This window comes from Bacillus sp. FMQ74, assembly GCF_001875785.1.
Taxonomy (GTDB): domain Bacteria; phylum Bacillota; class Bacilli; order Bacillales; family Bacillaceae; genus Bacillus; species Bacillus stercoris.
This window is the reverse complement of record NZ_MOEO01000006.1, coordinates 57,672-115,342: the sequence shown is the minus strand read 5'-3', so window position 1 is coordinate 115,342 and position 57,671 is coordinate 57,672. Positions and strand designations below refer to the sequence as shown.

Annotated in this window: 27 protein-coding genes (2 of these 27 cut by a window edge); 3 read left to right on the top strand and 24 right to left on the bottom strand. The window is 45.6% G+C overall.

Annotation, left to right across the window (positions count from 1 at the left end; genetic code table 11):
• From BLL41_RS13190 to pcrB, 18 genes are all read right to left on the bottom strand, one after another.
• Positions 1 to 6,088: the 5' portion of a type I polyketide synthase gene (locus BLL41_RS13190; protein ID WP_071578181.1), read on the bottom strand. Its footprint begins 341 nt before the window's first position; 6,088 of the gene's 6,429 nt are visible here — the first part of the coding sequence; it begins with the start codon at positions 6,086 to 6,088; its stop codon lies beyond the left edge, outside the window.
• Position 6,089: 1 nt separating this feature from the next.
• Positions 6,090 to 13,637: a type I polyketide synthase gene (locus BLL41_RS13185; RefSeq protein WP_071578180.1), complete on the bottom strand. Its 7,548-nt coding sequence runs from the start codon at positions 13,635 to 13,637 to the stop codon at positions 6,090 to 6,092.
• A 17-nt stretch (positions 13,638 to 13,654) separates the two neighbouring features.
• Entirely contained in the window at positions 13,655 to 18,181 is a 4,527-nt protein-coding gene (locus tag BLL41_RS13180; protein WP_071578179.1) for a type I polyketide synthase, read from the bottom strand.
• Positions 18,174 to 20,843 carry a non-ribosomal peptide synthetase gene (locus BLL41_RS13175; protein ID WP_071578178.1) on the bottom strand — a complete coding sequence of 890 codons (2,670 nt, stop codon included), beginning with the start codon at positions 20,841 to 20,843 and terminating at the stop codon, positions 18,174 to 18,176. Before BLL41_RS13175 ends, BLL41_RS13180 begins: the two co-directional genes overlap by 8 nt.
• Positions 20,844 to 20,862: 19 nt before the next feature.
• The gene (locus BLL41_RS13170) at positions 20,863 to 29,961 is read right to left on the bottom strand and encodes a hybrid non-ribosomal peptide synthetase/type I polyketide synthase (protein WP_071578177.1); all 9,099 of its coding nucleotides are present in this window, start codon (positions 29,959 to 29,961) and stop codon (positions 20,863 to 20,865) included.
• A gap of 21 nt (positions 29,962 to 29,982) precedes the next feature.
• Positions 29,983 to 31,125 (bottom strand): acyl-CoA dehydrogenase family protein, encoded by a 1,143-nt coding sequence (locus BLL41_RS13165; protein ID WP_071578176.1) that lies wholly within the window; start codon positions 31,123 to 31,125, stop codon positions 29,983 to 29,985.
• Positions 31,112 to 31,381 carry an acyl carrier protein gene (locus BLL41_RS13160; RefSeq protein WP_003240117.1) on the bottom strand — a complete coding sequence of 90 codons (270 nt, stop codon included), beginning with the start codon at positions 31,379 to 31,381 and terminating at the stop codon, positions 31,112 to 31,114. The genes BLL41_RS13165 and BLL41_RS13160 overlap by 14 nt, the downstream gene beginning before the upstream one ends.
• 25 nt (positions 31,382 to 31,406) lie before the next feature.
• On the bottom strand, positions 31,407 to 32,468 hold the full coding sequence (locus tag BLL41_RS13155) for an HAD-IIIC family phosphatase (protein WP_071578175.1): 1,062 nt from the start codon (positions 32,466 to 32,468) through the stop codon (positions 31,407 to 31,409).
• Between the two features lie 15 nt (positions 32,469 to 32,483).
• A complete protein-coding gene (locus BLL41_RS13150) occupies positions 32,484 to 33,338 on the bottom strand; it encodes a 3-hydroxyacyl-CoA dehydrogenase family protein (protein WP_071578174.1) in 855 nt (284 codons plus the stop codon).
• A gap of 1 nt (position 33,339) precedes the next feature.
• Complete coding sequence (locus tag BLL41_RS13145) at positions 33,340 to 34,041, bottom strand: thioesterase II family protein (protein ID WP_071578173.1); 702 nt, start codon at positions 34,039 to 34,041, stop codon at positions 33,340 to 33,342.
• The gene (locus tag BLL41_RS13140) at positions 34,038 to 35,021 is read right to left on the bottom strand and encodes a cysteine peptidase family C39 domain-containing protein (protein WP_071578172.1); all 984 of its coding nucleotides are present in this window, start codon (positions 35,019 to 35,021) and stop codon (positions 34,038 to 34,040) included. Before BLL41_RS13140 ends, BLL41_RS13145 begins: the two co-directional genes overlap by 4 nt.
• The gene (locus BLL41_RS13135; RefSeq protein WP_071578171.1) at positions 35,011 to 36,516 is read right to left on the bottom strand and encodes a serine hydrolase domain-containing protein; all 1,506 of its coding nucleotides are present in this window, start codon (positions 36,514 to 36,516) and stop codon (positions 35,011 to 35,013) included. Before BLL41_RS13135 ends, BLL41_RS13140 begins: the two co-directional genes overlap by 11 nt.
• Positions 36,513 to 41,009: a non-ribosomal peptide synthetase gene (locus BLL41_RS13130; RefSeq protein WP_071578170.1), complete on the bottom strand. Its 4,497-nt coding sequence runs from the start codon at positions 41,007 to 41,009 to the stop codon at positions 36,513 to 36,515. Before BLL41_RS13130 ends, BLL41_RS13135 begins: the two co-directional genes overlap by 4 nt.
• 81 nt (positions 41,010 to 41,090) lie before the next feature.
• A complete protein-coding gene (locus BLL41_RS13125) occupies positions 41,091 to 42,284 on the bottom strand; it encodes an MFS transporter (protein WP_071578169.1) in 1,194 nt (397 codons plus the stop codon).
• Positions 42,285 to 42,408: 124 nt separating this feature from the next.
• On the bottom strand, positions 42,409 to 43,599 hold the full coding sequence (locus BLL41_RS13120) for a CamS family sex pheromone protein (RefSeq protein WP_071578168.1): 1,191 nt from the start codon (positions 43,597 to 43,599) through the stop codon (positions 42,409 to 42,411).
• A 15-nt stretch (positions 43,600 to 43,614) separates the two neighbouring features.
• Positions 43,615 to 45,621 (bottom strand): NAD-dependent DNA ligase LigA, encoded by a 2,007-nt coding sequence (gene ligA, locus BLL41_RS13115; RefSeq protein WP_071578167.1) that lies wholly within the window; start codon positions 45,619 to 45,621, stop codon positions 43,615 to 43,617.
• A 23-nt stretch (positions 45,622 to 45,644) separates the two neighbouring features.
• Positions 45,645 to 47,864 (bottom strand): DNA helicase PcrA, encoded by a 2,220-nt coding sequence (pcrA, locus tag BLL41_RS13110; RefSeq protein WP_071578166.1) that lies wholly within the window; start codon positions 47,862 to 47,864, stop codon positions 45,645 to 45,647.
• Positions 47,865 to 47,925: 61 nt separating this feature from the next.
• Positions 47,926 to 48,612 (bottom strand): heptaprenylglyceryl phosphate synthase, encoded by a 687-nt coding sequence (gene pcrB / locus BLL41_RS13105; RefSeq protein ID WP_071578165.1) that lies wholly within the window; start codon positions 48,610 to 48,612, stop codon positions 47,926 to 47,928.
• Positions 48,613 to 48,878: 266 nt separating this feature from the next.
• On the opposite strand from pcrB, the gene BLL41_RS13100 reads away from it, so the two are divergent.
• Positions 48,879 to 50,456, top strand: a complete 1,578-nt coding sequence (locus tag BLL41_RS13100; protein WP_071578164.1) for an FMN-binding glutamate synthase family protein — start codon at positions 48,879 to 48,881, stop codon at positions 50,454 to 50,456.
• Between the two features lie 37 nt (positions 50,457 to 50,493).
• On the opposite strand, the gene BLL41_RS13095 is transcribed toward BLL41_RS13100, so the two are convergent.
• The 3 genes from BLL41_RS13095 to BLL41_RS13085 are packed head-to-tail and all read right to left on the bottom strand — an operon-like array spanning position 50,494 to position 53,575.
• The gene (locus BLL41_RS13095; RefSeq protein WP_003219429.1) at positions 50,494 to 50,808 is read right to left on the bottom strand and encodes a YerC/YecD family TrpR-related protein; all 315 of its coding nucleotides are present in this window, start codon (positions 50,806 to 50,808) and stop codon (positions 50,494 to 50,496) included.
• A gap of 2 nt (positions 50,809 to 50,810) precedes the next feature.
• On the bottom strand, positions 50,811 to 51,806 hold the full coding sequence (locus tag BLL41_RS13090; RefSeq protein WP_071578163.1) for a DUF3048 domain-containing protein: 996 nt from the start codon (positions 51,804 to 51,806) through the stop codon (positions 50,811 to 50,813).
• A 26-nt stretch (positions 51,807 to 51,832) separates the two neighbouring features.
• Positions 51,833 to 53,575, bottom strand: a complete 1,743-nt coding sequence (locus BLL41_RS13085) for an adenine deaminase (protein WP_071578162.1) — start codon at positions 53,573 to 53,575, stop codon at positions 51,833 to 51,835.
• Positions 53,576 to 53,704: 129 nt separating this feature from the next.
• Here BLL41_RS13085 and BLL41_RS13080 point away from each other — a divergent pair, with 129 nt between their 5' ends.
• Positions 53,705 to 53,932 (top strand): YgaP family membrane protein, encoded by a 228-nt coding sequence (locus BLL41_RS13080; protein WP_071578161.1) that lies wholly within the window; start codon positions 53,705 to 53,707, stop codon positions 53,930 to 53,932.
• A 14-nt stretch (positions 53,933 to 53,946) separates the two neighbouring features.
• On the opposite strand, the gene BLL41_RS13075 is transcribed toward BLL41_RS13080, so the two are convergent.
• Positions 53,947 to 55,218: an APC family permease gene (locus BLL41_RS13075; protein ID WP_071578160.1), complete on the bottom strand. Its 1,272-nt coding sequence runs from the start codon at positions 55,216 to 55,218 to the stop codon at positions 53,947 to 53,949.
• A gap of 147 nt (positions 55,219 to 55,365) precedes the next feature.
• On the opposite strand from BLL41_RS13075, the gene BLL41_RS13070 reads away from it, so the two are divergent.
• Positions 55,366 to 55,788, top strand: coding sequence for an Lrp/AsnC family transcriptional regulator (locus BLL41_RS13070; RefSeq protein ID WP_071578159.1), 423 nt, complete (start codon positions 55,366 to 55,368; stop codon positions 55,786 to 55,788).
• Positions 55,789 to 55,825: 37 nt separating this feature from the next.
• On the opposite strand, the gene purD is transcribed toward BLL41_RS13070, so the two are convergent.
• Complete coding sequence (gene purD / locus BLL41_RS13065; protein WP_071578158.1) at positions 55,826 to 57,094, bottom strand: phosphoribosylamine--glycine ligase; 1,269 nt, start codon at positions 57,092 to 57,094, stop codon at positions 55,826 to 55,828.
• A gap of 15 nt (positions 57,095 to 57,109) precedes the next feature.
• A protein-coding gene (gene purH, locus BLL41_RS13060; protein WP_071578157.1) for a bifunctional phosphoribosylaminoimidazolecarboxamide formyltransferase/IMP cyclohydrolase crosses the window boundary here: on the bottom strand, positions 57,110 to 57,671 show its end. 977 nt of this gene lie beyond the right edge of the window; the window shows 562 of its 1,539 coding nt (coding positions 978-1,539); its start codon lies beyond the right edge, outside the window; its stop codon occupies positions 57,110 to 57,112.

Below are 57,671 nucleotides of genomic sequence, written 5' to 3'. Positions count from 1 at the left end.
TCTCAGCATGCAGCACTTCCCAATGAGCGTTTGTGTTTTCCATTAAAGCGGATTGCAATACGTCATCGGCAATCGCTTTCGCCTTTTTGCTAGGCGCAGGCTGTAACGAGGGCACCCATTCGATATGGCCGCTTTGATCCTCTACCTCATTGACGGATATGTGATAAACCGTATTTAACGGGTCAGCCTCTTCCATAAAACGATGCTCAGCTAAAAACTCAGAAAAAGCCCGGTTTTTCCCTGATTTTTTACACTTCAACGACAACGTCGCAAGCTGTTTATCCCCTGCATATGAAGCAAGGCAGGATAGCACTTTATGTTCAATTCCTTTGCCTAGTGCGCGGCAGCTGAGCAGAAAAGTATCTATCTTTAATGAACCTTCTTTTTGGATTCCCATGATTGCACCGACGATGCCTTCATCACTGAATCTGTCCGCCGCTTCAACGACCCAGCCGATATGGCCGTCCGTATTGAGCCGCCGGGCAAGCTGCTCCTCACGATAGACTGACGGATTCATATTGAACTGATTAATTCTCGCGCTCATTTGAGCAACTCGCGGCAAATGCTCTTCTGTCATCTCAGTCAAGGCTATACGCAGGTGTAAGCCGGAAAGAAACTCTTCAAGAGAACGGGACGTATTCAAATCTATTTTTCTTTCTTGTGCTGCCAAGTATCGTTCCGTGCGCTTTTGATCAGCTTCTGTCACTCTGAACCTGTCAAATGCCCAGACATGTTCTAAGAACATCGGAATAGAATCTGTATCAGACGGCAGAAGCAAGGTCAGAACCTCTGGCAGGCGTTCGTTCATTTCAAGGCATTGAGCCGGATCATCATCTAAGAATATGAACCGGTCCACTGAAATGTTCAGCTCGTCGGCCATTTCTTTCATGTTTCTGGCTTTCTCATCCCAATTAATGCGTGACAGGACAAAGTCCTCTTTCTTCAAAATCATATCTGGATGATGTTCAAACACATTCCAGACGTCTTCTTCATTATTCCTGCTTGAAAGCACAAGGAGCAGACCCTCTTCTTGTTTTCTCTTTAAAAATTGCTGCAGCGCTCGATGGGCAGGAGTAATAATGACTCCTTCCGTCCCAGCTTCAGACACGGTACCGCTCCACAAAGTGCCGTCACAATCGATGGCGGCCGCTTTAAATGGCGGTTTGAGCCATGCCGTAAACTCACGCGCCACCCGTGTTCCCATCGCCGCGTAAAATTCTTCAGTAAACGGTATTCTTGCCGCTCTTTCACTGTGCGGGTCAAATATGGCATCAAGCTGGTATGTTTGATGCAGCTGGCGGAGATCAATCAAATATACATCCGTTTCTTTAGCAAGCTGCGCGATCCAATTCTGCTGGCATTGCACAAGGATGTTCCGGAGCTCCTGCTCTTTCACATTTTCCAGCGGCAGCAATCCAATGAAATAAGGCACTTCCTTTTTCTTTTGTTTCATGATGGCGAGCAGTTCATCTGAATTATATTGAACGTGAGCTATTCTTTCTTCCAAAGAAAGACCTGCATCCCCCGCCATATCCTCAAGGCGAATCAACAGCAGATTGGCACCGTTTTTTTGCCTTGACAGCAAGCTTTCTTCATTAAGCAATTCTTGAAACACTTGGCCGTAAGGAGACAGCTTTATATCTAAATTGATATCAAACTGTTCGCCCCACCATTTTAGGTAAGGCACAATCGGATCAGCTGTAAAATTGGAACAAATGGTTAATGGGCACGAGATGACTCGTTTTGACTCTCTCTCCCTTTTCCGCTCGGCCTCTTCCTGCTCTTTTTGGCTCAGCACCGGAATATCCTTAATGCGTTTTTCAGGCTCTTCTGCAGCTTTTTCAGCGAGAGAGATAAAATGAGAAACAAATGCCTGCATGGATTCATGAGTGAAAAGCGACCGGTTGTATTGAAGCACACATTTAAGCTCTCCCGTCACTTCCTTCACGACGTCCATTTTCATATCAAGCTTTGAAATGCCCTTTGCGAATTCATATGTTTCAAACGTTAATCCGCCAGCCTCTATTTTTATATTCGGATCATACTCATTATGATAGATCAGCATGGTGTCAAAGAAAGGGTTGCGGTTCGGCTTGATCACCGGCTGCAGCGCTTCTGCCATTTGATCGTACGGATAATCCTGATGGTCATAAGCTTCAAGCAGAGTTTGTTTTGTGTGCTGAAGGTTGCCGACAAACGACTCTTCAGGATTCAAATGAATTTTGATCGGCAAAAAGTTTGTAAACATACCGATCGTATTCTCAATATCCGCATGACGCCGGCCTGCCACCAATGACCCTATCATCAGCTCCTGCTGTTTTGTATAGCTGGACAAAAGCATGGAATAGAGCTGAAACAGCATGACATTGTTGGTCAGCTGCTGCGCCTCTCCGATTTTCTCAAGCTTTTCTAAAACGCGCGGCGGGATTGTAAACTTGATCGCCCTGCCTAAAAAGCTTTGTTCTTTTCGTTCGTAATCAAGAGGCATATTCAACACAGGCACTTCACCCTCAAGCTGCTCCAGCCAATACTCTTTTTGGCGTTTAAACATGTCACTATTAAAAAATGTCTGCTGCCACTCCGCATAATCTTTATACTGAATGATGTTTTCCGGGAGCTGTTCCCCTCTATATAATTGGGTAAATTCTTTTATAAAAATATTCATTGAGGCGCCGTCCGCCACAATATTATGCATATCAACAAGCAACGCATGTTTTTCTTCCTCGATTTTGACGAATTTCACCCGAATTAATGGAGAAACCTTAAGATCAAACGGCCGTATAAATGAACTGATTTCGTCATCAAGCTCATTCATTTTCGCTTCGGTTTGTTCAATCGAAAATTCAAAGTTTTGATGGATTCGCTGCACAGGTTCTCCATCCTTAATTTCAAACGTTGTACGCAGTGTTTCATGCCTTTCAATCAGCTTTTTGAATGTATCCTCGAAGCGGACGGCATCAATTTTCCCGTAGCATAAAAGAGCCATCGGCATGTTGTATGTGGTGACTTGCCCGATTCTTTGATGAATCAAATACGTTCTCCGCTGTGCAGCTGACAGCCTGTATACGTCTTTTTTCTCTGAAGGCTGGATGGATGTATATTGATGTCGGTCAGAGCGCTCAATAAGTGCGGCAAGCGCACGGATTGTCGGGTGCTGGAATACGTCGCTTAACGTAAGCTCCGCTCCAAATTCCTTGTGAATGCGGGAAATCAGACCAGTGGCGTTTAATGAATGCCCGCCTGTTTCAAAGAAATGGGTATCTAATGTGACACGTTTGACTCCGAGAATGTCCTTCCACATAGCAGCCAAGACCGCCTCTGTCTCATTAAATTGAATATCTGCTTCTGTATCAGCTGTCTGCCCGTCATTTGCTTGCTCAGGCACTAAAAGCTGAAAATTTTCTGCCGCCGGTGTTCCCGGCTGTTCATTTGTCCGGCCAATCCAGTATCTTTCTCTTTCAAAAGGATATGTTGGAAGCGGAATAAGCTGGCATTGGTCCTGGTCATAAAAGGCTGTCCAATCGACCGGCACCCCGTGGAGCCACATATCACCCAGCCTGCTCAGCAAATAACGGTAATCAGAAGCCGCCTCCTTTGGATGCCTCATCAGCTGGATTGCAATATGCTGCTTGCCCTCTGCCTGATACAATTTGCTGACAAACGAACGCAGCGCATTTCCAGGGCCTACCTCTATAAAAATTGGATCCAGTTCTTCTTTTAAGCGTTTTGCGCAGTTCATAAATCTGACGGTTCCCCGCAAATGATCAGCCCAATATGCCGGGTCTTTAGCTTCCCCGTCAGTGATCCAGTCTCCGGTTACATTTGAGACAAACGGGATCTTTTGTTTTTTAAATTGATAGGCTGAGAGCTTATGTTTCATGCTTTCTAAAACCGGTTCCATCATATACGAATGGAAGGCATGTGATGTATGAAGCTTTCTGCAGCTGTGTCCTTCGGCGTTCAGCTTCCTTTCCAATGCATCAATCGCACTTGATTCTCCCGATACAACACATGAATCCGATGCATTCACAGCAGCGATTGAAATGGTTCCGTCTATATACGGTTTGATGTCTGCTTCGCTTAAGGAAACGCTAAGCATAGAACCGGACGGCAGATTTTGGAGCGCTGCCCCTCGATAGCTGACGATGTCAAGAGCATCTTCCAATGAGAGCACACCTGAAATGGCTGCAGCTGTATACTCACCGATGCTGTGTCCCGCCATTGCTTTCGGCTTAATTCCCCAGTGAATCAGCATTTTTGCAAGTGCATATTCGATACAGAACAGCAGGGGCTGTGTAAATTCAGTTTGGTTAATCAGATTCGCGTCATGCTGCTGATTGTCAGAGAAAACCACCGTGCGCGGATCTATGTCCATATGATTTTTTAATATGTCAAAACAGGCGTCGAGCTCCTCCTTAAAAATCGGTACAGTATCGTAAAGCCCTTTAGCCATATCAACATACTGCGCCCCCTGTCCCGGAAAAAGAAAGACAACGGGCCGGCTTGCAGATTGAGAACTGCCGGTTTTAACAGACTCATAGTCATTTTCATGAATAGCCTGAAGAAACTCAGGCGCATCCGCTGCCACAATCGCTTTTTTATATGGAAATGAATGGCGCCCTACTTTGAGGGTATATGCCGCGGCTGCAAAATCGGCCTGCGGATTTTGCACGAAATAGTTTGACAGCCGTTCTGTCATGCTGTTTAAAGCGGCCGGTGTTTTGGCTGACAGCAATAAGAGTTCAGCGTCATGTCTTTCCGCTGCCTTGTGCTGCGCCGGCGCTTCCTCTAATATGACATGGGCGTTTGTTCCTCCAATGCCAAATGAGCTAACGCCCGCTCTGCGCGGGAATTCACTTTCTTCCCAAGGGGTGAGTTCCGTATTGACGACAAATGGTGATTGCTCAAAATCGATTTTGGCGTTTGGCTTTTCGAAATTCAGAGTCGGCGGAATCACTTTATGCTTTAAGCTTAGAACTGCTTTCATAAATCCAGCTACACCAGACGCATCATTTAAATGACCGATGTTGGATTTAACAGAACCAATTCTGCAGTAGCCGCGACGGTCTGTTTGGTAAGCTTGTTTTAATGCTTCAATTTCTATCGGATCACCGAGTGTCGTCCCTGTGCCGTGAGCCTCGACATAGGTAATGGTTTCAGGCTCCACCTCGGCCATGTGCAGGGCTGTTTTGATCGCGGTTACCTGGCCTTTGGTGCTCGGCGCTGTATATCCAACCTTTCTGCTGCCATCATTATTGATTGCAGTACCTTTTATGACAGCATAAATATGGTCTCCATCCGCTTCAGCATCTTCTAGCGTTTTCAAAATGACCGCTCCTGCCCCGTCTCCAAATACTGTGCCTGCCGCCTCATCATCAAAGACGCGGCAATGTCCGTCCGGAGAATGGATCATACCTTCTTGGTAGAGATACCCGGACTTTTGCGGTAGGCGGATAGAGACTCCGCCTGCAACCGCCATATGGCAGTCCCCATTTAACAAAGCCTGAGCAGCGAGGTGAATAGAGACCATCGAGGTTGAGCAAGCGGTCTGCACCATCATGCTCGGCCCTTTCAGGTTAAGCTTATAAGAAATAAGTGTTGCCATGTAATCTCTCATATTCAAAACAGCTGTTTCCAGCGTCTTTGAGTCTTCTCCAGACTTTGCTCCCTGAAGAGCCCTCAGCACCCATTCTGCATTGAGGCCCGCTCCGGTATAAAGGCCGATCTGCCCTTTGTAAGTGAAAGGATCGTAGCCGGCATCTTCCAAGGCAGTCCACACGCATTCATGAAAGATACGGAACTGCGGATCCATCATAGCAGCTTCCTTCGGCGTATAATCAAAGAAGCCGGCATCAAACAGATCTACATCCTCCACAATTCCTTTTGCTTTGACAAATCGCGGATCATTCAGCAGCTCTTCATTAACGCCCTCTTCTCTCAGCTCCTCATCAGTGAAAAAAGAAATCGTTTCTTTCGCATTTTTTAAATTGCTCCAAAACTCCTGCATGTTTTTTGCTCCCGGAAATCGGCCTGCCATGCCGATGACTGCAATTTCAGCTCCATGATTCGCATAATGAGAATTACTCATTCTATTCGCCGCCTCTCAATCTTTTATCTCGCTGATTACGTATCCGCGTTTTTCTCCGTCCCTTGGATACAGCCGCCATTTCTTCCTTCTCCTCTTCACTTTCCTCTTGATCTGGACTGATAAATTGCGCTAAAGCAGCTACAGACGGGTATGTGAATAAAGTCACCACAGCCTCATTGGTTCCCAATTCTTTATTTAAACGGTTTGTCACTTGCACAATATCTAAAGAGCTGGCTCCCAAATCAAAAAAGTTATCATGTATGCCGACTTGCTCCAGACCCATGAAATCTTGCCAAATGCCGCATATGGCCTGCTCTGTTTTGTTGCGGGGAGCGACATACGGATTATTCAATTCTGGCCTGGTGTGTAAGGCGCCTGCCTTTTTCTCCTCTTTCGCTATGCTATCGGCATTCATGGATATCCATTGCTTCATCCTGTGTTCCAAATCACCCGTTGAAACTAATAAATGGCGATTATTGATATCTGACAGCACATATTGAAAAAGAGCTGCTCCTTCTTCAGGCAAAATGGCAAGTTCAGCAATAGATTCTCCGATAGTTGATTCAAGCTGGCCCCAGAAGTTCCATGCATCCCAGTTCACGCAAACCCAAGGAGTCTTGCTGCGCTGATTCACCCTCGCCGCAAAAGCATCCATATAAATATTCGCTGCGGAGTACGCTGAGAAACCGAGACCTCCGAGCAAAGCACTAATCGATGAAAATAAGAAACAAAAATCTATATTTTCATTTTCTAATAGAGATTCAAGCACTTTCAATCCTCTGACTTTAGACTGGAACTGGTCTTCTCCGCCTTCAATCGTTGCAGGTATATCTGTAATCGCCCTGAAAGACGAGCTCCCCGGAAGTCCGGCAGCGTGAAAGACACCGTTTAGCTCTCCAAACTCAGTATGAATTTTTCTCATAACAGCCTGCATATCCGACAGGCTTCCCGCATCTGCCTGAAGAGCTGTCACCTTTGCGCCTAACCGTTCCAATTCTTTTATTTTCAGGATTTTCACCGTAGTCGGATCATCTTTCTCATGCTTCTCGCACCAGCTTTCCCACTGGCTGCGCTGCGGAAGTTCACTTCTTCCTGTCAGAATCAGACGGACGTTTCCTTCTTGTGCAAGCAGCTTTGATAACACAAATCCGATTCCGCCAAGCCCACCCGTAATAAGATAAACACCTTTCGGGCGGATCATATTCGGCAAGCCGGACGCTTTATTTAACTGAACAGGCTGATACATCTGCACCCATCGGCGGCGGTTTCGGTATGCGATCATTTGATCCTCTCCCGCAGCATCAGTTTCCGTCAGGATTTGGTCAATCAACTCCTCTTCTTTCCATGTCAATGTATCCGGTAAAGGAGGAATGTCGATGTTCCAGCATTTCAAATGGTTATATTCCTGCGGGATGACTTTCAACGGCCCCAAAATGGTCGATTTTTCAGGATTGATTTGTTCTTCTCCAGTCACCTCATGAATCCCGCTTGTCAGCACAAACATGTTACATTCGTTCATTTGTTTTTGATTAGATGCCGCCTGTGCAGTAAAAATTAAACTATAATAGCCGTTTTCACTGTACGTGCTGAAAGTTTTGCAGGATTCCTCTTGCTCCGAAACGCTCCACAGATGCATCACACAGTTTGGAAGAAGCCCGTCTGAAGCAAGCGAAGAAAATAAACGCTCATAATGTGTTCCATCAGATGGATTGATGACATATAATCCGCTGTTTATTTTTTTGAATTGCCGGTCTCTTGTGACAATTACGGTCTCATGTCCTTGGCGGCGCATCGCTTGCACAAGCCGATCTCCAAAGGCTGTTCCTTCATGGAAAACCAGTGTTTTTCTGCTATCAGCTGGCTGCTCTTTCTTTCGGCTGTCAGCGGACTTGATTTTCCTTTCCCATGACGGCAGATAGAACCATTGATCCATCGGTTTCTTTTTATTCCATGCATCAACTGCGGTGAAAGCAGCTGTATTGTCAGCCGCTTCTATCCAATAGCGTTTTTTCTCAAAAGGATAAGGCGGAAGCGATATCAGACGCTTAGCACCGCCATACTGCCTCCAGTCAATTTCACATCCGCAGACCCAAAGCTGGCCTAATTTCTTCAAGAAATAGGAATGATCATGCGCTGGTTCTTGAACATGTCTGACGAGGTTGACAATGTCATGCTGGCTAGATCTCTTCTTGTGCCTTCTGGCAAATGTGCTTAATGTGCTGCCCGGCCCGACTTCTATTAACAGAACGTTGTCATCACTCAAAATCTGTTCCAATCCTTCATGGAAGCGGACTGTGCCTCTTAAGTGCTGAGACCAATAAGCCGGGTCTGCTGCTTGTTCCGGTGTTATCCATGTTCCCGTTACATTCGAAACAAATGGAATCCGAGGGGTGTTCATATTCTGTTGCTTTACAATCGCGGCAAATTCCTCAAGAATGGGTTCCATCATATAAGAATGAAAGGCGTGAGAAGTATGCAGCCGGCGGCCTGCAATGCCCTTTTCTTCAAGGAGAACCGCAAACGTCTCAATGTCTTCGCTTTTTCCAGATACTACGCATAAGTCATGAGCATTAACAGCCGCAAGTGACAGACTGTTCGTAAGCAGCGGCTCCAGCTCTTTCTCTGATAGCTGAACACTGATCATTGCCCCAGATTCCAGCTGCTGCATCAGCCTTCCCCGCTCCATTACGAGCGTTAAAGCCGCCTCTAATGAAAACACGCCTGACAGGCATGCAGCAGTGTATTCACCAATGCTGTGCCCAATCATATAATCCGGTGAGATGCCTGCACTTTGCAGCAGCTTTGCAAGCGCGTATTCAAAGATGAACAGCAACGGCTGTACAACAGCGGTCTCTGTCAGCTTCGCCCCATCATTTGATTCTGGGAAGACGATCGCCTTCAAATCAATTTGATGTGACCTCTGCACGAAGGCAAAACAGCGGTCCGCTTCACTCTGAAATACCGGTTCAGCTTCATATAAATCTTTCATCATATCGATATACTGAGAGCCTTGCCCTGAGAACATAAAAGCAGTCGGACGCCCGTTGTGATTTTGATAGGCTGTGAGCTCTGCACCGCTTTCCCATTCCGTTGATTTTGACAGCACGACCGATTTTCGGTATGAAAATTGTTTTCTGCCGACTTGCAAGGTGTATGCCACATCCTCTAACGGAACGTTCGGATGCGTTCGAAGAAATTCCTTCAATCGATTTGTCATCCGCTCTAAGGCTGTGTCTGTTTTTGCTGACAGAACTAGCAAATGCCGCTGGCTCTCGGCAGCTTCTCTGCCTGACTCCGGCTCTTCTTCCAGCACAATGTGCGCATTGGTGCCGCCTATTCCGAAGGAGCTGACACCCGCCCGCCTTGGATCAGCGGATTCCTTCCAGTATGCCGCTTCGGTATTGACATAAAATGGCGTCTGGTCAAAATGAATATGCTGATTGGGTGTTGTGTAATTCAAGCTTGGCAAAATGGTTTTATGTTTTAGCGATAAAACGGCCTTAAAGAGTCCGGCAATCCCGGCAGCGCTGTTTAAATGTCCAACATTGCTTTTCACTGACCCGATTGGAATTGACATTGGCCTGTCACTTTTAAAAACCTGGCTCAGCGCTTCCATTTCGATTGGATCGCCCATTTTTGTACCGGTTCCGTGAGCTTCGATATACCCTACTGTGTTCGGATCAATCCCTGCATTCTCGTATGCATTTTTTAACACTTCGGCCTGGCCTTCTACACTCGGAGCGGTAAAACCGACTTTTCGGCTTCCGTCATTATTCATTCCGACCCCTTTTATGACCGCATAAATAGAGTGCCCTTCTTTAACGGCGTCCTCATATCTTTTTAAAACGACAATCCCCGCGCCATCGCCAAAAACTGTACCGCCTGCGTCCTCATCAAAAGGACGGCAATGTCCATCAGGTGATTGAATCATGCCATCCTGATATACATATCCTGACCGTAAAGGGGTGCTGACAGTTACGCCTCCAGCAAGCGCCGCGTCACATGCTCCGTTTTGCAGCGCTTGACATGCCGCTCCAATGTTGACTAAAGAAGTGGAGCAGGCTGTTTGCATTGTGATGCTTGGCCCATGCAGGTTTAATTTATAAGCAAGCTGGGTACTGAAAAATTCTCTGTCATTTAACAGCATGGAGCTGAACTGTTCAGTCCCATCCAGTTTCCCTGCGAAACGTGTAATCCATTCGAGGTTTGGACTTGTCCCAGTGTAGACGCCGATTTTCCCTGTTGTCCGCTCCGGGTCGCAGCCCGCATCTTCTAAGGCCTCCCAGGCACATTCATGTAAAAGCCTGAATTGCGGATCCATCAATTCCGCTTCTCTTGAGGAATATTGGAAAAAATCTGCATCAAACATATCAGAGTCCTTAATGATACCCTTCGCTTTTACATAATCGGGATGCTTCAAGAGCTGATCATCAATGCCTGACGATTTTAATTCTTCATCCGTAAAGAAGCTGATAGATTCTTTGCCGTTTACGAGATTATTCCAAAACTCATCCAAATTGCCGGCTCCAGGAAAACGCCCTGCCATACCGATAATCGCGATATCAGATCCCTGACCGTTCGGACGGCTTTGCGGCACCTTTTGATGCTGCGTCATTTCAGGCTGCCCGGCCTTCGCTTGAACCTGTTGATGAAGATGCTTCGCCAGGCTGCGAACTGCGGCAAATTGATAAAGCAGAACTGGTTCCACCTTCCAATTCAACCCATCTGTTAATTTTGCCGCTAATTGAGAGATATCAAGCGACGTAGCCCCCAGCTCAAAAAACGGTGCATCATCGTTAAGCTCATTGAATCCAAAATGCTTTATGACAATTTCTCTGACTGTCTTTTCAATAGCAGATAACGGCATTGCACGAAGCGGTTCTGCCGGCTGGTGAGGCTCATCTTCTTCAAGTTCAGCCGGTGCTAAGCCGTCAGGCAATGGGAAATGCTGCTTTGTAAAAGGGTAAGTCGGCAGAGCTAACCTTTTATTAAGCTGAGGTTCATGCAGGATACTGAAATCAACTTCAGACCCGAGACTCCACAACGCTCCGTATATATGTAACTTTAAAACGTCTGTGTGTCCTTGTGTGCCGAGGTCACCTGTCATGCCAATTGATTGGCGCTCTGTAAACACTGATGTCCCCTGAGTCAAACGCAGGTCTATACAAATAGCAGGTTCCTCCCGCAAACAAGACGAGATGTGTTCAAAAAACCGTATCGGCTTGCAGATTTGGCCGGCCCAATAACTGGCCTCCGCTGTTCCGTCATCTGTTATCACTTTTCCAGTGACAGATGAAACGACTGGAATGTCTGGTGACTTCATGTCCAGCGTGCCAAGGAAGTGCATGAATTCTTGCGCTGCGTCAGCCAGCAGATCCGATTGATATGCAATATCCCCATCAAGTAACTCAGCAGCTATCCCTTCTTGTTCAAGCCGCTCCTTCAGCTGATACACATCCTCTGGCAAACCGGAGACGGCACAATACCGCTCATCAATCAGCGCAAGGGATAATGATTTCTCTAAGTATTGAACGATATCCGGCTCTGACAGGCTGACACCGAGCATTTTCCCTGCCGGCGACATGCTGATTAACTCTCCGCGTTTATATGCGGCTGCGGCCCCTTCTTCAAAGGAAAACATTCCTGCCGCACAGGCCGCCGTAAACTCCCCGAATCCCCGCCCGATAAAGCGGTCTGGTGTTATGCCGATGTGCTGTAAGAAACGGACTGCGGCGTATTCCATGATGAACGACAACATATGGACCAATCCCAGGTTTTCCTCTTCCTGGTACGTTTCAGGAACAGAAATACATGCTTTAAAGAAGCTGAGTACATCCTGCTGAAAAGCATTTTGCACTTTTTCAAGACAAGCATCGACTTCTTTTTTGAACAGGCTTTCCGTGCGGTACAGCTGCCCATATCGGCCAAAGCCCTCTTGAACGTCTCCCGCAAATACAAACATGGTGCTGCTTGGAACAACCGCCGATTCTCTGATTTGTTTTTTATGCCGATGATCAGAAAGCTGATCAAGCAGTTCCTTTTGATGTGAAGCTACAAAGGAGATTCTGTACTGGAATTGCTTTCTGCCAAGCTGTAACGTACGGGCTATGGCTGGCAGCGGCGCTTCCGGGTTCCGGCGAAGAAAATCAGCCAATTGGTCCATTGAACGGGTAAGCTCCTGCCTTGTTCTCGCAGAAAGAACAACAAGCTCAGGACCGCCGACTGGCATTTCATCAGTATGAGATGGGGGCTCTTCAAGGACAACGTGAGCATTCGCGCCGCCGATTCCAAAGGCGCTCACGCCGGCTCTTCTCGGCCCTTGCTGAGATTCCCATTCAGCCAGCTCTGTATTGACAAAAAACGGCGTGTTCTCAAACTTGATGCGCGGGTTCGATTTTTGATAGTGAAAAGCGGGAGGCAGCATTTTATGATGGAGCATCATAACGGTTTTTATAAATCCCGCTACCCCGGAGGCGGCGTCCAAATGCCCGATATTCGCTTTGACAGAACCAATTCGGCAATATGCTTTTTTATCTGTATTGAAAGCACGGGTCAGCGCCTCGATTTCAATCGGATCTCCAACAGGCGTTCCTGTCCCGTGAGCCTCAACATAACCAATGGTTTCCGGTTCCGTTTCCGCCATCTCCATAGCTGTGGCAATGACATTCGCCTGGCCTTCAGCACTGGGAGCCGTATACCCTGCCTTATTGTTTCCATCATTATTAATTGCAGAGCCCTTGATGACCGCATAAATCACATCACCGTCAGCTTGTGCGTCTTTCAATCGCTTTAACGCCACCACTCCGGCTCCTTCACCAAAAATGGTTCCGTTCGCCTTTTCGTCAAACGGACGGCAATGACCATCTGCTGAATAGATCATTCCTTCCTGATAAAGGTACCCAGATATATGCGGCAGGCTCAGGGTAACACCTCCGGCTAATGCAAGGTCACACTCTCCTCCAATTAATCCCTGGCACGCCATATGTATCGCGACAAGAGAAGTCGAGCAAGCGGTTTGAACTGATACACTCGGCCCTTTCAAATTAAGTTTATAAGCGATTCGTGATGCAAACGACGAATCATTTAAATGCATGATTTGAAATGCGTCTTCATTCTTATGCAGAGAAGACATATGGCGGCCCATCCAGGACAAATTGCTGGAAGCGCCAGCATACAGCCCGATCAGCCCGTTAAACCGTTCAGCGTCACAGCCCGCATGCTCCAGCGCTTCCCAGGTGCATTCATGCATAAGTCTGATTTGCGGATCCATCAAGGCAGCTTCTCTCGGTGAATAGCCGAAAAACGCCGCGTCGAAGTCAGAAACCTCCTCAATGATCGGCTTTGCTTTTACATATGCCTCTTGACGAAGCAGCGTCTCATCAACCCCGGCTTCTTTTAATTCTTCATCGGTAAATTGAGTGACCGATTCTATTCCTTTTGAAATGTTGCTCCAATACTCATCAATATTTGCCGCGCCTGGAAACTTGCCCGCCATACCGACGACCGCTATTTCCAGTCCTGTTTCTGTCCATTGTTTCTCGTCAGCCATGGAAATCAGCCTCCCATCTATTTTCGTCTCATTCGCTGTTTTCGCCGGTTTTTCCCTTCATTTATGGCTTTTTGGCGATCTGGCTCTATTCCTTTTATGTGTATGTCATCACCGCTTTGCTGTGCTTTGACGGCTTGAGTTAATGCTGCAACCGTCGGGTGGGTATACATCATCACAACCGGGATATCCACGCCGAGCTCGTTTTTGATTCTCCCGCTCACCTGAAGCAGATCAAGTGAAGAGGCTCCTAATTCAAAGAAATTCATATTTACATCTGTCTCAGAATGAAAATAATCCTTAAAAATATTCATTAACCTTTCTTCAAGCGTATCCAAGCGGTCTTTTGTCAGCACATGCGCAGCGGTTTGTCTGTCCTCTATCACATAGCTATCTTTTATTCGTTTGTTTACGTCCTGAAGCGAAATCAGGACTTGCGGGTAGCGCAGCTGCAAAGCTCTCATAAATGCTTTCGCACCTTGAGCCGGCAGGATTCCTTGGTGTTGCTCTCCCTTGTCCGCTATCTTCGAAAGAATGGCCGCTGTTTCTGATTCATATGCCATCCCTACTTGTTCCCAACGGTCCCAGTTAACTGACACCATGTTTTCGCCTTCTTTTCGGCATGCGTGAGCATAGCTGTCCAAGAATGCGTTTGATGCAGCGTAGCCGACTTGGCCCCCCGCTCCTAAAAACGAAACAAGAGAGGAACAAATGAAGAAGAAGTCCGGCTGTTTGTTTTTAAGCGCTTTTCTTAACAGAGCGGTTCCTGTTATTTTGGCTTTTGCCATATGCCTCTCATCGTCTGGTGTCCTTGCGTGAATCACTTTGCCATCAGGAATGCCCGCTGCATGAATAACGCCATGAATGGCTTGTCCAAAACGAGATTCTGCCGTTTGCAAGGCTGTTTGAAGCTCTGCCTCATCTGAAATATCCGCCCGTAATACCAGCACCTCGGCTCCAGCCTTCTTGAGCTCTTCAACAGCTTTGAGTTTTTTGATTGCATCGTCATTTGCTCTTAGTTTATCGGGCAGTCCTGTCCGGCTTAGCAGCACAAGCTTTGCTTGAACTGTTTCAGCTAAATGAGAGGCAAGAGATAATCCGATCCCGCCAAGGCCGCCTGTAATGATATAAACTCCTTTATGCCTGAGATTGCCGGCCATATCAATCTCATCTTGCTTGCCCGGCTGCTTCGCCTGCCGAATCCATCTGCTGTTTCCGCGATAAGCCACAATAGGCTGATCATCCTCTTTTTTAAGTTCATAAGAAATCATTTCAGGCCAGCTTGATTGACCGTGCCGCGGGTCCGGACAAAGATCAACAGCTTTACAGCTGATCTGCTGATACTCTTGCGGAATGGTCAAACAGACTCCGGTCAGCGCAGCCTGATGAGGCTGAAGATCCTCCATTCCTGTCACATCGTGAGCTTGATTGGTCACTACAGTCATGCTGAATCTTTTGTTGCTCTCTGTTCCAAGTAAACGGACAAGATCAAGGAGAGGAAGATAACCGGCTATTGTGCGCTCTGCAAGATCTCCATCACGACAATCACAGTCTTGCAGCCACATCCAGATGATTTCATCAGGGATAAACCCCCTTGCATTCAGTTCATCCAGCAGCTTCCGAAAGTGGGCCGTATCCCGATGGTTTACCGTAAACGTGTTTTTGTCCATTTCTGCAAAGCGATCACCCGGCAGGACAGACACGGCTTCCGCTTGCTGTTTTAGGAGATATTGGCTGACATCATTGTTTTCTTCAAAGACAAGTATCCTCTTTCCTTGATGAGTGAATGTCTCATTGACTGGTTCCATTCGTTCCCAATGCGGAACAGAAAACCACTTATCAAAAGGAAGCTGTTCTTCACTGGAAGCAATGTTTAATTTCAATTCGTTTTTGATCTTTTCTTCCATGCCGCCCTGAGCTGTTTGCGGATCGGGAAATACTTGATGCTCAAAAGGATAAGTCGGAAGCGGGACCCTTTCATATGAGCCCCCCTGGCGAAAGTGCTCCCAGTTCATGTTTACACCATGCGTCCAAAGCCTGCCGATGCGGTTTAACAGATAGACACGATCAGACGATACTTCCTTTGGATGCCTGATGATATTAACCGCAGCATGTTGCTCCGTCATAAAACCCTCATGTTTTCTCACAAACTGCGTCAACGTGTTCCCTGGCCCGATCTCAACAAATACAACATTACCCATTTGTAAAAGCGTGCTCAGCCCTGAATGAAAATCAACCTTTTCCGTGATTTGCGAGGCCCAGTATTTCGGATCTGCGGCCTGCTCAGCTTGTATCCAATCGCCTGTCACATTTGAAATAAACGGAAGGTCAGGTGCTTGGAATTCTATCTCTTGCAGAATATCAGCAAAACGAGATGCTGCCGGCTTCATCATGCTTGAATGAAACGCATGGGACGTTTTTAAGTGCTGAATGGCCACTCCTTTCGACTGAAGGCGCGCGGCAAAAGCATTGATTGGCTCCATAAGGCCTGATACAACCGATAAATCAGAGCTGTTTGAAGCCGACAGCTCAACCCCTTCTGTCAATTCCATTTCTGTCTCTCTGCTAGGCAGTCTGACGCTCAACATTTCTCCCTCCGGCATTTCCTGCATCAATCGGCCTCTCATCACAACCATATGAAGCGCGTCTTCCAATGAACAAATGTCTGACAGACAGGCTGCCGTTAATTCCCCTATGCTGTGGCCAATCATGTATTGCGGTTTTAAACCATTTTTGATCAAGAAGGACGCCAGCGCATATTCAAAAGAAAATAAAATAGGCTGCGTATACGAGGTTTCATGGATAAGCTGTTCAGCTTCCTCGCTTTCTGCCTCATTATTCGGAAACATGATGCTTCTAATATTGAGTCCTTCCTCAGCTTGCAGAATGTCAAAACAGCGGTGCAGCTCTTCCTGGAATATGGGTTCCCGTTCATACAACTGTTTCCCCATATTGACGTATTGAGAGCCTTGCCCGGAAAACATAAAGACAACGGCCGGCTTCTCCAGCGCTATTGAAGTGCTTGCCATATCGCTTGTTATCCCTAAAGGGCCAGCCGTAAACGCCTGACGATACTGAAAATGCCTGCGGCCCTCTTGCAGTGTGTATGAAACGTTTTGGAGCGGCACCCCTTCATTCTCTTTTATAAATCGCTTGATCTGATCTGAGGCCTTCATTGCCGCTTTTTCAGAACGGGCAGAAATAAGCATAAGGCAGTCTTCATGATCCTCTTGATGACGGCTTTCCTTCATAGGCGGCTCTTCCATCACAACATGAACATTCGTGCCGCCGATCCCAAAGGAACTGACGCCCGCTCGAAACACCCGGTCAGATACTGTCCATTGCTTTGCGGATGTGCTGACATAAAAAGGACTGTTTTCAAAATCAATTTTAGGATTAGGCTTTTTGTAATGAAGGCTTGGCGGCAGAGTTCTCGCTTTGAGACTCAGCGCCGTTTTAATAAACCCCGCAATACCCGCGGCGGAATCCAAATGGCCGATATTTGTTTTAACAGAGCCGATCGCGCAGTATTGCTTCTTTTCAGTTTGAAACGCTTGTTTAAGCGCCTCTATTTCAACCGGATCTCCTAACGAGGTACCCGTGCCATGCGCTTCGACATAAGAAATACTTTCGGGCTCTACACGGCTGATGTTCAGCGCTTTTCTAATGACATCGGCCTGCCCTTCGATACTTGGCGCGGTGTAACCGACTTTACGGCTGCCGTCATTGTTATATGCTGAACCTTTAATGACAGCGTAAATATGATCTTGATCCTTCAGCGCCTGCTTTAAGGTTTTCAGCACTACAACACCGCAGCCCTCTCCCCCGACTGTCCCTTTTGCTTCCGCGTCAAATGCGCGGCAGCGGCCGTCCGGCGACATAATCATCCCTTCTTGATACATATAGCCCTTTTTGTGGGGACAAGTCACCGTTACACCTCCGGCCAGCGCCATTTTGCAGTCGCCGGTAAGCAAAGCTCTGGACGCGAGATGCACTGCCGTCAGAGAAGATGAACAGGCTGTATCCACCGCGATACTCGGCCCTTTCAAATTTAATTTATAAGAAATTTGTGTATTCATAAAATCCTTGTCCGTCAACTGAACAGCAGCAAACTGTTCAGAAGAACTGCTATTTCTCAGCAGCATTGAACTTGCCTGCCAGTACAAATTCGCAGACGCAGCGCCGAATAAGCCGATAGGCTGTGAATAGGTTTCGGGATTGTAGCCGGCGTTTTCAAGAGATTCCCACGCGACTTCATGAAACATGCGAACTTGTGGGTCCATTACCTCAGCTTCTCGCTGTGAGTAGCCGAAAAAAGCCGCGTCAAAGTGGTCATGCCGGTCTACTTTTCCTTTGGCTCTGACATAATTCTCATGATCAAGCTGTTCTTTAGGCACACCGGCTTCCATAAGCTCTTCTTTTGAGAAAAATGTGATGGATTCCGTGCCCGTTTTAATGTTCTCCCAAAACTCTTCAATATTTTTGGCACCGGGGAAACGGCAAGCCATTCCGATAACCGCTATTTCTAAACCCGTTGTTTTACTCATCAGAAATCCCGCCTAACAGTTGTGCGACATTTTCTAAATCTTCCGCTGCCTCTTCCTCACTTTCAGCATTTGCCTGACAATCCTCAGACTCCGCTTGCCGGCTGAGCTGGGCAGCTATCGCCGATACAGATGTATACTGAAACAGCTGAACAACAGACAGCTCTTGTCCAAACTGCTCTTTCAATTTGTTCGATAGTTCTACGATGTGAAATGAGTTTCCGCCGATATCAAAAAAGTTATCTTCCATGCTGATATCAGATTCAGGTATATTCAAAATGCCAGCAAAAATGGAAACCAGCTTTTTCTCGGTTTCATTGTGCGGTTTTATGACCTGTTCATCAGATTCTGGCTCTTCCATGGGATCTGGGAGTGCCTTGAGATCAAGCTTCCCTGACAGGTTCATTGGAAAGGAGTCCACGCGGATGAATCGTCTCGGAATCATATAACCCGGAAGCTTTTCTCCTAAAAACCCTCTCATTTTTTGAGTTTTCAGTTTTTCATCAGAAATGAGATACGCCACAAGAAACGGATCATCTGATTCCTTTTGAACTGGAATAATCACCGCATCATGAATGATTTGTCCCGACTCCCTGTAATCAAGCAAGGCTTTTCTAATCTCATCAAGCTCTATTCTGAATCCTCTTATTTTTACTTGATCATCATACCTGCCAAAAAATTCGATGAAGCCGTCACAACGCCATCTCGCCAAGTCGCCGGTATGATAAAGCTTGCCGGCAGGAATATGCTGCGGTTCTGTAAATTTTTCTGCCGTCAGCTCTGGCTGGCGGATATATCCTCTTGCCACCCCGTCTCCGGCAATGCACAGTTCTCCGTATACGCCGATGGGCACAGGCTGTCCGCAATGATCCAAAATATAAATCTGTTCATTCGGCATCGGCCTGCCAATCGGTACGACGGGTTCATTCCAAGACTCAGGTATGGTAAAAGCCGCTGACTGCACAGCGCATTCCGTTGGACCGTAATTATTTGTCATCACCGGCTTATCAGCACGAAACGTTTGTAAATATTGCTGAACCAATTGGGGCGGCAGCATTTCGCCGCCAGCCATTATTAACTTCAATTCGTCAACGTGATGCGGCTCTTTCTCAGCGGCTTTGATCATGAGGCGCAAATGAGAGGGTGTCGCATCTGAAATATGAATGCGGTTCTCCTCATAAAAAGACCACAGCTGCTTTCCATCCATCCTTGCATGATCCGGCGCAATATATAAGGTGTGTCCAAGAAGCAATGCCGGAAATAACGTTTGCACGGATGCGTCAAAAATATGTGAAGCAAGCATGCCGATACGGAGGTGCTCTTGTGAAAATGGCTGAAAGTGAAAGCTGTCTATGCCATATACTAAATTGACGACTTGACGATGCTCCACCATCACGCCTTTCGGTTTTCCTGTTGTCCCTGATGTATACAGCACGTAAGCGAGATTTTCAGGAGACGGCAGGTGCTCATGCTCCGCCGCCCCTTCAAATTTCATCATTTCCTCTATACATAAGCTTTTTTGATTCTCAGCAGAAATGCCATAACCCTTGTTCGTGATCACAAACCGCGAACCGCTGTTTTTCAGCATATAATCCATCCGTTCGGACGGCATATTTACATCTATCGGCAAATAAGGACAACCTGCTTTCAATATGCCTAATATGCCAATAACCATTTCTGCCGAGCGATGTACCATCAGCCCCACAGGCTCCTCATGGCAAACGCCTTCTTTTGTCAAAAAAGCAGCAACCCGGTCTGACAATTCATCAGCCTCACCGTATGTGAAGCTGACATCTTCATACACGATTGCAGGCTGATCAGGTTCGAGAGCTGCCTGTTCTTTGAAGAGATGGACAATTGATTTTTCTTTCGGGTATGGTTGATTTGTGTGATTAAATGTCGTGATGACTCTTTCTCTCTCCTCATGAGACAGTAACTGCAGCTCAGAGACCAGAGTCTCAGGCGCCGACAAAACCTGGTCTGCCAGCATGCAAAAATGGCCGGCTATCCGTTCAGCAGTATCGAATGTGTAATGCTTCAAATTCCAGCTCAGCTTTCCAGTCAATATCCCTTCTTCACACTGAATGGAGATAAATAGATTCGTGTCCAGCGCTTTCAATGACACCGGCTGCTGAAGATCATTCACAGCAAGGGAAATGCCGAAGCGGGGCTCCCCTTTTTTATGCAAAGGATGAAGCTCATCCAATAGGATTTTCACAGGATAATTTTGATGGGCATACACTTCTTGAAAAGCTTGTTTCACATGCTCTAGACAGTCTCTGAAACTCATAGAAGGATTGATTTTCACCAGCAACGGAAGAAGATCATTGATCACCGGCTGTGTTTCCCGCTGTCTCAACACAGGGGCCGACGCCATGATATCCGTTCTTCCGTCGTACCTGTGCAGCAATGTGACTGCCGCAGTCATCAAAATAATAAACATACGCAAATCTGAAGCTCCGGATGCCTTTAAGATGGCCTTTTCCAGCTGAGCCGGGAATGAAAAAGTTATTGAAGCTTCTTCATCGTTTTGATCAAGAAGCTGTGAATCATAAGGAAAACGGCAGTCCGACGGGATTTGAGATAATACAGAAGTCCAATATTGCCGCTCCTTCACTTTTTCAAGAGCTGCGGTTTTCAATTGAAAGACATCGATTTGGTTCATTGTTATTCACCTATTTCTGCTAGATTTTCAGATCGTCTAGTTCCAGCAACGATACCTTTTCTAAATCATTGATGCCTGAAGTCAGGTCAATATCCTTGAGAGCGGTTTGCTTACAATCAATTACGGCTGACAGCACCTTTTTAATCCCTTTCGCAATGCTTTCAATCGTTTCTCTTGTAAACAGTTCAGTGCTGTATTCAATGACAGAAGATAAACCGTTCTCGTCCTCTGAAGCGATCCAAAGCAAATCAAACCGGGAAACCGCTGTTTCATATTCATAGTCGGTAAGTGTGATCCCGTCTACCTCTAAAGAAGGCTGGCTTAGATTTTGCAGAGCAAAAACGGTATCAAAAATATGATTCCTATTTAACGTCCTATCTAACTTCAAATCTTGAACCATATGTTCATACTGATAATCTTGATGATCAAAGTCATCAATCACCAGCTGCTTGACATGGTGCAGAAATTGAGTGAACGTCATCTCTTTTTTCGGATAAAACCGAAGCGGGAGCATGTTAACGAAGATACCGATGATCCGCTGCAGTTCCTCCTGCCTTCTCCCCGCAACCGGAACGCCGACTACAATGTCGGACTGTCCAGTGAGCTTGTGCAGCAGGATTTGATAGATTGATAAAAGTCCCATAAACAGCGTGGCGTCTTCATCGGCCATAATGGCTTTAAACGCCTCAAGCTCTTTTTTGCTTACATAAAAACGATAATGGGCGCCGGCAAAGCTTTTGACATCGGGTCTCCGGTAATCAGTCGGCAGCTGAAGCTCACGGAAGCCGTCAAGCCGTTTCAGCCAATATGTTTTCACCTCATTCAGGTCATCAGACTGAAGCATCTGATTCTGCCATTCTGAGAAATCTTTATATTGCAGTTCAAGTGGTGCAAGCTCTTTGCCGTCATATAGATCCATAAACTCGCTGACCAAGATATCCTGAGATAGACCGTCAGAAATAATGTGGTGCATATCGAGCATCAGAATATACTCGTTTTCAGAGTTCTTAATCACACCAGCTCTCATTAAGGGAGCCTGATCAAGCTGGAACGGCTTTAAAAAGCTGCTGATGACTTCTTGTTCCTTTTGGTTTTGCCCTTCCTGGCCTGCCAAATGGGATAGGTCAAAAAAGTCTGCATGAAATTCCGCATGCTCAGCTATGCACTGCATTGGAACACCGTCTATTGCTTTAAAGGATGTTCTTAAACTCTCATGACGATGAATCAATTGCCGGAACACATTCTCCAGCCTTTGCATATCAAGCTTTCCTGCAATCCGGCCGGCAGTGAACTCATTGTAGCCAGTGCTTGTTTGATCTAACTGCTGAACAAGATAAAGCCGTTTTTGCGCTGAGGACAACGGATAATAATCCTGTTTTTCAGCTTTTTCTATCTTTCTGTAAATCTTCTGATCGGCTTGGCTGATAAATTCGGCCATCTGCCTGATCGTCGGTATGTTAAAGAAATCCGGCAGCGCAATTTCCACATTAAAAGCTTGATGAATAATGGAAATGAAAGTAATCGCCTTTAAAGAATCACCGCCCATCTCAAAGAAATCATCGTCTATGCCGATTTGATCAATCTTAAAAAATGACTGCCAATGAACAAGGAGTTCTTTCTCCATATCAGTTACTGGTTCAACATATTCAGCGGTAAGCTCTGGCCGCCCGTACAGCGAAACATCCTCTTCTTGCTGTTCATCGCTAGGCTGGTGCAGACGATTCACATATTTTTGTATCCTCTCCTGCAGATCCGTGGCAGACACGACAATCTGATCCATATGATCAAATGTGAAAATTCTCTCGAAAACTTCTCTGCCCTCATGCGCACGAATCAGGGTATTTTCTAAATCCCCTCCGACTGGAATATCCGGTTTTTTGCCGTCTTCAAATTCCCAGCCGTCTAAATTTAGGGCTGTCCACTGAACAGGATGCTGCGCATTATGTTGATATACAAAGGCATCAACAAAATGGTTAACTGCAGTATAGGCGGTAAATCCAAGTCCTCCCAATATCGGAGACAAGGACGAAATCAAAAAGCAGAAATCAAGCGGCCGATCGGCCAACACTTTTTCTAATACCGCAACGCCCGTCATTTTTGCTTGAATGTGAGCATTCGAAAAACTTCTATCCGTTTGCTCCATCATCCTGAATGAGTGTTCGCCTGTTATTCCAGCTGCATAAATTACGCCATGTATGGAGCCGTACTTATGTTCAGCCGCACGAACCAGTTCAGACATATCCGCTTCACAGCTTGCATCCGCAGCAACAGCAATAACTTCCGCGCCTGTTTGTTCTATCTCATATATTGATTTTATTTTTTTAACAGTTGGATCATCCTCAGCATGCGTGCTGATTAAGGTCTCCCATTCACTCCGCGGCGGAAGGCCGGAACGGCTTGTCAGAATAAGTTTTCCTTTTGTTTTCTCAGCAATGGTTTTTGCAGCATGTAAACCGATGAAGCCCAGCCCGCCAATCAGAATATATACGCCTCCGGGACGAAGGTGTCCTTGCGATGATTCTGCAGGCACTGCTTTGTGAATAAAATTCCTGGTGTACCTTTTATTATTTCTGTAAACCGTTAGGAGATTGCCTGATTCGGTCATCAGCTCAGATCTGATGAGTCCCAGCAGCTTGTCTTCTTTCCAGGAATCTTCTTTCTGCCTGTCTATATCAATCACTCGATAGCGAAGGAACGGTGTTTCCTGAGATATGACCATACTCGGCCCCAGATGTAAGGCTTTCTCTGGATATAGCGTTTCTTCTCCGCCAAGCTGATACGTAAGGGACGATAACACAAAGATCGAAATTTCCTGGTTTGTTCCTTTCTTTTTCAATGCTTGTCCTAAGTAAAGCAAAGAGTAATAGGATTCGTTTTGCATCTGCTCAATCCACTCAGCAGCAGCGGTTTCATTCTTCTCTGCCAGCCCCCAGAGGTGCAAAATCCGGCTGTACTGAATCTTTTCCTTCTCCAACACTTCAAAGAGACGGCAGTAATCTTCCGCAGAGTCTGGGCGAAGTGTGTACACTCCTTTTTCAACCTGCTGAAAGTTATGCCCTTTTTTAACGATGACACAAGAAGCACAGGTAGATTGCAGCCCCTGAATAAGCTTATGTGAAAAATCGTCATCCTCCATGAAGACAAGCAAACGTTGTTCCGCCGCTTCAAGCTCTCGGGAAATCGGCAGGATTTCTTTTTCCCATTGCGGCAGATAAAACCACTCCTGAAGCGGGAGCTTTCCTCCGGAATGTTTATTGTCTTTTCCGCTGGCAGTATGTTTCCGTTTGGGCCAGAAAGATTCCTTTTCAAAAGGATATTGCGGCATAGTAATTTTTTCAGGATTCCTGCCCTCGTGCAGCCCGCGCCAATCAATGACCGCGCCATACATCCACAGCGTGCCAATTCTGCTCAGTAAAAATTGGACATCCGACATATTCTGCCTGCTGTGTTTCAGCACATTGCAAACATGCTGGCGCTTCTCATCGTTAATCGATCTCTTCACCAGCACACTTAAATCTTGTCCCGGGCCGATTTCGATAAAAATAGCATGTTCCTGCTTCGTTAACACGCCAATACCCTCAGCAAAACGAACAGTCTCAGTCATGTGCCGCTTCCAATAGTCATAGTCCGCAGCTTCTTCATCCGCTATCCAGTCTCCCGTTAAATTCGAAAAGAAGGGAACACCCGGTTTTTGATAAGAAATGTGCTTAGCCGTGTTTCCAAATCGTTCAGCGGCGGAAGCCATGACGTGCGAGTGGGCAGCAATTGAACCTTTTACTCTCATACAAAGCACTTTTTTGGCTTTTAACTGTTCTTCAAACGCTGAAATGTCAGACTCAAGCCCCGACACAATGCAAGAAGCGTCATTCACAACAGCCAATGAAATGCAATCGGGGAGAATCGCTTTCAGTTCTTCCTCTGGCATTGGCACGCTTAACATGATGCCTGACGGCGCTTCGTGCATCGCTTGTCCACGCAAGCTGATCAGCTTGATGGCATCACTGAGCGTAAACACTCCCGATACCGCGGCAGCCGTTAGTTCACCAAAGCTGTAGCCGATCATAGCCCATGGCCGCAGCCCCCACTTCATCAATAAAAGTGACAGCGCATATTCCAGCATAAAAATAGCCGGCTGGGCATATTTCGTCTCTTGAAGCTTTATCGCCGCAGCGTCTTCATTCTGCTTGTCAGGGTATAAAATATCCTCAAGCCTCTCACCAGTTACTTCATAAAATTCTTGGAAACAGTGATCCATCGTCTCTTTGAAAAACGGCTCCTCCGTGTACAAATCCCTGCCCATGTTCACGTATTGACTGCCTTGGCCCGAGAACATGAAGATCAATTTTTTCTCCTTTTTTTCCTGAATCCGCGACATTCGGCTGAGTCCTCTGTCCTTTTTCTCGGAAAGCAGGCGGATGACATCCTGTCTGTCCTTTGCCACAAGCATTTGCCTATAATCAAAGTGCTGTCTTCCGGCCTGAAGTGTATAGGCGGCGTCTGCTGCATTAAGTTCAGCGTTCCTTTCCATGTGTTCGAGTAAAAGGTCTTTCGTTGTTTCTAAGGCATTCATCGTTTTTGCTGAAAGAGGAAACAGCTGATACGAACGCGAATGTTTTTCACGTTCACTGACAGGCGCTTCCTCCAGAATCACATGGGCATTGGTGCCGCCCATACCGAATGAGCTCACGCCTGCACGTCTCGGGGCATTTGCTTTCTTCCACGTCCGGAGCTTGTCATTTATAAGGAAAGGACTGTTTTCAAAATCAATATTCGGATTTGCTTCTTTAAAATGAAGACTAGGCACAAGTTGTTGATGCTTCAGAGAAAGAACTGTTTTAATGAGACCCGCCGCGCCTGCAGCAGCATCAAGGTGTCCGATATTCGTTTTTACGGAACCAATCCGGCAAAACGCGGTTTTATTCGTTTGAAACGCTTTGGTTAAGGCCTCAATTTCAATTGGATCTCCGAGAGCTGTGCCTGTCCCGTGGGTTTCCACATAGCTGATGGTTTCCGGCTCAATCCCCGCGTCAGCAATCGCCTCTCTTATAACCTCTGTCTGGCCTTCCACACTCGGCGCATTAAAGCCTACTTTTTGGTCACCGTCATTGTTGACCGCAGATCCTTTTACAACCGCGTATATCCTGTCGCCGTCAGCCAATGCGCGGCTCAACGATTTCACTGCGACAAATCCGACTCCGTCGCCTCCTACAGTGCCTTTCGCGTCTTTATCAAAGGCTCGGCAATGGCCGTCTGGCGATTTCACCATATTCTCTTGATAGATGTAGCCCGACTTAACCGGGTGGAGAATGGACACACCTCCTGCGAGAGCGATATCAGATTCTCCATTCAGCACCGATTTGCAAGCCAAATGCAGCGCGACCAAGGAGGTTGAACAAGCTGTCTGCAGGGTAATGGCAGGACCTTTCAGATTAAGTTTATGAGCAACCCGCGTGCTGATTGTATAGGTATCATTTAAAGAGCCGATTTCAAACAGCTCTGACATCCTGCCGTCTAATGAGTCAGCGAAATGCTGGAGCCATTGAAAATTTGAGGTTGTTCCTGTAAACAAACCGATTTTCCCTTCATATTCAGCTGAAACACACCCTGAGTCCTCCAGCGTTTTCCATACATACTCATGAAGAAGGCGGATTTGCGGGTCCATGACCTCTGCCTGCCCCGGTGAATAGCCGAAGAAAGAGGCGTCAAATAAATCGGGGCCGTCGATGATTCCTTTCGCCCTTACATAATCACTTCTCGTAAATGTTTGTTCATCAATGCCCGCCGCAAACAGCTCTTCATCAGTGAAAAAAGAGATGGATTCCTTGCCGTTTTTTAGATTTTGCCAAAATTCATCTATGTTTTTAGCGCCGGGGAAACGCCCGGCCATCCCGATGATGGCGATGCTGTCATTTGAAGGAGCCTTCCGCTTTGATATGAATGGTGCTTTCTTTTTTGATTGCCCTTCATCCTGGCCTGATAAGTATTCAGCAAGCAACTGAACTGTTGGACGGCGGAACATCTCAACCATCGGAATACTTTTTCCCGTTTCCTTAGATAGCTGCTGATTGACTTGGATCAAATGCAGGGAAGTGCCGCCGATTTCAAAAAATTTATCCTGAACATTGATGTTGCCTTGACCAAGTACACGTTTCCAAACTTCCAGCACCATCTTTTCTGTTTCAGAAGCGGGGGCCTCCGCAAGCGCCTTCCGTTTTGTCTCTGCGGCAAGCTCGGGCAGTGCTTTTTTATCCAGTTTTCCATTGGCCGTCAGCGGCATCTCATCCATCAAAATAAATCGGGATGGAATCATATATTCAGGCAAGTGACGGCGCAAGTATTCACGCAGCTGCTTTTCATCAATCGTCTCATCAGTGAAAAGATAAGCAGCCAGGCACGGTGTCTGGGACGCGTCCTTCTTCACGACAGCGGCCGCCCCTTTGATCCGTCCGTACCGGCAGAGCCAGTGTTCAATCTCCCCGCTCTCAATCCGATAGCCCCTAAGTTTGATTTGGTCATCATTTCTGCCTAAAAATTGAATGGTTCCATCTGGTAAAAAGCGGGCTGCGTCTCCTGTTTTATACATTTTTTCTCCGGGCTTAAAAGGATGCGCCACAAATCGCTCTGCCGTCAGTTCCTTCCGGCCTAAGTAGCCTTCTGCTACTCCTTTTCCGGCAATATAAAGTTCTCCCGCTGCTCCTCGGGGCAGCAGATTCATATGTGAATCAAGAATGTATATATCAGTATGTGCAGCAGGCCGGCCGATCGGCACATACAGATCCTTATCCATTTTAGATGAGTAGCGGTGAATCATGCAGCCGACTACAGTTTCCGTCGGACCGTATTCGTTAAAAATTTCAATCTTCCCATCGAAGTTCTGTTCAATTTTCGCCGCAAGGGAGGTTTCTAATTGCTCTCCTCCCAGTATCAGGCACTTCATCATACTGTCCTGAAACGGCATCTCGGAAATGAAATGAAGATGGGACGGCGTTAACTTCATAACGTGGGCCCGATTATCTTTCAGAATTTGTTCCACAAGAAGCTGCTTGTTTTTATCCTGGTACACAATAATTGCGTTTCCGGTTATAAGCGGAGTAAAGATAGAAGTTACTGTTAAATCAAAAGATAAAGACGTATAAAGGGCAAAATCTCTTTTATGGCCTCTTACATATTGCTCGGCGGCCCAGGTAACATAATTTTCAAGACCCAGATGCTTAACAAGCACCCCTTTTGGCCTGCCTGTTGTTCCAGAGGTATATATGCAATACGCAATGTCCTGCGGACCGTATTGTTTCACCAGATTGCTGTCGTTTCCTTGATAAAGGTTCTGATCGGTAATATCTATTTTCACACCGTCGTACGAGTAAACCAGCCCCTCAATATCCTCTGTCAGCAGCAGGTTTATCCCGCTGTCCTGAAGAAGATATTCAATTCTTTCCGGCGGATAATCGGGATCAACTGGAACATAAGCGCCGCCCGCTTTTAATACAGCGAGACAAGCGATCACCATTTCAATTGAATGTTCTGTTAAAATACCGACTCTTTGTGCAGGTTTGACTCCCTGACTTTCTAAAAAACGGGCGAGCTGATTCACTTTTTTATTTAATTGATCATAGGTCAGGGATTCCGAGCGAAACTCCACAGCAAGAGCGTCCGGCGTCTTTTCTGTCTGCCGCTCAAACAAATCAATAACAGTCTGATGTTCGTTGCCGGTCATACCTTTATAGTTGCAAAACTCTTCAAGCTGATAATGCACTTCATCTTCGGAAAGCATATTTAAGCGGTGCACAGATCTGTCTGCCGGATTTTCAATCACTTCCGATAACAGGTTGAGAAAATGATCCCCAAGCTGCTTCACTTGAAGAGCAGACATAACACCAGGATTGTAGATAAATGAAAAATGAATATGTTCATCAAAAGCTTGTACACTCAATGTCAAATCAAACTCAGTTTGCTCAAACATGTCATATTGTTCGATTGAAAGAGGAAGACTGTTTGACTTAAGCATCTGATCAAGCGGGTAATTTTCAATCACGACAATCGTGTCAAATAATGACTGCTCAGCCGTCAGACCCGCATATGTTTTTAAATCAGACAGCGGTGTATGTTCATATTCACTTCTTTTGGCAATCTGCTCATGTGCAAGCTGAATCACATCTAAAGGCGTGGAGTGAGGCGCAAATCGAAGACGAAGCGGAATGGTGTTAATAAACAGCCCCGTCATTTGTTCTATTCCCGGTACATCCGCGCTTCTTCCTGAAACGGTTGTCCCGAACACCACTTCTTCTTGATCAGAATACTTCTTTAGCAGCAGCCCCCACACACTATATAAAATGGAAGCAAGCGTAACTTGCCGTTCAGCAGCGAGTGAGCGCAGAGCTTTTCCTGCTGAAACCGGAAGCTGTATTTCATGTTTAGAAAAAATAGCATTTCGCTTCCCTGGCCTTTCTGTATTCGGCAGCAATTGCACAGGCTCCCAGTCTTTCAATAACCTTTTCCAAAATGACGCCTGGCTGTCTTTTGTTTTACGCTGCTGTTCCTGCTGCCATTTCACAAATGCTTGATATGACGGTTTTTGAGAAACAACAGGTGTTTGCCCCATGGATAACGCTTGATATGACTCCATCCATTCTTTGAGGACAATCCCCATGCTCCAGCCGTCCATCAAGATATGATGAAAGCTGATCATCATCCAGATCCCGTTTTCTTCTGTTTGATAAAGTGTGACACGAAAAGGGACTTCTTGAAGCTGAAACGGCTCTTTCCGATCACGGGCCGCAAGCTCCTCCTTCAGCTTATCCTGAGAAATACCTTTCTCGAACGGGATGCTCTGATAACGGATATCTATATTATGATGCTTTAATATCACTTGAATTGGCTTAGCTGTTTCCTTCCACCTAAACACCGTCCGCAGCATTTCATTTTGCTGAACCGTTTGCTGCCATGCTTTTTCAAAAAGATCACGGGCTGGTTCACTCTCTAGTTTTATCAGCATTTGTTCAAAATAGGCATTACCTTCCGGCTCCATTAAATGATGAAAAAGCAGACCTTCCTGAATGGTTGTCAGTCCGAGAATGTTGGCTATGTTATTTTTATCTATTTTTTTCATTTGCTCACTCACAGAATCCTCTCCATCCTCTGCCTATATATGTTTGACAAAATATCGTCTCAATCCATAATTCGCTATAACTTGCTGCTGAATTTGAGATGTTCCTTCAATGATCTCCAAAACTTTGGCTTCTCTGTACAGGCGGGCAGCTGAATGATCTCTGCTGAAGCCGCTTCCTCCATGGATCTGCACATTTGAATTGGTAATCTCAACAGCAACCTTTGAGGTGAAATATTTCGCGATAGACGTTTCCGTCACGGCCTCTGGATCTTGTTTCATCCGCATTTCGCCGGCTTTCATACATAAGGCGCGGGCTGCATGCAGCTGTGTTACGGCATCACCGATCATTCCTTTAATCATTTGATGCTTGTAGAGTTTCTCTCCAAATTGGCTTCTCTTCCGTGAGTATGTGACTAAAGAATCGACGGCTTCCTGTGCAATCGCCAATCCGGCCCATGCCACACTGTATCTGCCATGATCCAAAGCCAAGTTAACGATGTAATTAAAACCGCCCCCGATTGGCCCTAATATTTGGTCATCAGAAACCTCAACGCTGTCAAACTCTATTTCCGCAAGATAAGAAGCTCTATTGGCCATCATGCCTTCCATTTTTTTTACCGTTACTCCGCTCTGGCGGCTGTCTACAATAAAGGCTGTAACCACTTCTCCATCACGGGCTATAACCAGAAAAAAGTCAGCAATGGCGCCAAAGGAAATCCATTTTTTTCTGCCGTTGATGACATAGCTGCTTCCGTTTTTTGCATACGATGTTTCAATGTGGTTTGCGTCTGAACCAATGTTTGGTTCAGACAATGCAAACGCTCCGATTTTCTCTCCTTTACCGATGGGGACAAGCCATTCTTCTTTTTGGCGCTCTGTACCGTACCGCAGCAGAGATTCACCGACTAACGAATTTACAGTCAAAAGGGTTCGAATATTACAGCACGCTTTACCTGCTTGTTCAGTAAACAAACCGTACTCGACAGGGTTCAATCCCAATCCGTGATAAACTTCCGGAATACCCGCAGCAAAATAAGATTTGCTCCCTAACTCTTTGATTAATTCTGCCGGGATGCATTCCTTCTCATCAAACTCGCCTGCAAAAGGTCTGATTTTTTCATCGCAGTAACCTTGGAAATCTTGAATGATGTCGGCTTTCATCTCAGCTGTTTTCATTAGCAAGCGCTCCGTTCTGTTTCTTTTCAATTAGGCTGACGATTCGGTTTACCGTGCTGAAGTTGGCAATATCTAAATCTTCGTTATCAAGCTGAAACCCAAAGTTTTGCTCAAGAAATGTTACAAGTTTCATCGCAAATAAAGAATTTACAAATCCCATCTCAAAAATGTGATCATCATTGGTTAATTCGATTTCATCGTCAAAGACCACCAAATTTTGTTCAATATATTCTCTAATTTGTTCATGAAGATTCATCTATTTGCTCTCCCCGCTATTTAGATTAATTGCTGCTTCCCGCAACAGGTGATTGGCTGAATTCCGTTTTGACCTCGACATACGCAGGATACGGCTGAATCCGGCTCAGGTCATTTTCAAATAGAATGAAGCCGTCCGGGCCCTTCGTATGTTCTTTGAAATTGGCAAATTTATAGGTGATATACATGACTCTGTTGCGATCTGTTTGTTTAAAATCGGCAAACAGTTTTTTTCCTTTTTGTTTCGCTTCATTTAAAATAGCTGTCAGTAATATGGTACCGACACCGCGGGACATAACCCGGCATGACATTAAAAGAAGATTAATATGCCATTCATCTCCCTTTTCTTCTATTAAAGAGAGTCCGATTTTTCCATAAGAGCCGTACTTGTCCTCAAGCTCGCAGACTAACAGCATATGAGAGTCTGACTCTCGAAAATAATTTAATTCCTGATAATCGTATGTTTTTCCGCTTGCATTCAGCTGGTTTGTACGCACCGTAAGCTCTTCTGCCCGCTGCAAGTCGCTTTCTTGCGCATGGCTGATCGTAAACTTCATATTCAGAGTGGCAAGAAATTGTTCGGACGGTCCTTCAAACTGCTCTTCGTCCTCTTTTCTGCGATCATCCTCCAGATACATCTGCCGGCGTCTTTTGGCATCCTCTGTTACGAATGCAGGCTTCAGCAACGGATCGACGATTAGATCCTTATACTGAACGGCATCCCAGCACGAAATCTCCGGATGGGCATTTTTCACTTCTTCCCTTTCAAACGCTTGGTCGTCAATAAAGAGAAGCGTATCCTTATGAATATTGAGGTTTTTGCTGATTTTTTCCAAAGAAACCGATTTGGCATTCCAGCTGATTTCCGGATATAAAAAGAAATGGTCTATTCCAAATTCCTTTAATTTTTCCATAGCAGCAGCTTCGTCATTTCTGCTGGCGACAGACAGCAATATGCCGCGTTCATCAAGCTCAGTCAGAATTTCTTTGATATGTTCCTTCAGCTTTACATCATCTGATTCAAGCAGAATACCATCCCATAGCGTATGATCTAAATCCCAGACAACACACTTAACTCCCTTTTTCAATGGCCTGCTCCTCCTTTAACTGTATTGAAAGAATCCTTGTCCTGACTTTCTCCCTAACTTTCCTGCATCTACCATTTTCACTAACAGCGGACACGGCCTGAACTTTGAATCTTTGTAGCTTTCATATAGAACCAGCAAGGAGTTAAGGATCGTATCGAGGCCTATTAAATCCGCAGTCGCGAGCGGACCCATTTTATGCCCGAACCCGCCGCGGAAAATTTTATCCACATTGGCTGGGGTCGCCACTTGATCTTGCACCGTCCAAATGCTTTCATTAATGGTTAGCATTAACACACGATTTGACACAAAGCCAGGCAAATCATGAACGACGACTGGGTTTTTGTCGAAAGATTTCAAAAACTCAACGGTTGCATTGACAGTCTCGTCAGAGGTGGCATCACCCCGAATCACCTCTACAAGTTCTTTCAGAGGAACAGGATTCATAAAATGTGCTCCAATTACCTTTTCCGGACGATGCATCAGTGAACCGACCTTCGTAATTGAGATACAGCTTGTATTTACAAGGTAGATGGCATCCTCTCGGCAGATATCCTTTACTTGTAAATACACTTGTCTTTTGATCTCCCAATCTTCTGTTACGTTTTCAATGATGATATCAGCCGGCTCCACATTGTGCGGCTCAGTTGTGAATTGAATATTATCAAGCACATCTTCCAGTGACATGCTGAATTTTTCTTTCCGCATCAGTTGAACAAGCCTGAATGTCTTTTTAATGTTTTCTTCTGCGGCTTTCAGTTTTTCATCACTGATATCCAGCAAAATCACTTGATACCCATTCGCAGATAAATCAAGAGCCATATCGGCCCCCATGACGCCTCCTCCGATAACACCGGCAGTTCTGAAATCCATTTCATACCACTCCTGTCTGATTCAAAATATGATTGATTTTAGCTGTCACTTCTTTTGTCTTCTGATTAATGAAAAAATGATCTCCTTCAAATTCGTAAAATCTGCATGTCTGATCGGTGTACTGATTCCAATCAGATAAATCAAACAGCACTGACGGCAGATCACGTTTTCCGTAAAAAACCGAAATATCGCAGGATAATGGAGCAATTGCTGTATTCCTGTATGTTTCCAGCAACTCAAAGTCAGCTCTTAAAATAGGAAGGAAAAAGTCAAGCACCTGCTCATTTTTGCTGAATTCTTCCGGTACACCCCCCATCTCAATAATCGCTTGTTTTAAAGCGGAATTTGAAAGCTGATGAAGCACTTTCTTTTCCGGGATATGAGGCGGGAAACGCCCGGAAAAAAACATATGGATCGGCTGTTTATTTTCCATGGTTAATTTCCTTTGCAATTCGTATGCAAGCAGCGAGCCCATGCTGTGCCCAAAAATGGCATAATCCGAATCACCCAAATGAGATTTTACTTGCATAAACAGATCTTCCGTCACGGATTCTGCACGATTCAGCAATGGCTCAGACATTCTCGTTCCATGTCCCGGAAGCTCTAGGGCCACCAGTTCAACTGACGCATCAAGAAACCTTTTCCATCCGCTGAAGATGGTGCTCGAACCCCCGGCATACGGCAGACAGAATAATTTAATCATTTGACCCTCTCCTCTTTTCCTATATCCTTCAGGCATTCAATATGGGCTGCTTCAAGCTCCAGCACTTTTTTCAGTGAATCTTTGATCCGGTTTTCATAACCAGAAGAAGATCCCCCCGAAAAATAAAGCTTAGCCGCAAGATGCCGCGCTGCTTCCCACTCATCAATAATGTCAGATGTCACAGCGGCAAGCTGTTGAAAATCCGGAAGAAATGCGAGGCGGTATTGCTCTGTTTTTTTCACATTTAAAATTCCATTAAATGAATGAAGGAGCTTTTCGCTGTCTCTTATGCTGTGAAATTGCTCAGTAAACCTGCTGAAGGACGCCAAACCGGATAACATCCGATCTACATGCCCGGTGATGTTATGAACAAAGAAGGCAGCCGCATCCTTGAAAATGCTTTGCCCTGAGCGGTCCCTGCCCGGATCATAAGAAAAGGAAGCATAAGAATGAAAAGCGGCAGGAGGCTGAAAATAACTGTGAAAGCCTTGATAGGCTTTGGCCAAATGCTGATATGAAATATTTCTGGCTTCATATGACAAGTTATCGGGATAACGGTTTTCAATGGCAAGAACAGACTGATCTACGTCATGAAAGCCATAAATCAGTATGCTGTTCCGGTTATGCTTAGACATATATTCCTGTCTATAAGGCTGCGCATATGTATCCAACCAAATGATGACGGGTTTATGTTTAAGAACATCCCGTTTCACATCAGCTATGAGACTGCTGCTGACCGATTGCTTATCCGCGATTATTCCCTGCTGATTCATGACATACTCAGGATCATAAACTTCTGTTCGATCAACCGTTGGATAACCGTCTTCATCCAATTGATACGAATACATGTCATTTAAAAGATAAGGATAGATTTCTTGCTGAAACGAGCGAACCACGGAAAAATAACAGTTAAAAAAACAGCTGCGATAAAATAGGTCGTTAAACGGCTGAATACCAAGGATGGATGTTTCACATTTCATGCGTCTCACTCCTTCTTGCGGCACGGTGATTGAAAAAACAAGCGGTTAAACCGAATAGACAGGAGGCAAGGAGCAGCAAACCATAAACCGCCGCCAAATAAAGAAGAGAACCGGGCCCCCAAATAAATATCATGCTCCAAGGCATGCCATTAAAGGCGAAGACTGAAATGAGCTTGGGCGCCACTATTCCGGCTGCCAGCAACCCTCCCCAAAGCAGCGCCTTTATTCTAGTCCGCTGCTGAACGGGAACATTTTTTGATTTAACGTTTTTTAGAAAAATATAAACCCTCCACACCAGAACAATAAGCAATAAACTGAATAAAACCAGCAATGCAGCCGCAGCTTTATCAAGTACCTGAAACGGGTCAGTGACAGAACCGTCCTGCTTTTGGTTTTGATCGGCAATCACTTGCAAAACAGAACGAGCAATTTTTTCAGGGTACGCGCTGTTCATATTAGCCAAAACCCCTACAGCCGCATTATCGTCAGGGCTGACGATAATAAACGAAGAAAAGTTCGGGTTGGAGCCAGCATGGAACAATTCTTTGACTCTGCCCTTTTTTTCAAAAATTGACCATCCCGCACCGTAATACACGCCCGGCTCGTCCGTTTTTACGCTTTTATCAGGCAAGTGGCTTTGCTCAATCAAACGGCTTATATCACCGTCACTGTGATTCAGCTGAGATCGAAGCCATTTGGATACATCCTTTGCGTTCGTAATAATATATCCGGCAGGCGTGTTCCCCCGATACTCAGGCGCGTCATAGACTCTCGCCTTTAAAAATCCAATTTTAAAACCTGATGATACATCGCCGTCATCACCAGCGTGCCGCCCAGCATACGTGTTTGACATATCTAACTGCTTAAAAACGTGCTCAGCCATATATTGCTCGTACGGCTGGCCAGATGCCTGTTCAATGATATATCCCAGTACATCATAATTGATTGTGGCATATTCAAATGTGCTTCCCGGCTTATGACTAAGTTCAACTCCTATTAGTCCCTTCGCCGTTTTTTCCAAAGCATCTTCCTTTGAATCAATCTTGATATCCGCTATTGATAAAAATGGAATTCCGCTTGTATGATGCAGCAGCTGATGAATTGTGATATCTGTTTTCTTTCCGTTGTAAACTGCATAAAATCCGCTGATATACCGGCTGACAGGGTCATTTAGACTGATTGCCCCCGAATGTACAAGCTTAAGTACACCCAGTGCAGTAAACGCTTTAGAGGTTGAGCCCAACTCAAACAATGTCGAGGCGGTTACAGGGCGGCTATGCCTTTCGCCGGCATAACCAAACCCCTTTTCGTAAACCGCATCATTTCCTTTTACCACTGTCACTGAGATCCCAGGTATTCCGCTTTCCTTCATTTGCTTTTCGATCAGAGCGTCAATGCGCTTATCAACTGGTGTCTGAGCGCTTGCCTGTCCGCCGCTCCAGATTTGAATCGACAAGATACTAAGACAGAAAACCAGCAATACGTTTCTCATCATTTGAACAAGGAATCCAATTCTTCAATAGATAATGAGGCGGTTTCGAAATCTGATGGCGTAAATTCGACAGACTCTTGTTTACAGCAATGTTCAGTCAGCTCTTTCAGCTGTACAGAAAATTCATCTAAAAGCTGTTCCATATCCTCTGTCTGATAAAGATTGCTGCAGATTAAATCCAACGTTAGCTGTCCGTCATAGATTCCCGCTGTCAAATCAAGACTGACTGTCAGATCATTTTTAGGCGATGACTCAGCGCCTGAATTTAAATAAGTCATGCGGTATTCTGATTTATCTGCTAAAAAACGGTCAACTTCTCCTAGATAATTAAAGCGCAGCTCAGGCTTCTTGTGATCCGGCATTCGTTTATTCAAATAGGTGAGAGCGCCGTAGCCAATACCCTTATTGGGGATATTGCGCAGGTTTTCTTTCACTGAACGAATTTGCGCCGGCAAATCAGCCTCTGCCTGAAACACTGCGGGATACATTGCTGTAAACCACCCGAACGTCCTTGAAAAATCTAAGTCTTCCTTTAATGGCTCTCTTCCGTGACCTTCTAACTCCAAAGAAATAACCTCTTTGCCTGTGCAATGATGGCAAGCTCGGATTAACGCAGTGATAAGCAAATCATTTGTTTGGGTTTGATACGCCTCATTTGCTTCACTGAGCAGTTTTTGGGTCATCTGGCTTGTCAAAACCCGTTTCAGTTTTATGCTATTTTCAACTTTGGAATTTTCCGAACAAATTCCATAGAGCGGCTCAATTTTTTTCACTTTGTCATTCCAATAGCTGCATTCTTCCTCCGCTTCACGTGAATAAGCGTATTCATGGATCGAATTTGAAAATTCCTGATAAGAATGTGTCTTTAAAGGGAGTCTCTTCTCTTCCTTCTTATCTATTGAATCTAAAAGAGCAAGAAAATCATCAATCAGGATTTGCCATGATACACCGTCCGCGATTAAGTGATGGGCTGTAAATAACAAATGCGTTTTTTCGTTTGCTTTGATCATGCCGGTTTTAAAAAGCACTCCATTGTATAAGTCCGTGCTTTTTCTCATTTCCTGCCCGATTACCGCTATTTGTTTGGTTTGCTCTTCCTCGGAAAAAGCAGACAGATCCCAGTATTCAATGTAAGGTTCGATATCTGTATTGTGATAGACCAAGGCATTCGTCTCTTTTTCTACATTCATTCGCAAGCCGTCATGATGATTGATTAAAAGAGACAGAACCGCCTTAACATCTTTAAGGTGAATCTCTTTTTCAGCAGTTAGCATTACCGATTGATGCCAGAAATGAGCGCACTTTAAATCCAAAGACCAGAACCATTGGGTAATCGGCGTGCCCATCACTCTGCCTTCAGCCTGCTGTTGAGAAATTGCAGGCGTTTGTTTGCTGGTCACAGTACTGACAAGTTCTCTAAATACGGGATATGTCATAATATCCTGAGTCTTGATAAAAAGACCTTTTTCTTTCATTTTCGAAACGAATTGAATGGCTTTGATAGAATCTCCGCCAAGCTGATAAAAATGATCCTCCGGGCAAATGTCTGTCTGGCCGAGAATTTCCTTCGCGGTTTCCAAAAGAATCGCCTCAGCTTCTTTCTGCTCTTCATTTAACAATCCGTAATCTGTCTGCTCTTGATAAAGTAAAGGATCAGGAAGCGCTTCCTTGTCTGTTTTTCCATTTTGCGTAAGCGGAATATGATCCATCTTGATAAAGTAAGCCGGAACCATAAAAACGGGCAGTTTGCCAGAAAGCTTTTTCCTAAGCTCCAGCACTGGCGCAGGTGCAGAGCTCACTACATATGCCGCCAATTGCTTTCTGCCCTGTGAATCATCAAAATCAATGACCACCGCTTCTTCTATTTCCTCGAGAGATAGCAGGGCTAATTCAATTTCTCCCAGTTCTATACGGTAGCCTCTTAATTTGATTTGATGGTCTTTACGCCCTGCATATTCAAGCAATCCACTATTCGTTCTTTTCGCCAGATCTCCTGTCTTATACATTTTTCTGCCCTTTATGAAAGGGTTATCCAGAAAACGCTCGGTTTGCAAATCCGGACGCTTCCAATATCCTCTGGCGACATTATCGCCTGATATATACATTTCGCCTTGAGTTCCCGGCAATACCGGGTGTAGCTGTTCATCTAATAAATAAATTTCAGTATTCTGCAGCGGAACCCCAATTGGAACCGAGGCTTGCTGATCCTGTTCTCGGTCATACTTGTGGATCATACACCCAACGGTCGCTTCTGTCGGCCCGTATTCATTAAAGATCTCGATGCGGTGATCCGATGCTTCTGTTATTTGACGTGCTAAAGAAACAGACAGCTGCTCTCCGCCAACAATCATTCTTTTAATAGAGGAATCTTTTAAGTTTGCATCTTTCAGCAACGCTAAATGCGCTGGTGTCAGCTTGATGACAGCTGTTTTCTTTTCTTTTACGATTTGATGAAGTATAAATTCCGGGATATCTTCTTGTCTGTAAATGACAATCTTATTTCCTGTCACTAATGGGGTGTAAATGGATGTAACGGTTAAATCGAAAGCTATGGATGAGTACAGCGCAAAGCTGTCCTCTTGGGAAGAAGTATAATTCTGAGAGGCTGATGTTATGTAGTTCACAAGGCTTTGATGTTCGATCATCACGCCTTTCGGCTGCCCTGTTGATCCAGAAGTGTAAATCATGTATGCGATGTCGGAAGGATCGTTCCTGATGTCTAACTGTCCCGTATCTAAATCGTTAAACATGGTGCAGTCAATACTGATTTTTTTTACGTGCCTTGGCAAACGGCAGTCTATTTTAAAAAGAGGGTCTGTAATCAAAAGCGCCGCTTCACTATTTTCTAAAATATACTTGATTCGTTCCGCGGGATACTCGGGGTCGATCGGCACATAAGCGCCGCCTGCTTTTAAAATGCCCAGTAAAACAGCAATCAACTCTGGTGAGTGTTTCATGCTCACGGCAACAAAATCACCGCGGCTTATTCCTTTATGTATAAGGCAGCGGGCAATTTGGTTGGAGCGTTCATCCAGTTCTTGATAAGTAACATGTCTGCCCCCATCCTCTATCGCTGTCCGAAACGAATGCTGTGAGGCTGTTGCTTGAATTAATTGATTGATTGTCTGCTCTTTCGAATAGTCGGCCTGCGTCTGATTCCACTTAAATATCTCGTCCCTTTTTTCTTGTTCAGTTAATATAGACAAATGTCTGAATTGAATGTCTGGATCCTCGATAAGCAATAAAATCAGGCGGAGTAAACGGTCTTTCAATTGCTGAATTTCCGTTTCGCTGTAATCCGCTACCTTGTAGTCGAACTGCAATTCGATTGCCCCGCCTTCGTCCCATTCTTTAACTGCAATTTGAAGAGAATAAGGCTGTGATCCGTTGTATAATTCATCATATTCGACATGGCATCCATCTATATCAGAAGCAAGATCGGTATTGTATGAATTGATATACATTTGGAAGAGCTGGTCGTATCCCTGTTTTGCCAGCTGTAATTCCTTTATCAGTTCGTCATAGGGGTACCGTTGGTGGAGAAAGTATTTCAGATAGTCTGAATTGACTTCTTGCAAAAAATCTGAGAAACGCTGGTCAAGATCTGTTTTCTTTCTGAACGGCATCGTACTGACAGTCATCCCCGCCGTACTTTTTTCCTTCTTTCCAGACCTGTTTAGTACCGGCGTGCCGATTATCAAATCAGTCTCTCCCGTTGCTTTGCTTACATACCAAAACAGCGATGCGGTAAATAATGCGTTTAACGAAGAGCCTTGCTTTTGAATAAATTCATAAACAGCAGCAGAATGTTCTTGGTCTAGTTTAAATCGTTTGCGTTTACCAGCAATGTTCGCTGAACTTTTTGACAAGAAGCTGTCCGGCAAATGAGAAAATTCCTCTTTCCAAAATGCGGCATCTTTTTGATATCGTGGCGAAGAAAGGTATTTTTTCTCTTTTTCTATGAGAATTGAATAATCGTCAGCGGCTTCTTCAGGCAGGTCTCCTTTTGCCAGAAGCATGTATAGATCCTTAATCTTATCAATGATGATTTTCATAGACCAGCCGTCAGCAACAATATGATGGCATTTTATTAAATACCCGCATGTTGCTTCATCTGTTTGGAAAACATAAAATTGAACAAGCGCGCCATCAAACAAAGAGAAAGGGATTTTAAATTCCCGTTCGGCCCAATCTAGCATTCTTTCATATGGATGGTCTGTTGAAGTAAAATCGACCGATGGCACACGGGCCTGCAATTTTTCGTCTATGTATTGAAGAACTGATCCTTCCTGCTTTACGAGCCGTATTCTGAGGGACTCTGTCTGTCTGATGCAATGCTGAATGGCTTTTTTCAATGTCTCAAGATGAAGTTTTCCATTGATTTGGATAAGGCCGCCAATATGATTAATAGCTGTTTCTGGGTATAAATTTTCGATATTTAAAACTCTTTTTTGATGATGAGAAAGAGGAAATAAATTCAAGTTACCACTCAACATTTCCACCTCTTTACAAATAGTATTTTACATCACCAATTTAAACACATAACAAATAATTTGTAAATATTTATAAAACATTGTCTATATTTGTTCATTTTTTAGTTTTAAAGATAAAAGCGCTGAAACGGTAAAAATAATAAAATTCAAGAAAAATACATATTGGACACCCAGCCAATCAGTAAGACTGCTCATAATTAAGATCGATGCGCCGTATACAAATGTACTTATTGTATGTTGAGCCGACAGAATTTTCGGAAGCAAAGTTTCATTTATGCTCTCCTGCACATAAGTTCTGATCGCAATTCCCCGGAGCTGAAATGAAGGTCCTAAAATAAAGACAAAAAGCAGCGATGCCAATGCATACTTGTTAAGCGCAAGGCATAGTGTGCAAGCGCCGATGGCAAGTGATGTCCATAAAATCATCGAGAACAGTTTTCCATTCATTATTTTTGAAAGTTTCCAAACGATTAAACCGCCTGTAATGGTGCCGGCGAAATAGCTTGCGTTAATAAACCCCCACCATGTTTCGCTTTTATGCAGCACTTCATCGACATAAACAAGGATAATGGCTCCTGTCCAAATACTTCTGCCGAACATGGACAAAAGCTCAAGAACAGTCAGCATTCTGATAACAGGCATTCGATAAATCGCTTTCCACCCGGAGGAAATTTTATCCATGAAGGACTCATTTTCTTCCTTTTCTGCATCTCCTTTTCCCGCATCCTTGACAAAAAATAAAGAGACTGTAGAGGTGCCATAAAGCGCAAAAGTCAACAATAGCAGCAATTGCGGCCCGAGCCATTTGATCAAAATACCGCCGAGCAGCCATCCAAGCAGGAGCACGATTTGATCAGAGGTCAGCACCAGGCTGTTTGCTTTCAATAACATGGATTTTGGAACAAAACGGGGAATCATTGAATTTCTGACTGGAATCGTTCCTCCGTCTAACAGTGACATTAAAAATACGATAAAGAAAAAAATCAAAATAGATTTAAAATCTATCATAAATATGAGAAGCAACAAAGATAACAGAATGGTTTGCGTTAACTGTAAAAAAATCAAAATGTGCTTTAGTCTGTATTTATGAATAAAAACCGGTATAAATACTGCGCTTAATGACTGACCCACGAACTGCATCATAGCTACCAGCGATGCCAAAAAGGCTGAGTCTGTGACTTGATACGTAAATAGAGTCAGTACCAGCACGTATAAAGAATCTCCTAAATTGGCAATTGACTGGCCCGCCCATATAAAATAAAAGGATTTATTTTTCATAATTTCAACCCTTTTCTATTTTTAGAACATCATAACATAAATAAACACCCTCTCCAATGCTGCTCAGCCTTCAAAAAAACGCAAAAAACCCCTGCGCCGCAGCGGCACAAGGGGTCATCCAATATTAGTCATAAATGTGAACAGTCGGCTCTTTATCTCCGGCATTGCGGATAATGACCGCTTCTTGTCCGTCTGAGGACGTGATATTGACTTCGACATCAACTGAGCCTTTAGAGTAGTAGTCCATCACTTCACCCGTTAAGAACTGGGTAAACGCGACAACTTCACTTTTTCCGTAGAATTGCATTGGTATGTCAATCTTCATTTTCTTCATTTCATCATTATCATACAGCGCTGTACCGACAACGCCTGTATAGTTCGGGAAATATTCTTCAATTGAATTTTTGAACCGCTTAAAGACCTCGGTGTCATCCGGGTACTTTTCTGCTGTGGTTGTATCCGCAGGATAGAATACATATTTTTCATTGATGTCATCCCAATTTGAGATATCAGCAGAGCCTGCTTTGACCTCTGTTTTGGCGATGAAGTTCCCCGGCACAATCGATGTTTTTGACGCCTGCTTATAAAGTGCGACGGTAATCGGCACATTCTTCAAGTTATCTTTTTTACGGAGGCGGTTAATAACCTCCTGTGCGATTTTTTCTCCCTGCTGGCGAAGCGTGCTGTCCTTAATCTCCACTTCTTTTTGCGGGTCGCCAGTTTTTTCACGATAGTAATACACTGAGTTTAACGCCAGTCCGATCATGACGCCGCCAAGCTGGATAGAATTCTTGTCTTTTCTGACTAAATAATCGTGCTCAAGCATGGATGCTAAATAAATCGGGCTGCTTTCGTTCTTTTCTTCTGTTGAACCAGAACTCGGGAGCGCCGGGTTCAAGCCTTCATTTTTGAAGTTCTTATCTTCTTTTTCGGCTTTTTTCAAATCAGAGCCCGTTTTTTTCCGGGCCAGCCAGCTTAATACTGTATCCTCATCTAAATATTGTCCTTCTTGGAACAGATAATCGTCAGTCGAGAAAGAATCTTGGGCAAGACGCATCAGCCCTGTTTCAAATTCATCAATGTCCAGTCTTGTGTTCAGCTGTTCCGTTGTTAAGCCGCGCGCTTTGCCTGCCTTAAACGGCAGCACCATTTTGTAATAGGAGTCAGAGATATTATATTTCGGGACAATCGCTTTTTCTGACGATTTCGCCGTCTTTTGCGTAATCTCTTCCTCCTTCTCCCCCCCAAAACCTGACGAGCAGGCAGACAGCATTAATACTGCCGCCGTTGCCGCCAATGCCAACGTCTTTTTCAATAGAAAACACTCCTCTTATTTCTTTAGCTCTCCCATTAACTGTTCTTCATTCCACACTTCAATGTTCAGCTCTTGTGCTTTTGTCAGCTTGCTTCCCGCCGCTTCTCCGGCGATGACCAAGTCTGTGTTTTTGCTGACGCTTCCCGTCAGCTTTCCGCCCAGCGCTTCGATTTGGGCTTTGGCTTCGTTTCTTGACAGTTCTTCCAGCTTTCCTGTCAGAACAATTGTTTTACCGGCAAAGTAAGAATCGCTGTCCTCTGCTTTTACTTTTTTCGGGCCTTTGTAGAGCGTGTTTACGCCCAGCTCCTGAAGTTCATTCAAGAGTTCAAGCATTTCTTCTTTATGAAAATAGGTGATGACCGCGTCAGCCATTTTTTCACCGATTTCATCTACCGCGAGAAGTTCATCTTTAGAGGCTTTTTTCAGGTTCTCCAAGCTTTCAAACTGCATGGCAAGTGTCTTTGCAGCCTTTGATCCGATAAAGCGGATGCCGAGCCCAAACAGCAGGCGCTCTAACGAATTTTCTTTTGATTTTTGGATGGAGCTGATCAGGTTTTCAGTGGACTTTTCACCCATGCGTTCGAGCTGGATGACTTGTTCCTTCGTCAGCTTATATAAATCTGCCACATTGCGGACAAGGTTTTCCTCAAACAGCTGTGTGATCACTCGTTCGCCGAGCCCGTCAATGTTCATGGCATTGCGGGAAACGAAATGGATCAGCCCTTCCCGGATTTGCGCCGGACATTCAGGGTTAATGCAGCGAAGCGCCACTTCTCCTTCGATCCGGACGAGCTCACTGCCGCATTCAGGACATTCCGTCGGCATGCTGAATTCCTTTTCTTCTCCTGTGCGCTGTTCAACGAGGACATTCACGACTTCTGGGATGATATCGCCCGCTTTTTTGACAACAACCTTATCCAAAATCCGAATGTCCTTCTCTTTAATTAAATCTTCGTTATGAAGGGATGCTCTTGAGACCGTTGTGCCGGCAACTTTTACCGGCTCAAGAATCGCGGTCGGCGTGATCACACCCGTTCTGCCGACATTTAATTCGATATCGAGAAGCTTCGTCACGACCTCTTCAGCAGGAAACTTATACGCGATGGCCCAGCGCGGGCTTTTCGCCGTAAAACCGAGCTCCTCCTGCTGATCGAGAGAATCGACCTTAATGACAATGCCGTCTATTTCGTACGGCAGGTCAGCGCGCTTCGCCTGAAGCTCATCGATCAGCGTAATGACTTCTTCTATGTCGCCGCATTTTTTTCGTTCCTGATTCGTTTTAAATCCGAGTTCGTCGAGAAAATCAAGCCCTTGGCTTTGCGTCTCCACACCCATCTCGTCAAGCTCCGCTATACTGTAGACGAAGATATCGAGGTTTCGTTTCGCTGCAATTTTCGGATCGAGCTGCCTAAGTGATCCTGCCGCGGCATTTCGCGGATTAGCGAACGGTTCTTCTTCATTTTTAATTCGTTCCTCATTGAGTGCTTCAAACGAACGCTTCGGCATATACGCCTCGCCGCGCACTTCGATCGACAGCTCACGATTCATTTTGAGGGGGATATTGCGAATCGTCTTCAGATTCTCTGTAATATCCTCTCCCGTCGTTCCGTCACCTCGGGTGGCTCCTCTGACAAAATAGCCGTCTTCATAACGGAGAGAAACAGCAAGACCGTCTATTTTCAGCTCCACATTATACGCCACATCGTCACCGACGGCTTGGCGCACACGGCGGTCGAAATCACGAAGATCATCAGCATTAAAGGCGTTGCCCAGACTGAGCATCGGTGTGCCGTGGGTGACTTTTTGAAACGCTTCAAGCACGGCTCCGCCGACGCGCTGCGTAGGAGAGTCAGGCGTTCTGAGGTCTGGATGCTCCTCCTCAATCGCAATCAGCTCCTGCATCAATCTGTCGTATTCCGCATCAGGGACGCTCGGTTCATCTAGGGTGTAATATTCATAGCTATACTTGTTGATGGTGCGGCGCAGTTCTTCTGCCCGCTGCTTCGCTGTTTCTTTGTCCATCTGCTTCTTCCTTTCCTCTTCAATTACTGCTTTTCAATAGGAGCAAATGCCGCTAACAGGCGTTTCACGCCGACAGGGCTCGGGAAGGCAATATCGAGTTCTGTTCCTTCACCTTCGCCTTTCACGCTGACGACAGTTCCTGTTCCCCATTTTTTATGGCCCGCCTTATCTCCGACTGCCCAGTTCAAGGTGTCGCCGCCTGTTTTGCTGGCGTAGGATACCGGACGCGAAACAGGGCCGCGTCTCGGCTGCATTTTTCTCGCAGACGGCGCTCTCGTTTCTTTTTTCTCATTTAGGTTTTCCAATAAATCATCCGGTATTTCAGCAATGAAGCGAGATTCCGGATTCATATTCGTCCGGCCAAACAAGGTGCGCATTTTAGCATTGGTCAGATAAAGCTCTTGCTCCGCCCTTGTAATCCCAACATACGCGAGGCGGCGTTCTTCTTCCATTTCCGCTTCCTCCATGAGAGAACGGCTGTGCGGGAAGACGCCTTCTTCAAGCCCCATCAAGAAAACAACCGGGAACTCCAGTCCTTTTGCTGCGTGCAGGGTCATCAGGGTGATTGCATCCTTTCCGCCTGACTCTTCCTCCTGCTGGTCAAGCTGATCAATGTCTGCAATCAGCGCCAAGTCTGTCAGGAACGCAACGAGTGTCTTGTCTTCACTTTTCTGTTCAAAATTTTTCGTAACAGACAGGAACTCGTCGATGTTTTCTAAACGGCTTTGGGCTTCGATCGATTTCTCAGCCTTCAGCATTTCTCTGTATTCGGTCTTATCAAGAATTTCTTCTGTCAGCTCTGTAATGGATAAGTAATCCTGCATGTTGGTCAGGTTCTCAATCATCTGTCTGAAGCTGTCAAGCGCGTTGGCTGCTTTGGCACTGACGCCGATAAAATCAACCTGCTGAATCGCTTGGTAAAATGACAAACCGTTTATGGCCGCATACGAAGCGATTTTCTCAAGTGATGTCGCGCCAACTCCGCGCTTTGGCACATTGACAATGCGCGTGAAACTGATATCGTCATCCGGATTGGATACGAGGCGCAGGTACGCAAGAATGTCTTTAATTTCTTTTCTGTCATAGAACTTTGTGCCGCCGACAATGTTATAGTTCAAGCCCGCTTTGAGAAGCGTTTCCTCAATCACACGGGACTGCGCGTTTGTCCGATATAAAATGGCGATATCCGACAGCTTCCGCTTGCCTGAACTGTGAAGCTGATGAATTTTGCCGGCGACAAACTGTCCTTCACCGAACTCATTATCACCGCGATAATAAGAAATTTTGATGCCTTCATCGTTTTCCGTCCACAAATTTTTCGGTTTGCGGTTAGAGTTATTTTTAATGACCTCGTTAGCCGCGCGCAAAATCCGTTTCGTTGAACGATAGTTTTGTTCTAGCAAAATCACGCTTGCATTCGGATAATCTTTTTCAAATGAAAGAATGTTGGTGATATCCGCGCCGCGCCATCTGTAGATCGACTGATCAGAGTCCCCGACAACGCAAAGGTTCTGGAAACGCTCGGCAAGCTGCTTAACGAGCATGTATTGTGCCCTGTTCGTATCCTGATACTCATCGACATGGATGTACTGGAATTTGCGCTGATAAAATTCAAGCACTTCCGGCACACGGTCAAACAGTTTAATCGTCGTCATAATTAAATCGTCGAAATCGAGCGACTGGTTTTTCAATAGCTTCTTCTGATAATCAGCATATACATCGCTAACCACCTGATCGTAGTAGCCTCCGGCAACCTTAGAGAATTCCTCCGGTTCGGTCAATTCGTTTTTCGCACTGCTGATCGTGCCGAGGATGCTTCTCGGATCAAACTTCTTCGGATCAAGATTGCGTTCCTTCAAAATCCCCTTGATCACTGAAAGCTGGTCAGCCGTATCAAGAATGGAGAAATTTCGGTTAATCCCAATCCGGTCGATATCTCTGCGCAAGATCCGCACGCACATGCTGTGGAATGTGGAAATCCAGATATCGTCCGCACCGGGTCCGAGGATGCTTTCCACACGTTCTTTCATTTCGCGTGCTGCTTTATTTGTAAATGTGATCGCCAGAATGTTCCACGGCGCCACATGCTTTTCCGCCATTAAATAAGCGATTCTGTGTGTCAGGACACGCGTCTTTCCGCTTCCCGCTCCCGCCATCAGCAAAAGAGGCCCGTCCGTTGTTTTGACTGCTTCCTGCTGAACGGGATTTAAACCGCTTAGTAATTGATTGCTAATATAATTCAAAATTTGTTCACCCGCCTATACAAAACATATGTTCTATCATAAACCAAATCCGTACAATTTACTACTCGCCTTTCACAGCCGCTACTGTTTTCAAAGCCCTGTCGAAATCTTCATACACCGCATTGCCTACAACGATCACGTCCGCATGCTCTGCATACTGTTTGGCCGTTTCCGCATCCTTGATGCCGCCTCCATAAAACAAGGTGGACGTTTCCAATACAGCCTTCGTTTTCTTGACAGCTTCTATGTCTCCAAGCATGCCGCTGTATTCTAAATAAAAAATCGGCAGCTGCAGCAGCTCTGACACACGCGCATAAGCGACAATATCGTCAGTACTCATTTCGGCATCCGCTTCAGTCAGTGCCGCCGCTTTGCAATCTGGATTTGCGATGCAGTAGCCCTCCGCCACGATTTCTTCCATAGACATCAGTTCTCCGTATTCCTTCATGGCTTTCTGGTGCATTCCGACAATCCAATCCGCGTTTTTGCTGTTTAATACACTCGGAATAAAATATAAGTCAAAGCCGGGAACAATCGCTTCAATCGCTGACACCTCAAGGACACACGGCACCAAAAACCGTCTGACCTTAGACATCATCCGCAGGACATTATCCTCTGTCACACCATCGCTTCCTCCGATAATGACCGCATCCGTTCCTGATTCGCAAAGGATCTCCAGCTGTTCGTCAGGCAAATCTTTATTTGGATCGAGTTTAAAGACATGCTTCCACTCCGTTACATCGTACACGTCATACGTTCCTCCATTCGTTTGTTACCATTTAAACATTATAACAAATTCACATAGCGCGGAAAAACGGAAAAAGCCGTTAATCTCGTTATTCACTGAAAAAGGTGTTTTGATTCTTTTTTCATAAAAAAAGAGAGCAGGCTGACGTACCTGCGCGGGTGAGTCTTGTCTCTGCAGAAGCGCACATTTTTCACCAGATTCCCTCTGCTATTGTTTGGAAAGTGTTCAACTGTGGAAATGGTTACATAAAAAAGGGAGGCTGAGAGATGGAAACCATTATTATAGCACTCATCGCATTTATCATTGGGATTATCGCTATCCCGATCGTCTTATTTGCCTGGATCTACATAAAGGATGAAAAACAGCAGGAGCACTCAATTCTTCGCAACTATCCCCTCATCGGAAGGTTTCGGTATATCCTTGAAAAAATCGGGCCGGAGCTCAGACAGTATTTATATAGCAATGACAATGAAGAGCAGCCTTTTTCCCGCAAGGAATATGAGCAAACGGTTATCTCCGGCAAATACAAAAGCAGAATGATGGGCTTTGGATCTGTAAGAGATTTTGATAAACCCGGCTATTATATCCGTAACGCTATGTTTCCAAAACAAAGGGAAGAAATGCACGTAAATCAAACGCCAAAAATTGAAACCCAAATCTATAAAATGGATGCTGACAATCTCTTCAAACGCAAGGAGCACGCCGAACGTATCAAAGCAGATCCGTATTTTCTTCATCCTGATGATGTGCAGGTGATTGGCGAGCATACATGCGAAAAGCCATTTTACGTGAAGGGATTAATCGGCCAGTCTGCAATGAGCTACGGTTCCCTTGGAGAACGGGCAATTACGGCGCTCTCAAAAGGGCTCCATCAGGCAGGCGGCACCTGGATGAATACAGGTGAGGGAGGATTGTCTGAGTATCACTTAAAGGGCGGTGCCGATATCATTTGCCAAATCGGACCGGGCCTATTCGGCGTGCGCAAAAGAAACGGGGAATTTTCGTGGGAGGAATTTAAAAGAAAAAGCAGGATTGACCAGATTAAAGCGTTTGAGTTAAAGCTGGCACAAGGAGCGAAAACCCGGGGCGGCCATGTGGACGGCGCCAAAGTATCAGAGGAAGTGGCAGACATCCGGAATGTCGAACCAGGAAAGTCGATTGACAGCCCGAACCGCTTTTATGAATTCTCAAACCCTCCTGAAATGCTCGACTTTATTGAAAAACTTAGGGATGTGGGACAAAAGCCAGTCGGCATTAAACTGGTCGCAGGGCATCCTGAAGAATTGCATGAGCTTTTCTCTTATATGCAGAAAAGCGGAAAGCATCCGGATTTTATCACGATCGACGGAAGTGAAGGCGGTACCGGAGCTTCCTTTTACGAACTCGCGGATACAGTCGGCCTTCCGATTATGACAGCGCTGCCTATTGTTGACACGCTTCTTAGACAGTACGGGTTGCGCAGACAGCTGAAAATCTTTGCTTCCGGAAAACTCTTGACTCCTGATAAAATAGCGGTCGCCTTAGCCCTCGGCGCTGACTTTGTTAACATCGCACGCGGCATGATGTTTTCGGTTGGCTGCATCCGCGCTCTCGTCTGCCATACCAACACCTGTCCGGCAGGTGTAGCGACGACAGATCCGAAATTGCAAAAAGCGTTGAGCGTTGAGGAAAAACAGCACCGTGTCTGCAACTATGTTATTTCACTGCGCGAGGGGCTGTTTAACCTTGCAGCCGCAGCAGGGATCAATTCGCCGATTCACTTTTCCAAGGAGCATGTTGTCTATCGAAAAGAGGATGGCAGCATTGTCGATATCGACAACCTGATCCATCAATTTGTTTCATAAAGAAACCGCCCTTGCCGAACGGCAGGGCGGTTCTTTGTTATTTTGAAGAAGACTCAGTTTCCGTTTCCTTCACACGGTCAAGCGCCATTTCATAAGCGTCATTTCCGTAATTTAAGCAGCGTTTCACACGGGAAATCGTAGCCGTGGAAGCGCCTGTTTCTGTTTCAATCTTATGATACGTGTTTCCTTCGCGAAGCATGCGAGCCACTTCTAGGCGCTGAGCCAGCGATTGAATTTCGTTAATTGTGCATAGATCATCGAAGAATCGGTAACATTCCTCCAGGTCTTTCAGCGATAAGATCGAGTTAAATAACTGGTCCAGCTCTTTGCCGCGTAATTTATCGATTTGCATCGTTACACACCTTCTCCTTTACTAATGGAAGCCGCATCAAGATCAGGTACGATATTGATCCAAGTCTTTCCTGGCACAAACGGAAGCCACTTGCCGTCTTTTACCGGCACAATTCTGCCATTCACTTGTTTCCAGTCTGTTTCAATGACGTTTCCGTGCTGAAACAAAAGACCTTTCCCCCCTGATTCCAAGTCGATGTCCCGCCTTCCATCTTGATCAATAATATGATGGCTGGCTTCAACAATGAAAATATTTTGCATTGCAACCGGCTTTCCGGTTTCCCGGTCTGTCGTTATGACACCATCAGAGCTTCTTATATAAGATTCAGCTTTTTTATCATAGTTGTATTCGACAAGATTTGTAACGTTTTTTGTTCCATAATCTACCCGAACATTGTAAGATTCATTTGCAGGTTTTGCTTCTGATGTTTGAAACAGCAGCGGATTTGTTTCCCGCTTCAGCTCATATCCCTTTTGTTCCGCCGCCTTTTTTATGTAATCATAAGACGTGTAGGAATTATGGGGCGGTTTGCTGAAATCAGCTCTCCAAAATATGCTTCCGTCAAAATCCAATCCGTTTATATAATCGGCAGCTCCGGATTCTAGCTGCTCTTTGGCGCCGGGACTCCAGCCGTGATGGACAAATATGCTGTCAAAGCCATTGCTGAGAGTGACGAAATATTCCCGCGCGCTCCGCACAGGTCCGACAGTTTCTGGCATCTGGCTTTGGAAAATGGCCAGAAATCGTGTGATCTGCCCTTCTGCAAGCGCTTCTATGACAATGTCGGCTTTAGACAGTCCAGACTGCGGCCTCGCCTTCGGGTGATTGTTCACCACAACAGCAACAGGCCGGCGTTCAGTCACCTTCTGTTCAATCTCCAGTCCCGTCAAAGGAGCTTTCGGCTTCTTTGCGGAATCCGGGACAGCGTCCTTCTGCTGGCAAGATACAAGCAGAAAAAACACGAAACACAGCACGCAAACTGTCATCCATTTTTTCATATGTCGGCTCCCCGCTCTTTTATATTTTAACGCATTATCGATGGAAAGAGTACAGTTTTTTTCATGACGTCGAAGATTCCTCTCGGCGTAATGCGTATATACGGAAGGTGCGTACTTTGCAAAAAGAGCAGCGTATAGACGGGATCACTAAATTTGTAGCCTCTTTCTGTCAAAAGATCTCTCAGCTTCTGTTCCTTTTCAAGCACGACTTCATATGCTTCTGAAGAGGCGCAGCCGCACAGCGCAAGCGGAATTTCATAAAGAATGTTCCCATTTTCCGCCAGAACGATTCCGCCTCCGATCTCTTTCATGCGGGCGAAAGCGAGCAGCATATCCGCTTTATTTTTACCAATCGCGACAATATCGCCTGTCGTCGTAAAGGAGCTAACAAATCCCTGCACGCTTGAGGCAAAGCCTTTTATCATTGTGTTGACGCGCCATTTCCCATGCTTATCAAGCATTGTCAAATAACTTTCATCATGGTCAAATGAGAGCTGTTCCATCGAATTGTCGATCTCAATCATATACGGCTCCATAATAACCGCATTCCGCATTTTCACGCCCATCGGCATGGAAAACTGCAAATCATCCATCGTCATATCATATGAAAGCTCAAGCGGGACAAGACCGCCTTTGTTCCAGTTCATCTTTGTAAACGCCTTCAAATCACAGCCGTCTTCTCGCAGGATGGTCCCTTTTGACAGAACAGTCACGGGATTTGGATTTAGCGGATCTTCCAGTATGTTCAGCGATGCCAGTCTGCCCGGCCCGACAACTCCTAAATAATCATCCATTTGGTAATACTTTGCGATATTAAACGATGCCATATTGTAGGCGTCGATTGCAGGTACGCCTTCTTCTAACGCGATGCGGATCAGCTCGTTTGTCATGCCGCCTTTATAGAAATTCGGCGTCGCGCCGTCTGTCGTGTAAAAGAAGTGGTCATAATAGCGAAAGCCCTTCTCATGCAGCTCCTGCAAGATTTTTCTTACATCAGGGCGAATGGAAGAGTTCCGAAGGGAAACATAATAGCCCAGTTCCAGCCTTCTCATCACTTCATCACCTGTCATCGCTTCATGATCGCAATCCGCTCCGAATAGCTTCATTTTTGTAAGCGTTTTATCAGAAGCGCCGGGAAAATGCCCTTCAATGCGCTTTCTCTGTTTCTTTGTAGCTTGCATGCAGTGGAGCATTAAATCATCACCATCTACAAGGCGAGGCCATCCGGTCATTTCTCCGCCTTGAATCACATCCGGATGTTCAATCCACTGTTTTCTGACGTCAAACGGAAGGACGTGGTCCTCGTTCAGAACCTCTGTCTGGAGGTCATAGCGTGACCACCAGAAATACTGGACAGGCTGCTTTTTGAGTTCATTCAAAATCGTAAGCGCTTTCTTTTTTCCGCTTTGCAAAAGCAAAAATAAATTATCATTCACAAATGTCGTGGTTCCGTATTGAGACACATATTCCGCCAATGTTTGGGGATTATATATTTGAAAAGGATGTGCGTGCGGTTCAATATAGCCTGGCACAATGTATTTTCCTTCACAATCAATCGTATGAATTTTTTCGGCTCTATTCGGAAGTTCATGACCCACATAAACAATGCGGTCCTGATAAATCCAAATGTTTTTTTTCAGCCATTGTTTTACATATGGGTTTAAGACGAGAGCATTCCGTAAAAGGAGCGTTGGAAGCAGCTTTGAGTCTACAACATCAACCTGTGCCCTGATGTCTTTGTTTTTCCAGTTAAAGGTGCGTTCGGACATTCACATACTCTCCTTTATATGTATTAGACTCATGGTATCACATCCTTCCTCATCACGCACGATAAAAACGTTACAAATTTTTGAAGGTTCGATTAAAAAACTTTTTTAAGTAAAAAGGAGCGGATTTCCATGAAGCCAAACATCAGTCTCATCAATGCCGTCTTCAGAATCGCCTGCGGATTGACGATTATGTCAGCCGCAAGCGCAAAGTTTACGAAAAAACCTTGGTGCAGAATGCATCTCTTTTACATCTTTATGGGGGCCATGAAAGCGGGTTCGGGAATCCTGCGCTTCTGCCCTGTGACCTACATGTTTCAAAACAGCGATTCTGGAAATAACGGCCAGCATAACGGATAAATGAAAAAGCTTGATCACGACACGTGATCGAGCTTTTTTTTATGCCCACCCTTTGTTTTCATATAGAAAAATCCTGCAGCTGCCAGCACAGCTGGATAAAAGAGCGCCCAGCCGCTGAATGAGTAAATCACCGCGCACGCCACAAACGCCCCGAGCGCCATCCACCAGCCTATATCTCTCCTGCCCAGCAGTTTCAGTGCTGCCGCCATTGTACATATGTAAGATGCGATAAAAGCCGCGCTAGGTCCTTTCAACAGAGTCGTCAAATCGATTTGAAACACGCCATGCGCTGCAAGCACTAAGCCAAACACTGCGGCCATCGCTGTCAAAACACGGATAGGCGTACGTTTTGTCACACTGAGTTTTCCAAAAAATACGGGGATGTGCCCCTCTCTCGCCAATGCGTACACCATTCTGGAAAAACCAGCAATATTGGCGTGAATGGTGGCGAATGTAATAAACAGCGCTAAGCATACCGTGACGTATACACCGCTTTTCCCTGCTCCTTTTGAGATGAGCATGGCAAGCGATGCAATTTCTCCATTCTCTCCATATGAATGAGTCCCCACTGTCACAAATGACAGCATGATATACAGGCCTGCCACACAAGACGCTGCCAAAAACAAGCTGAGCGGGACATCTTTTTCAGGGCGATGAAATTCCTCAGCCAACGGGGTAATCATTTCCCAGCCTACAAAAGAGAAAAAAATCATAACAGATACAGATCCCGCGGCAGACCAGCCATGCGGAAGAAACGGCTTGAATTCTGCTATCGTGACGTGTGGCAATGACACTGCAATAGAAGTGACAAGCAGAAATACGATGACACATATAACGAGTGTACTGATGTTTGCTGAAAGTTGAATCCCTCTTATATGAAGCAAAATAGATATAGCCAGCATACAACCAGCAATCGATGTAACCTGCCAATCCGCCGCCTCTGTGACGTAACTGACGTAATTCGCGCCAGTCAAAGCGATGATGGGAACGCCGATCGGAACGGACCCTAACATGATCCAGCCCAAAATAGCCCCGGCTTTTTTCTGAAAAGCCAGCTGCACATAAGCCGTGATTCCTCCCGCGCTGGGCGCTATTTTCACAAGCCGGGCCAGCGTGCCGACAAGAAGAAAAGATAAGAAGGACATGAACCCCCAAACAAATAAAGAAGCGGGGCCGGCTGCGTCAGCTGTCACAGACGGCAGAATTAATATCCCGCAGCCTAAAACGGCCCCAATCGTTAACGCTGTCCCTTGTATCCAAGTAATAGAACGCTGCAATTCTGGCAACCATGATGCCTCCTCTCTGATTGATGGCTTTATTATAGAAAAAATAAGACGGCATCCATATGCTACAATGAAGTTAAATCAACCGCATTACCTTATGATCAAAGGAATTTTTATTCATTCGCCTAAATATGTAAAGGAGCCAGACAAATGGACAATACAGACCTTCAGATTCTCTCGCATTTGCAGCGAAACGGCAGATTAACGATGGTTGAGCTGGGAAAGCTTGTCGGACTCAGCTCGCCAAGCGCGGCGGAGCGTGTCAGGAAGCTTGAAGACAAAGGAGTGATTACCGGCTACAGCGCGAATATCTGTTACGAAAAACTAAACAAGCATGTCACCGCTTTTATTCTCATGGAGCCGAAAAGCTGCAAGCACTACGCCGCCTTTGCAAAAGCGCATCCTGATGTAGCAGAAAACCACCGTATCACAGGGATGTACAGCTATGTGACAAAGGTCGTGACTGAATCGGTACATACGCTTGAAGATTTTATTGACGCCTCGATGGCCCATGGAAAACCGACCACACTCGTTGTGCTTTCTTCTTCCGCTCACCACCCCGCTTTTACATAATAAAAAACCCGCAGATTAATCTGCGGGTTTTCCTCACTTATTTTTGGGCAGCCTTTAAAGCGCGTGCCCCAATGTCTTTTCTGAAAAAGAGTCCCGGTTTGAATATTTCATCAACCGCTTTGTACACTCGGTCTCTAGCCGCTTCAAACGTTTCATCAAAAGCCGTCACATTGGCGACGCGGCCTCCGTTTGTAACGAACTCTCCGCCTTCTGCTTTCGTTCCGGCATGGAAAACGACAACCTGTTCAGTTTCTGCTGCAAGGCTGCCGATCGGCGTGCCTTTTGCGTAGCTTTCCGGATACCCTTCTGAAGCAAGCACGACACTCACTGCCGCGGTATCCTTCCATCTTAAGTCAACTTCCTTATCATCTAAAAGATCAAGAAGCACCTGCACCAGATCAGATTCCATGCGCGGAAGCACGACCTGCGTTTCCGGATCGCCGAAACGGGCATTAAATTCGATAACCTTCGAGCCGTTTTCAGTGAGCATCAATCCAGCGTACAAAACGCCAGTAAAGGAACGGCCTTCTTGTACCATTGCTTTGGCGGCCGGTTTCACGATGGTTTCTACCGCATGGCGGACCGTTGCTTTCGAAATTTGCGGAACTGGAGAGTAAGCCCCCATTCCGCCCGTGTTCGGGCCTTTGTCTCCGTCAAATGCACGCTTGTGATCCTGGGCAATGACCATTGGATACACCTTTTCTCCCTTGACAAAGGCCATTAAAGAAAATTCTTCACCAGAAAGGTATTCTTCAATGACGACAGACGCGCTTGCATCACCGAACTTTTCATCCTCAAGAAAATCATGCAGACATGCGATTGCTTCTTCCTCTGTCATAGCCACAGTAACGCCTTTTCCAGCTGCAAGTCCATCTGCTTTTATGACAATCGGAGCGCCTTTTTCCTGCACATATGCCTTCGCCTCATCAAAGGATGTAAACGTGTCGTATTCTGCGGTCGGAATGTCGTATTTCTTCATTAAGTCCTTAGCGAACTGTTTGCTTCCTTCGATGATCGCCGCGGCTTTTGACGGGCCGAACACACGCAGACCCGCTTTTTCAAATTCATCCACAAGACCTTCAATTAAAGGAACCTCAGGGCCGACAATTGTCAGGGCAACCTGATTTTCTTTTGCAAATGAGACAAGCCCTGCGTGGTCGCTTTCCTCAATGTTTACAAGCTGTGCGGAAGCTGCCATGCCGTCATTTCCGGGAGCGGCAAATACATTCTCGACGAGGCTGCTTTGCGCTGCCTTCCATGCCAGCGTATGCTCTCTTCCGCCTTTACCGATAATTAATACATTCACGTCGTTTTCATCCCCTTAATGTTTGAAGTGTCTGATGCCGGTGAAGACCATGGCAATGCCGTATTCATCCGCTTTTTTGATGGAATCCTCGTCACGCACAGATCCCCCCGGCTGAATGATAGTCGTAACACCCGCTTTTGCCGCTTCTTCAACAGTATCCGGCATTGGGAAAAATGCATCAGAGCCGAGTGCACTGCCCTTCGCTTTTTCTCCTGCTTGTTCAATCGCAATTTTCGCTGATCCGACGCGGTTCATTTGGCCTGCTCCCACGCCGACTGTCATGTTATCCTTCGCGAGAACGATCGCATTTGATTTCACGTGCTTCACGACTTTCCAAGCAAGCTTCAAGTCTTCCCATTCTTGCTCGTTCGGCTCTCTTTTTGTCGGAATGCTGATCTCCGCATCATCGAAGCCGTGCATATCTAAATCTTGAATCAGCAGCCCGCCTTGAACGGATGTCAGCTGTTTTTCCTTTTGAACAGCAGCAGATACGTCAAGCGTCAGCAGACGAAGATTTTTCTTCGCAGTCAGGATGTCAAGCGCTTCTTGGCTGAATGAAGGCGCAATGATGATTTCT

Bases quoted from the DNA above. Each gene is read 5' to 3' on its own strand.
- BLL41_RS13185 (WP_071578180.1), bottom strand. From the start codon at position 13,637: ATGGCTGACGAGAAACAATGGACAGAAACAGGACTGGAAATAGCGGTC.
- BLL41_RS13180 (WP_071578179.1), bottom strand. From the start codon at position 18,181: ATGAGTAAAACAACGGGTTTAGAAATAGCGGTTATCGGAATGGCTTGC.
- BLL41_RS13175 (WP_071578178.1), bottom strand. From the start codon at position 20,843: ATGAACCAAATCGATGTCTTTCAATTGAAAACCGCAGCTCTTGAAAAA.
- BLL41_RS13165 (WP_071578176.1), bottom strand. From the start codon at position 31,125: ATGAAAACAGCTGAGATGAAAGCCGACATCATTCAAGATTTCCAAGGT.
- BLL41_RS13160 (WP_003240117.1), bottom strand. From the start codon at position 31,381: ATGAATCTTCATGAACAAATTAGAGAATATATTGAACAAAATTTGGTG.
- BLL41_RS13150 (WP_071578174.1), bottom strand. From the start codon at position 33,338: ATGGATTTCAGAACTGCCGGTGTTATCGGAGGAGGCGTCATGGGGGCC.
- BLL41_RS13145 (WP_071578173.1), bottom strand. From the start codon at position 34,041: ATGATTAAATTATTCTGTCTGCCGTATGCCGGGGGTTCGAGCACCATC.
- BLL41_RS13140 (WP_071578172.1), bottom strand. From the start codon at position 35,021: ATGAAATGTGAAACATCCATCCTTGGTATTCAGCCGTTTAACGACCTA.
- BLL41_RS13135 (WP_071578171.1), bottom strand. From the start codon at position 36,516: ATGATGAGAAACGTATTGCTGGTTTTCTGTCTTAGTATCTTGTCGATT.
- BLL41_RS13130 (WP_071578170.1), bottom strand. From the start codon at position 41,009: ATGTTGAGTGGTAACTTGAATTTATTTCCTCTTTCTCATCATCAAAAA.
- BLL41_RS13125 (WP_071578169.1), bottom strand. From the start codon at position 42,284: ATGAAAAATAAATCCTTTTATTTTATATGGGCGGGCCAGTCAATTGCC.
- ligA (WP_071578167.1), bottom strand. From the start codon at position 45,621: ATGGACAAAGAAACAGCGAAGCAGCGGGCAGAAGAACTGCGCCGCACC.
- BLL41_RS13100 (WP_071578164.1), top strand. From the start codon at position 48,879: ATGGAAACCATTATTATAGCACTCATCGCATTTATCATTGGGATTATC.
- BLL41_RS13095 (WP_003219429.1), bottom strand. From the start codon at position 50,808: ATGCAAATCGATAAATTACGCGGCAAAGAGCTGGACCAGTTATTTAAC.
- BLL41_RS13090 (WP_071578163.1), bottom strand. From the start codon at position 51,806: ATGAAAAAATGGATGACAGTTTGCGTGCTGTGTTTCGTGTTTTTTCTG.
- BLL41_RS13085 (WP_071578162.1), bottom strand. From the start codon at position 53,575: ATGTCCGAACGCACCTTTAACTGGAAAAACAAAGACATCAGGGCACAG.
- BLL41_RS13080 (WP_071578161.1), top strand. From the start codon at position 53,705: ATGAAGCCAAACATCAGTCTCATCAATGCCGTCTTCAGAATCGCCTGC.
- BLL41_RS13070 (WP_071578159.1), top strand. From the start codon at position 55,366: ATGGACAATACAGACCTTCAGATTCTCTCGCATTTGCAGCGAAACGGC.